Origin of the sequence: Brevundimonas sp. 2YAF1 (assembly GCF_052114745.1) — a bacterium.
Lineage (GTDB): Bacteria > Pseudomonadota > Alphaproteobacteria > Caulobacterales > Caulobacteraceae > Brevundimonas.
Genome location: NZ_JBFRFI010000001.1, coordinates 452,704 through 508,453, shown reverse-complemented (window position 1 = coordinate 508,453; position 55,750 = coordinate 452,704). Strand labels below are relative to the sequence as shown.

52 protein-coding genes, 3 tRNA genes and 1 other RNA gene (1 of these 56 cut by a window edge) are annotated in these 55,750 nt (G+C 66.2%); 32 read left to right on the top strand and 24 right to left on the bottom strand.

The window, feature by feature from the left end:
* Positions 1–167 precede the first annotated feature (167 nt).
* From AB4Y68_RS02345 to AB4Y68_RS02325, 5 genes are all read left to right on the top strand, one after another.
* Entirely contained in the window at positions 168–1,745 is a 1,578-nt protein-coding gene (locus AB4Y68_RS02345) for a DUF4153 domain-containing protein (protein ID WP_441453707.1), read from the top strand.
* A 2-nt stretch (positions 1,746–1,747) separates the two neighbouring features.
* Positions 1,748–2,458: a response regulator gene (locus AB4Y68_RS02340; protein WP_441453705.1), complete on the top strand. Its 711-nt coding sequence runs from the start codon at positions 1,748–1,750 to the stop codon at positions 2,456–2,458.
* Positions 2,455–4,080: a sensor histidine kinase gene (locus tag AB4Y68_RS02335; RefSeq protein WP_441453704.1), complete on the top strand. Its 1,626-nt coding sequence runs from the start codon at positions 2,455–2,457 to the stop codon at positions 4,078–4,080. The genes AB4Y68_RS02340 and AB4Y68_RS02335 overlap by 4 nt, the downstream gene beginning before the upstream one ends.
* Before the next feature lie 124 nt (positions 4,081–4,204).
* Positions 4,205–4,420, top strand: a complete 216-nt coding sequence (locus tag AB4Y68_RS02330; protein ID WP_441453703.1) for a DUF3885 domain-containing protein — start codon at positions 4,205–4,207, stop codon at positions 4,418–4,420.
* Positions 4,421–4,479: 59 nt separating this feature from the next.
* On the top strand, positions 4,480–4,734 hold the full coding sequence (locus tag AB4Y68_RS02325; RefSeq protein ID WP_441453701.1) for a DUF3885 domain-containing protein: 255 nt from the start codon (positions 4,480–4,482) through the stop codon (positions 4,732–4,734).
* 211 nt (positions 4,735–4,945) lie between these two features.
* Here AB4Y68_RS02325 and AB4Y68_RS02320 read toward each other — a convergent pair whose 3' ends face one another.
* Entirely contained in the window at positions 4,946–5,923 is a 978-nt protein-coding gene (locus tag AB4Y68_RS02320) for an alpha/beta hydrolase family protein (RefSeq protein ID WP_441453699.1), read from the bottom strand.
* 141 nt (positions 5,924–6,064) lie between these two features.
* Here AB4Y68_RS02320 and AB4Y68_RS02315 point away from each other — a divergent pair, with 141 nt between their 5' ends.
* Positions 6,065–6,838: a LytTR family DNA-binding domain-containing protein gene (locus tag AB4Y68_RS02315; RefSeq protein WP_441453697.1), complete on the top strand. Its 774-nt coding sequence runs from the start codon at positions 6,065–6,067 to the stop codon at positions 6,836–6,838.
* A 357-nt stretch (positions 6,839–7,195) separates the two neighbouring features.
* On the opposite strand, the gene AB4Y68_RS02310 is transcribed toward AB4Y68_RS02315, so the two are convergent.
* Complete coding sequence (locus AB4Y68_RS02310; RefSeq protein WP_441453695.1) at positions 7,196–9,154, bottom strand: hypothetical protein; 1,959 nt, start codon at positions 9,152–9,154, stop codon at positions 7,196–7,198.
* Between the two features lie 231 nt (positions 9,155–9,385).
* On the bottom strand, positions 9,386–12,259 hold the full coding sequence (locus tag AB4Y68_RS02305) for a hypothetical protein (RefSeq protein WP_441453693.1): 2,874 nt from the start codon (positions 12,257–12,259) through the stop codon (positions 9,386–9,388).
* Positions 12,260–12,587: 328 nt separating this feature from the next.
* On the opposite strand from AB4Y68_RS02305, the gene AB4Y68_RS02300 reads away from it, so the two are divergent.
* From AB4Y68_RS02300 to AB4Y68_RS02290, 3 genes are all read left to right on the top strand, one after another.
* Positions 12,588–12,836: a helix-turn-helix domain-containing protein gene (locus tag AB4Y68_RS02300; RefSeq protein WP_441453691.1), complete on the top strand. Its 249-nt coding sequence runs from the start codon at positions 12,588–12,590 to the stop codon at positions 12,834–12,836.
* Positions 12,837–12,937: 101 nt separating this feature from the next.
* Positions 12,938–13,474 (top strand): alpha/beta fold hydrolase, encoded by a 537-nt coding sequence (locus tag AB4Y68_RS02295; protein ID WP_441453689.1) that lies wholly within the window; start codon positions 12,938–12,940, stop codon positions 13,472–13,474.
* A 234-nt stretch (positions 13,475–13,708) separates the two neighbouring features.
* Entirely contained in the window at positions 13,709–15,118 is a 1,410-nt protein-coding gene (locus AB4Y68_RS02290) for a DHA2 family efflux MFS transporter permease subunit (RefSeq protein WP_441453687.1), read from the top strand.
* A gap of 239 nt (positions 15,119–15,357) precedes the next feature.
* Here AB4Y68_RS02290 and AB4Y68_RS02285 read toward each other — a convergent pair whose 3' ends face one another.
* Positions 15,358–16,212 carry a DUF6880 family protein gene (locus AB4Y68_RS02285; protein WP_441453685.1) on the bottom strand — a complete coding sequence of 285 codons (855 nt, stop codon included), beginning with the start codon at positions 16,210–16,212 and terminating at the stop codon, positions 15,358–15,360.
* A gap of 116 nt (positions 16,213–16,328) precedes the next feature.
* Positions 16,329–19,106, bottom strand: coding sequence for a TonB-dependent receptor plug domain-containing protein (locus tag AB4Y68_RS02280; protein WP_441453683.1), 2,778 nt, complete (start codon positions 19,104–19,106; stop codon positions 16,329–16,331).
* A 136-nt stretch (positions 19,107–19,242) separates the two neighbouring features.
* Between AB4Y68_RS02280 and AB4Y68_RS02275 the strand changes: the two genes are divergently transcribed.
* Both AB4Y68_RS02275 and AB4Y68_RS02270 read left to right on the top strand, forming a co-directional pair.
* Positions 19,243–20,256, top strand: coding sequence for a cyanophycinase (locus AB4Y68_RS02275; protein WP_441453682.1), 1,014 nt, complete (start codon positions 19,243–19,245; stop codon positions 20,254–20,256).
* Between the two features lie 187 nt (positions 20,257–20,443).
* Complete coding sequence (locus AB4Y68_RS02270) at positions 20,444–20,617, top strand: DUF2177 family protein (protein WP_441453680.1); 174 nt, start codon at positions 20,444–20,446, stop codon at positions 20,615–20,617.
* A gap of 27 nt (positions 20,618–20,644) precedes the next feature.
* On the opposite strand, the gene AB4Y68_RS02265 is transcribed toward AB4Y68_RS02270, so the two are convergent.
* From AB4Y68_RS02265 to AB4Y68_RS02225, 9 genes are all read right to left on the bottom strand, one after another.
* Positions 20,645–20,893, bottom strand: a complete 249-nt coding sequence (locus AB4Y68_RS02265; protein ID WP_441453817.1) for a sigma factor — start codon at positions 20,891–20,893, stop codon at positions 20,645–20,647.
* Between the two features lie 329 nt (positions 20,894–21,222).
* Entirely contained in the window at positions 21,223–21,879 is a 657-nt protein-coding gene (locus AB4Y68_RS02260; protein ID WP_441453678.1) for a trimeric intracellular cation channel family protein, read from the bottom strand.
* A gap of 27 nt (positions 21,880–21,906) precedes the next feature.
* Complete coding sequence (locus AB4Y68_RS02255) at positions 21,907–23,175, bottom strand: M20 family metallopeptidase (RefSeq protein ID WP_441453676.1); 1,269 nt, start codon at positions 23,173–23,175, stop codon at positions 21,907–21,909.
* Positions 23,176–23,328: 153 nt separating this feature from the next.
* A complete protein-coding gene (locus AB4Y68_RS02250; RefSeq protein ID WP_441453674.1) occupies positions 23,329–25,284 on the bottom strand; it encodes an FUSC family protein in 1,956 nt (651 codons plus the stop codon).
* A complete protein-coding gene (locus AB4Y68_RS02245) occupies positions 25,281–25,745 on the bottom strand; it encodes a MarR family winged helix-turn-helix transcriptional regulator (RefSeq protein WP_441453672.1) in 465 nt (154 codons plus the stop codon). The genes AB4Y68_RS02250 and AB4Y68_RS02245 overlap by 4 nt, the downstream gene beginning before the upstream one ends.
* Positions 25,746–25,790: 45 nt before the next feature.
* Complete coding sequence (locus AB4Y68_RS02240) at positions 25,791–26,744, bottom strand: cation diffusion facilitator family transporter (protein WP_441453670.1); 954 nt, start codon at positions 26,742–26,744, stop codon at positions 25,791–25,793.
* A 1-nt stretch (position 26,745) separates the two neighbouring features.
* Positions 26,746–28,179 (bottom strand): c-type cytochrome, encoded by a 1,434-nt coding sequence (locus tag AB4Y68_RS02235; protein WP_441453668.1) that lies wholly within the window; start codon positions 28,177–28,179, stop codon positions 26,746–26,748.
* Complete coding sequence (locus AB4Y68_RS02230; protein WP_441453666.1) at positions 28,176–29,804, bottom strand: GMC family oxidoreductase; 1,629 nt, start codon at positions 29,802–29,804, stop codon at positions 28,176–28,178. The genes AB4Y68_RS02235 and AB4Y68_RS02230 overlap by 4 nt, the downstream gene beginning before the upstream one ends.
* Positions 29,797–30,342 carry a sugar dehydrogenase complex small subunit gene (locus AB4Y68_RS02225; protein ID WP_441453664.1) on the bottom strand — a complete coding sequence of 182 codons (546 nt, stop codon included), beginning with the start codon at positions 30,340–30,342 and terminating at the stop codon, positions 29,797–29,799. The genes AB4Y68_RS02230 and AB4Y68_RS02225 overlap by 8 nt, the downstream gene beginning before the upstream one ends.
* Before the next feature lie 302 nt (positions 30,343–30,644).
* On the opposite strand from AB4Y68_RS02225, the gene AB4Y68_RS02220 reads away from it, so the two are divergent.
* The 3 genes from AB4Y68_RS02220 to AB4Y68_RS02210 all read left to right on the top strand — a co-directional run bounded on the left by AB4Y68_RS02220 (position 30,645) and on the right by AB4Y68_RS02210 (position 33,032).
* A complete protein-coding gene (locus AB4Y68_RS02220; protein WP_441453662.1) occupies positions 30,645–32,231 on the top strand; it encodes a hypothetical protein in 1,587 nt (528 codons plus the stop codon).
* Between the two features lie 255 nt (positions 32,232–32,486).
* The gene (locus AB4Y68_RS02215) at positions 32,487–32,720 is read left to right on the top strand and encodes a hypothetical protein (protein ID WP_441453660.1); all 234 of its coding nucleotides are present in this window, start codon (positions 32,487–32,489) and stop codon (positions 32,718–32,720) included.
* Between the two features lie 99 nt (positions 32,721–32,819).
* A complete protein-coding gene (locus tag AB4Y68_RS02210; protein WP_441453658.1) occupies positions 32,820–33,032 on the top strand; it encodes a hypothetical protein in 213 nt (70 codons plus the stop codon).
* Between the two features lie 124 nt (positions 33,033–33,156).
* Here the strand turns inward: AB4Y68_RS02210 and AB4Y68_RS02205 are convergent, their stop codons facing one another.
* The 3 genes from AB4Y68_RS02205 to miaA form a co-directional block, all read right to left on the bottom strand.
* Positions 33,157–33,657 (bottom strand): SspB family protein, encoded by a 501-nt coding sequence (locus AB4Y68_RS02205; protein WP_441453657.1) that lies wholly within the window; start codon positions 33,655–33,657, stop codon positions 33,157–33,159.
* 114 nt (positions 33,658–33,771) lie between these two features.
* Positions 33,772–34,136: a transfer-messenger RNA gene (ssrA, locus tag AB4Y68_RS02200) on the bottom strand.
* Between the two features lie 14 nt (positions 34,137–34,150).
* Positions 34,151–35,035, bottom strand: coding sequence for a tRNA (adenosine(37)-N6)-dimethylallyltransferase MiaA (gene miaA / locus AB4Y68_RS02195; RefSeq protein ID WP_441453655.1), 885 nt, complete (start codon positions 35,033–35,035; stop codon positions 34,151–34,153).
* Between the two features lie 77 nt (positions 35,036–35,112).
* On the opposite strand from miaA, the gene AB4Y68_RS02190 reads away from it, so the two are divergent.
* Positions 35,113–36,183 (top strand): Mrp/NBP35 family ATP-binding protein, encoded by a 1,071-nt coding sequence (locus AB4Y68_RS02190; RefSeq protein WP_441453653.1) that lies wholly within the window; start codon positions 35,113–35,115, stop codon positions 36,181–36,183.
* A 140-nt stretch (positions 36,184–36,323) separates the two neighbouring features.
* On the opposite strand, the gene AB4Y68_RS02185 is transcribed toward AB4Y68_RS02190, so the two are convergent.
* The 5 genes from AB4Y68_RS02185 to AB4Y68_RS02165 all read right to left on the bottom strand — a co-directional run bounded on the left by AB4Y68_RS02185 (position 36,324) and on the right by AB4Y68_RS02165 (position 38,838).
* The gene (locus AB4Y68_RS02185) at positions 36,324–36,851 is read right to left on the bottom strand and encodes a dihydrofolate reductase (RefSeq protein ID WP_441453651.1); all 528 of its coding nucleotides are present in this window, start codon (positions 36,849–36,851) and stop codon (positions 36,324–36,326) included.
* 53 nt (positions 36,852–36,904) lie between these two features.
* On the bottom strand, positions 36,905–37,201 hold the full coding sequence (locus AB4Y68_RS02180; protein WP_441453649.1) for a phosphoribosyl-ATP pyrophosphohydrolase: 297 nt from the start codon (positions 37,199–37,201) through the stop codon (positions 36,905–36,907).
* A gap of 5 nt (positions 37,202–37,206) precedes the next feature.
* Positions 37,207–38,064: a thymidylate synthase gene (locus AB4Y68_RS02175; protein WP_441453647.1), complete on the bottom strand. Its 858-nt coding sequence runs from the start codon at positions 38,062–38,064 to the stop codon at positions 37,207–37,209.
* Between the two features lie 72 nt (positions 38,065–38,136).
* Positions 38,137–38,685, bottom strand: a complete 549-nt coding sequence (locus tag AB4Y68_RS02170) for a DUF924 family protein (RefSeq protein WP_441453645.1) — start codon at positions 38,683–38,685, stop codon at positions 38,137–38,139.
* A gap of 76 nt (positions 38,686–38,761) precedes the next feature.
* Positions 38,762–38,838 (bottom strand) — tRNA-Pro (locus AB4Y68_RS02165).
* Between the two features lie 213 nt (positions 38,839–39,051).
* Here AB4Y68_RS02165 and AB4Y68_RS02160 point away from each other — a divergent pair.
* Positions 39,052–39,125 (top strand) — tRNA-Gln (locus AB4Y68_RS02160).
* Positions 39,126–39,301: 176 nt separating this feature from the next.
* Here AB4Y68_RS02160 and AB4Y68_RS02155 read toward each other — a convergent pair.
* Positions 39,302–41,389, bottom strand: a complete 2,088-nt coding sequence (locus AB4Y68_RS02155) for a prolyl oligopeptidase family serine peptidase (protein WP_441453644.1) — start codon at positions 41,387–41,389, stop codon at positions 39,302–39,304.
* A 212-nt stretch (positions 41,390–41,601) separates the two neighbouring features.
* On the opposite strand from AB4Y68_RS02155, the gene AB4Y68_RS02150 reads away from it, so the two are divergent.
* On the top strand, positions 41,602–41,793 hold the full coding sequence (locus AB4Y68_RS02150; protein WP_441453642.1) for a hypothetical protein: 192 nt from the start codon (positions 41,602–41,604) through the stop codon (positions 41,791–41,793).
* Positions 41,794–42,144: 351 nt separating this feature from the next.
* On the opposite strand, the gene AB4Y68_RS02145 is transcribed toward AB4Y68_RS02150, so the two are convergent.
* Positions 42,145–42,221 (bottom strand) — tRNA-Asp (locus AB4Y68_RS02145).
* Positions 42,222–42,491: 270 nt separating this feature from the next.
* Between AB4Y68_RS02145 and AB4Y68_RS02140 the strand changes: the two genes are divergently transcribed.
* The 15 genes from AB4Y68_RS02140 to AB4Y68_RS02070 form a co-directional block, all read left to right on the top strand.
* On the top strand, positions 42,492–42,869 hold the full coding sequence (locus AB4Y68_RS02140; RefSeq protein WP_207821670.1) for an NADH-quinone oxidoreductase subunit A: 378 nt from the start codon (positions 42,492–42,494) through the stop codon (positions 42,867–42,869).
* Complete coding sequence (locus AB4Y68_RS02135) at positions 42,839–43,438, top strand: NuoB/complex I 20 kDa subunit family protein (protein WP_441453639.1); 600 nt, start codon at positions 42,839–42,841, stop codon at positions 43,436–43,438. Before AB4Y68_RS02140 ends, AB4Y68_RS02135 begins: the two co-directional genes overlap by 31 nt.
* Positions 43,435–44,061, top strand: a complete 627-nt coding sequence (locus AB4Y68_RS02130; RefSeq protein ID WP_441453637.1) for an NADH-quinone oxidoreductase subunit C — start codon at positions 43,435–43,437, stop codon at positions 44,059–44,061. Before AB4Y68_RS02135 ends, AB4Y68_RS02130 begins: the two co-directional genes overlap by 4 nt.
* A gap of 95 nt (positions 44,062–44,156) precedes the next feature.
* Positions 44,157–45,335, top strand: a complete 1,179-nt coding sequence (locus AB4Y68_RS02125; protein ID WP_441453815.1) for an NADH-quinone oxidoreductase subunit D — start codon at positions 44,157–44,159, stop codon at positions 45,333–45,335.
* Positions 45,332–46,006 carry an NADH-quinone oxidoreductase subunit NuoE gene (nuoE, locus tag AB4Y68_RS02120; protein WP_441453636.1) on the top strand — a complete coding sequence of 225 codons (675 nt, stop codon included), beginning with the start codon at positions 45,332–45,334 and terminating at the stop codon, positions 46,004–46,006. The genes AB4Y68_RS02125 and nuoE overlap by 4 nt, the downstream gene beginning before the upstream one ends.
* Positions 46,006–46,275: a hypothetical protein gene (locus tag AB4Y68_RS02115; RefSeq protein ID WP_441453635.1), complete on the top strand. Its 270-nt coding sequence runs from the start codon at positions 46,006–46,008 to the stop codon at positions 46,273–46,275. Before nuoE ends, AB4Y68_RS02115 begins: the two co-directional genes overlap by 1 nt.
* Before the next feature lie 6 nt (positions 46,276–46,281).
* A complete protein-coding gene (gene nuoF, locus AB4Y68_RS02110) occupies positions 46,282–47,595 on the top strand; it encodes an NADH-quinone oxidoreductase subunit NuoF (protein WP_441453633.1) in 1,314 nt (437 codons plus the stop codon).
* 4 nt (positions 47,596–47,599) lie between these two features.
* Positions 47,600–49,645, top strand: coding sequence for an NADH-quinone oxidoreductase subunit NuoG (gene nuoG, locus AB4Y68_RS02105; RefSeq protein WP_441453631.1), 2,046 nt, complete (start codon positions 47,600–47,602; stop codon positions 49,643–49,645).
* Positions 49,646–49,648: 3 nt separating this feature from the next.
* Complete coding sequence (gene nuoH / locus AB4Y68_RS02100; protein WP_441453629.1) at positions 49,649–50,725, top strand: NADH-quinone oxidoreductase subunit NuoH; 1,077 nt, start codon at positions 49,649–49,651, stop codon at positions 50,723–50,725.
* The gene (locus AB4Y68_RS02095) at positions 50,725–50,937 is read left to right on the top strand and encodes a hypothetical protein (protein ID WP_441453627.1); all 213 of its coding nucleotides are present in this window, start codon (positions 50,725–50,727) and stop codon (positions 50,935–50,937) included. The genes nuoH and AB4Y68_RS02095 overlap by 1 nt, the downstream gene beginning before the upstream one ends.
* Entirely contained in the window at positions 50,937–51,428 is a 492-nt protein-coding gene (gene nuoI, locus AB4Y68_RS02090) for an NADH-quinone oxidoreductase subunit NuoI (RefSeq protein ID WP_441453626.1), read from the top strand. The genes AB4Y68_RS02095 and nuoI overlap by 1 nt, the downstream gene beginning before the upstream one ends.
* 63 nt (positions 51,429–51,491) lie before the next feature.
* A complete protein-coding gene (locus tag AB4Y68_RS02085) occupies positions 51,492–52,118 on the top strand; it encodes an NADH-quinone oxidoreductase subunit J (RefSeq protein WP_441453624.1) in 627 nt (208 codons plus the stop codon).
* On the top strand, positions 52,118–52,426 hold the full coding sequence (gene nuoK, locus AB4Y68_RS02080; RefSeq protein ID WP_441453622.1) for an NADH-quinone oxidoreductase subunit NuoK: 309 nt from the start codon (positions 52,118–52,120) through the stop codon (positions 52,424–52,426). Before AB4Y68_RS02085 ends, nuoK begins: the two co-directional genes overlap by 1 nt.
* 13 nt (positions 52,427–52,439) lie before the next feature.
* Complete coding sequence (gene nuoL / locus AB4Y68_RS02075) at positions 52,440–54,506, top strand: NADH-quinone oxidoreductase subunit L (RefSeq protein ID WP_441453813.1); 2,067 nt, start codon at positions 52,440–52,442, stop codon at positions 54,504–54,506.
* A gap of 5 nt (positions 54,507–54,511) precedes the next feature.
* Positions 54,512–55,750 carry the 5' portion of an NADH-quinone oxidoreductase subunit M gene (locus AB4Y68_RS02070; protein ID WP_441453620.1) on the top strand. Its footprint extends 249 nt past the window's final position, so only the first 1,239 of its 1,488 coding nucleotides appear in the window; the start codon lies at positions 54,512–54,514; its stop codon lies off the right edge, out of view.

Below are 55,750 nucleotides of genomic sequence, written 5' to 3'. Positions count from 1 at the left end.
ATCACTTTTCTCGACGTTGAGCAGACCGAAACGTCCGAAACCTGGCCGTGAACCTTTATCTGCACGGTTTCTGCACGCCGCCTGGTTCATATCTCGAACATGAGGCCATCAACGCTCGACACGCATAAGCGACAACGACCGCCTCATAAAGAAGGCGCCGTCCAGCCGTGTTCAATTCATCCATTCGATCATCCTACTGGCTGAAGGTCGGGATCGGGCTGTTGCTGGGCGGCGCGGCTGACGCGATGTTCTTCATGCAGCGGCCCGGCGCGACCCTTGGCCTGTTCGCCCTGCTTTGGCTGGCGGCGGCGGCCTTGTTCCGAAAGGGATGGGTCCGCGACCGGCGAGGCCTGTTGGCAGCCGCAAGCGCGGCGGGGCTGGCGGGGGTCATGATCGACCGGCCGAGCCTTTTGGCCTGGGTCCTGTTCGGGCTCGCCCTGATGATCGCCGTCCAATCGGCGCGGGTGCGCGGCGGCGAGGACGTCTGGCGCTGGGCGCAGCGGTTGATCGTTCAGGTAGTAGTGGCGGTGGCTGGGCCGTGGATCGACCTGATCCGCCTGAACCGGACCAACCGGCGACGGCAGGCCTTCAGCCTGCCGGGCGTCGTGCGCCTGCTGATCCTGCCGGTCCTGGGCGGCGCAGTGTTCCTGGCCCTGTTCGCCAGCGCCAATCCGGTGATCGGCGATCTGGCGGCGCGGCTGCGGTTGCCGCCCCTGTCGGAAAACACGGTGGCGAGGGTGATTTTCTGGGGCGTTGTTCTGATTGCCGTCGCTGGATTTCTGCGTCCGCGCTGGCGGCGTCGGTTGATTGCCCTGCCATCGCTGGAGGGACGGAATGTCCCAGGCGTTACGGCAGCTTCAGTCACCCTATCGCTGATCGTGTTCAACCTGCTGTTCGCGATGCAAAACGGCCTGGACCTGGCCTTCCTGTGGAGCGGCGCACCGCTGCCGGAGGGCGTGACCCTTGCCGAGTACGCGCATCGCGGCGCCTATCCGCTGATCGTCACGGCCCTGCTGGCGGGCCTGTTCGTCCTGATCTTCCTGCGGCCGGGGTCAGAGACGGCGACGCGGCCTCTGGTTCGACGGCTGGTCGTTCTGTGGGTCGGACAGAACCTGTTTCTGGTCGCTTCCAGCCTGTTGCGGACGGCGGCCTATATCGAGGCCTATTCCCTGACGCGGTTCCGCATCGCCGCCATGATCTGGATGGTGTTGGTCGGTCTCGGCCTAGGGCTGATCTGTTGGCGCGTGCTGAGGAACAAGAGCGCTAGCTGGTTGATCAACGCCAATGTCGGCGTGGCCCTGACGGTGCTGGGGGTGGTCAGCGTGGTCGATCTGGGGGCGATCGCAGCGCACTGGAACGTGCGGCATGCGCGCGAGGTCGACGGCCAGGGTTCACGGCTGGACCTCTGCTATCTCGACAGCCTGAACGGCGCGGCCCTGGTCTCGCTCGTCGAGTTGGAGCAGCAAACGGCGGACTCGGCGCTGAAGGACCGCGTCGCGGCGTTGCGCGACCGGCAAATGGCGGCGATGCAGGAGCATCAATCGAAATGGCGGGGTTGGCGCTGGCGCGACGCCCGGCGGCTTGACCGGGTTGAGCAACTGACCGCCGCCCGTCCCCTGACGGCGATGCCTCCCGGTCAGCGCGATTGCGACGGGCGTCTGATCACCCCGTCCGTGCGCCTTTCGGCGCCGCCGTCGACGCCCAGTCCCATTGCTCCCCCGTTGACCTCTGAAGCTGGAACCTGAACATGGCGATCATGCAGCGCACCGTCCTGGTCGTCGATGACGACCCGCATATCCGCGACCTCCTGACCTTCGCCCTGGAAAAGGCAGGGCTGGCGACACGCGAGGCCGGCGACGGCGAGGCGGCCCTGGCCGCCATCGCCGAACAGCGGCCCGACCTGGTCATTCTGGACATCAACATGCCGCGCATGGACGGGATCGAGGCCTGCCGCCGCATCCGTGCTCAGGGCGATCTCCCGGTCCTGTTTCTGTCGTCCCGTGACGACGAGATTGACCGGATTCTGGGCATCGAACTGGGCGCCGACGACTATGTGGTCAAGCCATTCAGCCCGCGCGAGGTGGTGGCCCGTGTCGCCGCCATTTTGCGGCGTGTGAATATGTCCCCGCCACCCCCACCGCCGGGCGCGGTGCGCGTCGGCAGGCTGTCGCTGGATACGGACGGCTGGCGGGCGCGCTGGAACGACGCCGATGTACCGCTGACCATCACCGAGTTCGGCATTGTTCGCGCCCTGGCCTCCGCCCCGCAAAAGGTCTTTACCCGCGACGCCATCATCGACCGCATCCATGGGCCGGGCTTCGCCCTGACCGACCGGACCATCGACAGCCATGTGCGCAATCTGCGCGCCAAGTTCGCGTCTATAGGCGGGGCCGACGTGATCGAGACCCGAGCGGGCGTCGGCTACCAGATGGGTCCCTGTCGCGGCGGCGAGGCGTGATCGGAGGCGCTGTCCAGCGACTGAGAGGCTTCGTGCGGGCGCACTGGCCTGCTCTGCGGTTGCGCACCATCCTGCTGTCGGTGCTGTTTTTTGCCGCCATTCTGCCCGGCGTAAGCGCCATCTTCCTGCGGGTCTATGAGAACACCCTGGTCCGTCAGACCGAGGCGGAGCTGATCGCCCAGACGGCGGCCCTGTCAGCAACCGCCGAGGCGATCTGGCCCGGCGCGCGCATCGTCCTCCCGACCGAAGCCCAGCGCCGAGCGCCGGGCTATTATCACCCCGAACCGGCGCGCATCGATCTGCGCTCCGATACAATTCTGCCGCCGCGCCCGCCGGCGCGCACATCAACGGCGCCAGCCGATCCAGCGGCCGTCGTCGTGGCCGAACGTCTTGAGCCGGTGATGGAGGAGACCAGCCGCATCACCCTGGCCTCCATCGTCCTGCTCGACCGCAACGGCGTGGTTGTGCGCGGCCTGGGTCAGGGCGGAAGCTGGCGTGATCTGGCTGAGGTCAAGAGCGCGTTGGCGGGCTCGCCCGCAACCGTGCTGCGCCGAAACGCCGCCTATCAGCCGCGCTATTCGATGGAGTGGCTCAGCCGAGCCTCCGGCCTGCGTATCCATCATGCGCAGCCGGTGGTGGTGAACGGCCGGGTTGAGGGCGTCGTCCTGACATCGCGTTCGCCGCGCGCCCTTTTCAAGGGGATTTATCAGGACCGGGGCAAGATTCTGTTCGGGATTGTCGCGGTTCTGGGTCTGCTCAGCGTGCTGGCGGTGGTGATCTCGCGCGGCATTGCCCGTCCGATCGAGGTCCTGCGACGCGCCGCCCGCGACGTGACGCATGGCGGAGGGGTCGTGCCGCCGCCGCCCCCGACGGCGGCGGTCGAGATACGTGATTTATACGAAGACTTTGGCCAGATGGCCGAGGCGGTGGATCGCCGCTCGCGCTACCTGCGCGACTTCGCCGCCGCCGTCAGCCATGAGTTCAAGACGCCTCTGGCTGGTATTCAGGGGGCCGTCGAACTGCTTCAGGACCATGGCGACGACATGGAGCCGGATCAGCGTCGCCGCTTCCTCGACAACATCGACGCCGACGCGCGACGACTGTCCGATCTGGTGACGCGGCTGCTGGACCTGGCGCGGGCCGACATGGCGCGGCCGGAAGCCGGAGCAGCGGTCGATCTGCGACCTGTCGTGGCCCGCATCGCGGACGCCCTGAGAGCGGGCCTGACGATTAAAGTCGATCTGCCGGACGGCCTGCCGTTGGTCGCCGTCCCGGAGGCCAGTCTGGAGATGGCCCTGACGATCCTGTTGGAGAACAGTCGACAATTGGGCGCGACGGCCGTGGAGATCGCCGCCCAGGTCGATGACGATCAAGTTCGTCTGACCGTGTCCGACAACGGTCCTGGCGTGGCTGAAGGCGACGTCAAACGCATCTTCGAGCCCTTCTTCACGACGCGCCGCAGTGAAGGAGGCGCAGGCCTCGGTCTGTCGATCGCCCAAGCGCTTCTGCGCGCGAACCGGGCCAGCCTGGCATTGGTTGGAACACGAGCCGGCGCCACGTTTGAGCTGCTGCTGCCCCGATCCGCTGGCCGCAGGGGGCCATCGTCTGGACGAGTTGGATGACATCATTTCGCGCGCTTACTCGTCGTGCGGGGGGCTAAATGGCCTCATTGTCGATAAGCGGACGCGGCGAACTTCAGTTTGGGGGGGAGCGGACACACAGGCGCTCGCCTGCTACGCTCACAAGATGTCATTCGAAAATGCTTGGGCTAAGTATCATTCTGGTGAACGACCAGTCGGCTGGATGCTGCGAGAAGACGGGGCGAAATACTGGTTGCGCTTTCATTCGCTGCCCGCCTCGAAACGCTATGCTGACACCGATGAAGAGCGTTCAATTCTGCTGGCTCGTCACAACACGCTAGCCGAGGAAGTGCTTGGCGCTAGCCCGTGCTGGCTTGTTTAGACCCATTGGGCGACGTCCGCCGGTGAAAGCGACGCAGCAGATTCGTCTCGACGTTTCTCGTGGACGACGGTGAAGAAGATCGCCCGTGGCGGGTGTATGCCGTCCAAACCAATTGGTCGCCTGGTCGGTTCGACGATCTGCTCCTTTCGGTGGCGGATGAGAAGGCCGGGCCGACACTATGGATGGCCGCGAATGGTCCGATCTTCGCTCCTTATGACGGCGGCGCAGATCTCTTTCTGCCCGACATTGCACAAGTCCAGCGAATGGCAGAACGACACAAGGATTGGCTCTCGCAGCATTCTCTAGGCCTATAGAAGGGCGATGGGTTGGATGCGGTACTCGACTTCAGCGCCGAAAGCGGACGCTGGCAAAGTCAGGGAGGGGTGGGCAACAGATGTCAGCCTCAGCGCGTCAGCACGACATGGGTCCCCGCCTGGTCCACGCTGAAATCGATGGTTTTCCCAGCTGCCCGCTGCCCTCTGCGGAGGTTGACACTACCGTCTCCACCCCGCCGCCGTGCGCCGATCAGAGATGGGTCTTGAAGAAGCGGATCATCTCGCGGTTCAGCGCCTCGTGAAATACGGCGCGGTCGAAGCCGGGGGTCGGGGCGCAGATCATCGGGGCGTTGGCGGCCAGTTCGGGCGAGCAGGCCGGCATGAAGTCGAAATGGCTGGCGCCGTCGATGCGTTTGTACTCCGGCGGGCGAGGCAGGGCATCGCGCACCGGCTCGGCGTAGAAGGGCGAGGGCAGGATCTGGTCGGCCCCTGCCTGCCATAGCTGGACCGGCTGGGTCACGTCGGCCAGGCCTTCGCGCGTGAAGGTGAAGCCCAGGGCTGGGGCGGCGACGACCAGGGCCTTGAGGCGGGCGTCGTGCGGCAGGCGCGGCGCGCCCTGGCCATCGTTCATTGTCTCTGAATGCTGGCCCACGAGGCGGCAATCATAGAAGGCCGGGTTGGCTCGGCAGTGATCGACCAGTCGCGTCATGTCGGGGTTGCCGCCCGCCGCCGCCAGCACGGTGAAGCCGCCGGCTGAGAAGCCGAACGCCCCGATCCGCTCCGCGTCGATCCGGGCCTTGCCTTCCCATTGGCCCAGCATGTGGTCGATCAGCACCGATAGCTGGCGAGTGCGGCCGACGACATCGGTGGCGCGGCTCTGGTCGCGCCAGTTGTCGCCGGTGTGGGTCAGCGTCGCGACAACGAATCCGGCCTTGGCCAGGGCTTGGACCGTGTCGCGGTGACTGCGAAAATCGCCGCCGTTGCCATGTGAGATGACGATCAGCGGGCGCGGCGTCGTGGCCGTCTCGGCCGGATACCAGACGCCCGCCTCAATGGCAGGCTGATCGCCATCGGTCACGGTGAGGCGGGAATAGGCCACGCCGTCCCGGATCGACGGACCCGCTTGCGCGGCCGACTGCGGGGCGGCTTGAGGCAGGCCTGGCGTGGCGGCTGTGGCGCTGGATGCCAGCAGGATTGAAGCGGCGGCGATCAGGGAGGCGGTGGACATTGAAAGGGCTTTCGGCAGCGGGCGATGAGGCCGTGTGCCGTCGCTGCCAGACATCGCGCCAGCGGAGATGGGCGAACGGGCGAACGGGTCCGTGGCCGGGCGAACGGCTGCAATCGCCCGCAACCTTGCTAGGGTGGAGCCATGGAATCGACTCGGGTGAAGGACAGGCGATGGCGTCCGGCGGCGACGGGGTTCGCCGTCTCGACCGCCGTGGGCCTGATTTTAGGTGCGATCGGTCCGTTCGGCAGCTATCTGAGCGGGACCCTGCCGGTGCGTCTGGCCTATTGGGTGGTCTGTCTGTGGGGCGGATGGCTGGCATTCGGCCTCAGTCTGCCGATCCTGACGCGGTGGGCGAAGGACCGGGGTATTTCGGCATGGCTGTGGACGCCGCCGGCCATCGCAGTTCTGACGCTGCTGCCGGCCATGCTCAGTCGGGTGCTGGCGGTCAGGCTGTGGCCCGTGGTCGGTCGGGTCAGTTGGCTGGAGTGGTATGGTCAAGGCTTGTTGATCAGCACCCTGGCGACCTTGGCCATGTTGTGGGCCGTGCGATCTCGAACGGCCGCTCCCGCGATACCCGACACGTCGTCCGCTGACCCGCGCGACCGGCTGCAGCACCGCTTGGGTCGGACCGTGCTGTATCTGAGGGTGGAGGATCATTATGTGCGAGTGCACACGCCGCAGGGCTCTGGCCTGGTACTGATGTCCCTGTCTCAGGCGATCTCGGGTCTGAAGGACGTAGAGGGCGTGCAGACCCACCGCTCGTGGTGGGTAGCGCGTGCGTCCATCGCAGGCGTGGTCGAGGACGGGCGCAAGCTGCGGCTGCGGCTGACCGATGGTCTGGAGGCTCCGGTCTCCCGAGCGCGGGTCGGGGCCTTACGCGAAGAGGGCTGGCTGGCTGCGGCGCCCACTCGTTGATCTGTTCTCGCGGGCAGGATGGGAAGGTCAACTGTCCGGCGGCGAGCCGATGACCGCGTTTGGCGCATTGGCGACTTCGCCGAACGGCCGAGTCTGACTCAAAACCGACTTTCGAGAGGTCCGCTCTTCGGCAAGTCTGACAAGCACGTCGCCATAGGCTCACGCCTGCTACTGTCGAAGCCAACCGATTTCGAGCCCTTGTTCGTGCGACTGCCCTCCGTCGAGAATCTGGAGAGACCGGGGGCGGCTCCGCAAACGCCGCCGTGAGGAGCACGCGCGCAGCAAAGCGGTGGCCCGCGTGGGGAAGCCCGCAGGCCGCCTCTGAAACCCTTAAGCTTTGCCCACGCTGTGGCCGCCCTAGGGGAGCACCTCCCAACGTCCGGTGGCCGACAGATCCCGGCGCAGCAGCACGGGGGCGCCGCCGCGCAGACCTGCGCAGTAGGCGAAGGTGGCAGTGGCGCTCTGTCGACCAACCACGATGTCGCCGAATGGATTGAGCGTGCAGCCCGCGCCGTCCTGCCAGCCCGCCGCGGCCAGAATGGGCAGCGCCGCCGCAGCGGCCGGCGGTTCGAAGACCTCCCGCGGCGCAGGAGTCCAGCCCGTCGCGCCGCGGGAGAAACGATAGACCGCAAGGCGTCCGGCGTCGGTCAGCGCGCAGACGATGACGCTCGCATCCCCAGCCGCGAACGCGCCCAGCCGGCCGTGGGCGCCGAGCCGGTGCGCAACATCCCCTGCCGGAGTGATCGCGGACCAGACGCCGCGCTCGTTGAGAGCCGCGAAGCGCAACCGCCGGTCCTGGCCGATCGCGAACACCAGAAGGTCGGCCGCCGTCGGTGACACGGCCGCCAGCGCCGTGCCGCGCAGCAGGCTGGGCGCCTGCTCCAGAGCACGCGCCTGGAACGCAGGCCAATTGCGTGAGGTCCCCAGCCAACTCGTCGCAGTGAGCCTCCGCTGCTCGTCGATGAACAGGGTGACGACCTCCGCCGCCCCGCGCGCGCAGACCGCCAGGTCGGAGAACGGATGCACCCGCGGCTGGGCCAGCGCCTGCACGGCCGCACCCCAGGCGCCGGTCGCCGCCCTGCGGCGCGCATGCAGCAGGTTGTTCTCGGCGACGTAGACCAGGTGGGAGTCGTCGGCGCGGTGGCTTGCGACGCCCAGGGCGCGCAAGCCCCGCAGCGCCGCCGCAGGGGTGGGCGGGGGGCCCAGCGATCCGCCCGGTCCCCATTGCCCTTGTGGATCGACCCGCGCCTCGGCGATCTCGCCATTGACCAGCACCGTGTAGAGGGCGGGTCGGCCGCCCACCTGCGCAAGCAGCAGCGGCGCGTCCGGCTCGGTGACCACGAACGGGTCGACGCGGACAATCGGCAGCAGCGGCTCGACCTGATCCAGCCGCTGCTGGGGCGGGACTTGAGGGGCCAAGGCGAAACGGCCGCGCAAGATCCGCGTGGAAAGGCCCTCCCCGAGGCCCGCCAGGCGCGGCTCGGCGATCGCTCGGGCGGGGTCGCGCACGAAGCAGCAGTCGTAGTCCCAGGTCTCGATCCGCCGCCAGCGCGGCAGCGCCGTCGCGGTGGCCGACCCCCGCATGGGCAACTCCGCCCTTGCACCCTTGTGGAACCGGAACTGGCGTCCCAGCGGCCAGGCGAAGGTCGGGTCCCGCGCGCGTGCGTGGGTCGACGGATAGATGCGGATCGGAACCCCGTGCTGGCGCGGCGGCGCGTTTGGCCGAGGCGGCGGCCCGTCCTGGATCGCCGCCACGTCCACGTGGATCGGATGAACCTGCAGGTCGTACGGCGCGATCGGAGTGTCGTCGACCTGCACGTCCCACATGAACAGATCCGGCCAGACCGCCAGCATTGCGTCCATGGTCTTGCCGCGGCCATACAAGCCGGGCCGGAAAGCCCGCAGGTCCGGATCCGGACGCGACATCGCTTCGAACAGGCCCAGGTAGTAGTCGGTCTCCCAGGCCTCGGGGTCGTCGGTCTCACCGTCTTCATTGTCGATGATCACCACCGAGCCGCCCAGCCGGGGCCCGCTGGCGTGCATGACGGTGCGAAGGTGGCGTCCGTGCAACTCGCCGCGGGCCCGGGTCTTCTGCGCCGCCGTGCGGGCCTGCTCACCGCCCGAAACGCTGTGGCCGACGTAGAAGAAGGCGAAACCCCAGCCTTGCGCCAGCAGGGCGTTGAGGTTGCGCATCCAGGCCCGTTCGACGGCCCGCGTGGTCGGTGTGAAGTTGCCGGCCGGTTCCCCGGCCAACGGCGGCCCGGTCACGTAGGCGCCGGTGAAGCGCAGATTGGAGTTGGCAATGAGCGTGCCCATCCAGCCCGGATCGTCTCCAGCCGGGGTGCGCGGCAGCTCGCTCTTGTCCAGGCCCACCCAGGCGGGCAGACGCGGGGCGGGTCGGCCGGCGGGCGCCGCGGGCAGCGCCGGCGCGGGTCCAGTTTGCGCGGGTTGGGCGGGCTGCCGAGCAGCCGCAGGTTGAGCCGGTTGCGCGGGTTGGGGCGGCGGACGCGGCCGTCGCGGTCGGCGGGGGGGCACCGGGCGGGCCGATCAGGTCGCGTCGACCCAGGCGCCAGAGGCGTTCTTCTCCCACCGCGGGAGGGAGTCCTTCTTGCGCAGCAGGATCAGCGTGGTCGGCAGCCGCACTTCCCATGGATCGCCGACCGGGAGCTCGTCGTCGCCGGCTTGCTGCCGGTCTTTGATCTCGTCGACGATGTTGAGGTAGGCCGGGCTGGTGACAAGCGGCGGATCGCCCCCTTCCCAGATCTGGCCCGTCTCCAGGAAGTGGGCCACGGCCAGTTCGAAGCCCGGCCGCACGGAGACCACCACCCGCGCCGCGCCGGCCTTCATGAAGGCAGCGAACTCGAAGTCGGCGTCTTCGATGAACGAGGCCTCGACCCAGCGGCTCTTCCGGCCCCAGTAGTAGGGATAGTAGAGGAACATCATCTGTTCCCACTCGAAGGCCTGTTCGAAGAAGCGGATGTACGGGCCCTCCAGCTCGGCTTCGGCCAGATCGACCTGCGGCAGACCAAGACCACCCGTTTGGATCGCCCCGAAGGCGTCGAAGTGCTGGGCGGTGAACACCGAGATCACCGCCTTCTTCAGCTCCTCACGCTGCAGCAGGCTGTACGCCAGCGGGCTGCGGCCGCGGGTCTGGGCGACGGCCTGCGCCTTGGCCCGCTCGACGGCGTCCTCATAGGCCTTCATCTGCTTCAGGTAGCCCTGCTTGATCGCCTGGTGGGTCTTGTTGCGCCACTTCTCCAGCGCTCCGGCGGTGCGGTTGCAAGTGATCTCGATCGCCGCGGTGACCGAGGCGACATTGATGGTCAGCAAGGTGCAGCTGATCGACTTCTGCTGCTTGTTCAACGGCGTGCTGCTGGCCCCCACGCTGGCGCCCGAGTGCACCCAGTGGGCGGTGCCGATCGTGACCACCACGTGGTGCCAGCCACCCCAGTAGGTGGCCGCGACTACGGCGCTGGCGAACACCGCCTCGTAACCGTCCGCGATCGGCACTTCGGCGGTCTTCTGGATCTCGCCAGAGTCGGCGTCGCCGTTCACGCCTTCGAAAACCTTCGAGAGGGTGATGACCGGCTCTGGCGGCGCCTCGATCCCCTCGGCATCGTAGCGGTGCGCGTGCTGGGCGTAGTTGCCCGCAGTGATCTGGCTGGCGTTGAGGGTGAAGGGCGGCGGCTTTTTGATCTCCTCCCCGGGGGCCGGGACGGTCTGCAGGGTGTAGTGGATGAAGGCCGCGGGCTCGGGCACCACCAAGTCGAACAGCACCCGGCTGCCGTAGTTGAAGACCTGCGCCTCGTAGAGCTTCTCCAGCCACTGGTACTGGCCTACCACGTGGCCGCCCTCGCCGGGCACGTTGTTCCACTCGTGGATGTTCTCCTCCTCGAAGGACTCGAGGGTTCGCATCGTGGTGCGGCGCAGCACTCGCTCGGTGACCTTGGACGAGGCGCGGGTGGTGACCTCCTTGCCGTAGCTCTCGGCTGACTTGGCCGATTCTTCCTTCGACGAGGACATGCCCAAGTCGGTCGTCACCTTGAACTCCACGACCGGACCGTAGGAGCCGGAGAGCGACGTCCCGATCTTCAGGCTGTCGTCCTCCTTCTGGACCTTTGCGGCCTCCTTCTGCATCTCGAAGCGTTCGGTGGACTGCTGGTCGCGCTCCTCCTCGAGCGTCGTTTCGCGCTCGTCGACGATGGTTTCCTCGGTGGTGCGGATGCGCTTGGTGGTGAGCGAGCGGTGCTCCCCCTTCAGGACGTTGTCGACATGCGAAAGTTCGCGGGCCTCGTAGCCCTTCAGCGCCTGCCTCACCACCAGCAGGTCGCCGATTCCCACCGAGCCGATCTTGCCGTGGGTGAGCGGGACGCCAGGCGCGCCCTCGCCGTGGTCGCCCGTATCGGCGAGCGTCTTGAAGTCGGCGGTGTAGACCCCGCCGCCGATCACCACCGTCCGGATGTTGGGCGCCAGCGCTTCCTCCAGCCGCATCTCGCCCACCCCCAACTCTCGCAAACGCTGCTCGCCCTTCTGAAGGGTCTCGAGCAGCCCGCCACGGGGTCGGCTGAGGCCCTCGACGACCCGGCGGGCGCCGGCGGAGAGGTCCTCCAGCGCCGTCGCCGCCAACGGCGCGCGGGTCAGGGCCGGGGGCACGCGACCGGGCTCGACTAGGCTGCGCTCCCGCCGCTCGCGCGGATCGCCTTCGCGTATCTCCTGCGGTTCGGGGAGACCGAACAGCCGTTCGCTGGGCAGGGCGACGAGCTCGGCCAGGGCGGCATCTATCTCGCGACGCTGGTCGCGCAGCGCCTTCAGCTCCGCCTCGGCCGCGGCGCGCTCGAGCGGCCGATCAGAAGGTGGACGGGCTTCGATTTCGCGCGGCGGCCGATCCGGCGTCTGCAGCACGACCACCCGGCTCATCCAGTCGGCTGGCTCGGGCGCGGCCTCCGCCCCCGCCGCGAATAGCCGCTCCACGTAGGCGCAGGTGCGGACCACCTCGATCAACCGCGGGGCACGCAGGTCGAGGCGCCCCCCGTACTTGATCCCGGCCAGTTCGTCCGCGCTTTGCAGCGCCAGCGCGTCGAATTCCGGATCGGCGGCGACGTCAGCGAGGGTCCCGCCGAACGCGGTCTCCAGTGCGGTCTTGGCCTCGGCGACGCTGTCGATGGTCCCCTTGCGGACCGCCTGGGCGAAGGTGGCGGCGGCGGCCGAGTATTCCAACTGCCGGGAGCTGGGGCCTCCGGGCGGTCGGCGCTCGACGACCCGCGTCGCGGCCGTGCGCAGCGCCTTGGGCACGTTGCTCTGGCCCCAGGCCCAGACGATGTCGCCTGCCATCGGCCCAGACACCTTGGCGAGGATCGCGTCCTCGCCCGGGGTCTTGGCTTCTAACGGGCGGGCATGAAGGAAGTTGAACAGCGACTCCATGGCGAGCGCTCCCGTCAGGTTTGACTACAACCTTAGGCACACAATTCGATGCCGCACACGCAGTAACGGCGCCGCCTGCCTCGCTTCACCCCCATGTGATTGCCCGATGTGGGAGGCCCTGTCGGCCGAGGCCTGGGCCATGTCCTGGCCAAAGCTTTTCGATGTCCTCGGCAAGGCCGCGATCGGGTCGTTAGGCGGCTGAAGAGACCGGCGCGGGCAAGGTGCCCGAATGCCCGCAAGCTTTGATCTTGGGCTTGCTTGTGTTCGTGATCGGTCAGGTCATGCGGGTCGGTCGCGAGATCGAGGAAGACCGAAGGGCGTTCGTCTGATGCCGATCATCCTCCGTCTCGATGTCGTCATGGCCCGACACAAGGTCCGATCCAATGTTCTGGCGCGCGCCATCGGCATTACCGAAGCCAATCTGTCGCTGCTCAAGTCCGGCAAGGTCAAGGGCATGAAGTTCGACACCCTCGAAGCCATCTGCATCTATCTGGACTGCCAGCCCGGGGACATTCTCGAATACCTCCCCGACGAAACGACCGAACACCCGCCGATCGAGTTCAAACGCGCCGGCTGATCGGCGCTTCACCCTGGAGATCTTCATGAAACTGCTTTCAGCGCCCGTCTGGGCGATCGCGGCCGGCTGCCTGCTGGTCAGTTCCGCCGCAGCCTGTGGCAATGGCGACCCTTGTCGGGTCTTCGGCCGGCGGGGGAGTCGCTGTGGAGTACGCCCTGGCTCATCCGGCATCAGTGGACGGCCTAGTCCTGGTCGGGGCGGCTGTGAACGGCTTTCAACCGACCGATCATTTCGGGCGGCGTACGGCGGCCTTGGTCGGACTGTTGTCGCAGGCACGACTGGAAGAAGCGGTTCGCGATCCGTGCATTCTCACGCCTTCTGCAGAAGAAGCCCGCGCCTTCATCGTCGCCGACTTGCGCGCCCATCCCGGTAACTTCGGCGCAGGACGAATGATGCGGAACGGGGCGGCCGTGATGAGCCGCTTGGGGGAAATCTCTGCGTCGACCCTGATCGTGACAGGCGAGGTAGACATGCCGGATGTTCATTCTCACGCGGGCGCGCTGGAAGCACTCATCCCCGGCGCGCGGCGGATCGTCATGTCTGACGGCGGGCACTTCATCTACCTAGAGCGACCGGACGCCTTCGTCGACGTCCTGCAAACCTTCGTCCGCCAACATCTGGCGCACAGCCGGCACTAGGAAACAAATCCTTGAGCTTAATAGCCAGCGTATAGGCGATGAGAATCGCAAGCGTCGGGTTGCCGACCGCTTTCGTGAAGCCCCTTGAGAGGCATTGATGCTGTGGGGGGACTTGGCCTAGCGTCAGGCTCCTGGTGGAGCCCTGTCATGTCCATTCGCGGCCCCTGCGACGCCGGTCAGGTGCAGGGCGCCCTTGCGCCCGTCCAATCTCTCACCGCCGCGCGCAAGCGTTGGGTGTTGATCGCCACGGTTCTGGGTTCCAGCCTGACCTTCATCGACGGCTCAGCGCTGGGCGTGGCCCTGCCGGCCATCCAGCGCGATCTCGGAGCCGGTCCGGCCGCTGTCCAGTGGATCTCCAACGCCTATCTGCTGATGCTCGGCGCGCTGGTGCTCATCGGCGGCGCGGCGGGCGACCGGTTCGGACGCCGCCGGGTTTTTCTGATCGGTGTGAGCATTTTCGCCCTCGCCTCCATCGCCTGCGGTTTGGCGCCGACCGTCGAGGTGCTGATCGGCGGCCGAGCCTTGCAGGGAATTGGAGCGGCGCTGCTGACTCCTGGAGCGCTTGCCCTCATCGGTTCGGCCTTTCCGCCGGAGGAACGCGGCAAAGCTTTCGGTACCTGGGCGGGCGCCGGAGCCCTTTTCGGGATGGTCGGGCCGCTTGTCGGCGGCTGGCTGTCAGACCACGCAGACTGGCGCTTCATCTTCTGGATCAACGTTCCGCTGGCGGTCCTGACGATCGGCGTCGCCTTGCGCGCTTTACCCGAGAGCAGGGATAGCGACGCTCGCGGGCTCGACTGGCTCGGGGCCCTTCTGGCCATGACCGGCCTCGCCGCCCTGACGTGGAGCCTGATCTCAGCGCCGGATCGGGGCTGGGAGGATCGAGCCATCATCATCGGACTTGTCTGCGGAGGCGGGGCCTTGGCCGCCTTCCTGCTGGTCGAGGCCCGCGAACGGCATCCCATGACGCCGCTCGCCTTGTTCCGGTCGCCGGTCTTCAGCGGCATGAACCTGCTAACCCTGCTGCTCTATTTCGCGCTGGGCGGGGCGATGTTCTTCCTGCCCTTCGACCTGATCCGGGTCCAGGGCTTTAGCGCCACGATGGCGGGGGCGGCCATGTTGCCCTTTGCGGTGATCATGGGGCTTTTCTCGGGACTGGCAGGACGCCTCGCCGACCGGTTCGGGGCGCGGCTGTCGCTGGCTTTCGGGCCTGCCCTCGCGGGGATAGGCCTGAGCTTGCTCGCCCTGCCCGGGCCAGGGGCGGATTATGTTGATGGACCTCTAGCGGGAATGACCGTGCTGGCGATCGGCATGACACTCGCGGTCGGGCCGCTGACGGCGGCGGTCATGGGCGCGGTCGAGCCGGCGCGCGCCGGGGTGGCCTCCGGCGTGAACAACGCCGTGGCGCGCATAGCGGGCCTGCTGGCCGTCGCCTTGTTGGGCGCGCTTTTGTCATCGGTGTTCGTCGATCGCGTGGGCGGCCCCGACGCCCGGGTATTGCTCGGAGAGGTGATGGCGGGCGGAACGTCACCTTCAGGCGCCGTCGAAGCCTTCCACGCGTCCTTCCGCGTCGTGATGTTAACCTGTGCGGCTTGCGCGGTAGCGGCCGGAATTGTCGGAGGCCTGACCGGGCCAAAGCGGCGCTAGTCACGGCTGGTGGAGCGGACGGCCGGTCTACGGGGACATCCTCGGCGTCTCTCTTCTGGCGCCCTGCGTCCTGCGTCTGAAGGAAGGGGCGGAGTGGCGCCGGTTGGCGTCGCCGCTCCCACCCGGTTCCGTGTACCGGCTCTCGGGCGAGGCGCGGAGCCGCTGGGAGCATTCAATCACGCCAATGGCGGCGCTGCGGTATTCGATCTCCTTCAAGACCCTGGCGTAGCGCACGCGGTCTAGTCCGCCAGGAGGTCAGCGGCCTCCGGAAAGCGCTGGGCCAATCGGGACGCCCAGTCCTTGGCGATAGGCCCGACTTTGCGCGCCTCGCGCGGTCGCGCCTGAACCAGGCTCGCCGCCTCGCGGTGCGCGGGCCAGTCCATGAGAAGACACATGGCCGCCTCGAAATCGGGATGGGCGGCGGCGCAGGCGAAGGCCCGGTCCAGCGCCTCGACGTCGTCGAAGTCGGGAAGACGGGCGAGATAGTCCCGCAGGATCTGCGCCGACAGGTCGCGTTCGAACAGGTTCCAACACAGGTCCTGGGCCTCCTGGCGGCGGCCCTCGGCGTCCAGCACGTCGATGGAGGCGGCCTCCCAGGCCGGCGTCAGCCTGGGGGCGCCGTCTGATGGGTTACGCCCAAAAGTCCAGCGCCGGTTCGCGGGAGAGGGCGCCAGCGCGCCTTCGAGGGCGGCGCGCGCCTCGCCAAGACGGCCGGCGGCGAGGAGCCGACGCGAGATATCGGCCGCGACGTCGGGCGACCCGGCCTGTTCGGGCGTGATGAGAGACAGCCAAAGATCGAGGTCCTGGGCCCGGTCCGCAAGACGGCGGACGAGATTGCGCCCGGCCGGCGTCATCCTGGTCGAGGCGTCGAGACCGTCGAGCAGGCGTCGCGCCAGATCGGGGCCGACCGTGTCGCCGGCGGCGGCGATCCACCGGCCGTAGTCGAGCGGGCGACGGCGAAGGGCGTCCCCCAGTTCGCCGGAGGCGGTCCCGTCCTCCGCTTCGGCGAGGTGGAAGAGGGCGGGTGCCGCCTTGAAGACGCTCGGCGCATCCGCATTCTGCTTGGCCGTGGCGAGCGTTAGCCTGCCTCGCATGGAGCGTTCACTGTCGTGTGCGAGTTTTTGGATTTAGCTCCATTTGGCCACACGATGAAAGATCCTCCCGCCTTTGTCGGGAGGCGGAAGGTCTATCACGTAGCCGAGCGGCTTCTTCAGAGCCCCGCGCCGCCCAGCTTGTAGGTGAGCTGGAAGTAGTAGCTGCGGCCGACGGAGTCGAACCAGGAGATGTCGTAGTAGGGGTAGGCGCTGTAGGTCGGATCCTTGACCGGCCCCTTGTCGAACAGGTTGTTGACGGTCACGGACAGGCGAACGTGGTCCGTCAGATCGTACTGCGCCGAGGCGTTGAACATCCAGCTGTCGCTGATGAAGGCGTCCTCGTCATAGTTCGGCAGCTTGCCGAGGTACTGACCCTGAATCGTCGCCGTCAGCTTATCCAGCGCCCAACTGACGCTCGCCGTGCCCTTGTCGCGCGGGATGTCGTAGCCGCTGTCGAAGGCCAGTTTGTCGATGACCGGATCGCCCGGATATTGCTGGAAGGTATGTTTGTCGACGTAGGTATAGCCGAGCGACAGGTTGAACTCGCCGATCCGGTTGGTCGGAACGCGCCAGCGCGCCGCGACATCCACGCCTGAAGTCGTCTCCTGCGCGATGTTGATCGGATTGGTGAAGATGCCGACCAACTGCCCCGCCAGAGGCCCCGTGGCTTGCCGCTCGACGCGGGCGATCGCGTCGAGACAGGTGGGCGATGCGCGGTCCACAGCGCTGCCGCCCTGAGTTTTGCCGATGCGGCAGTCGGCCTCGTCGCGCAGGATCGTGTCTGCGCTCATGTCGCGGACCTGATTGGTCAGTTCGACGCGGAAATAGTCGACCGACAGGCTGAGGTTACGCATGGGTTGCCAGACGACGCCGCCATTGAACGACTTGCTGGTCTCGGGATTCAGATCGCGGTTGCCGTTGCGGTGGGAGACGATGCCCTCGCCCGAGAAGCTGCAGTCGCCGATGGGTTCGTTCGGCTCCTCGGTGCGGCAGCGGAAGTAGTCCGTGCCCGAGGGGTGGGTGTTTCCCGGTCCAGAGAAGACATAGTGCAGGTCCGGCGCCCGGAAGCCGGTGCCGTAGGCGCTGCGGAACAGAAGCGTGCGGATGGGGCGATATTCGAGGCCGACGTTGTAGGTGAACTTGCCGAAGCCGTTGCCGGCGAACTCGTAGTGATCGTAACGGCCCGCCGTGCTGAACTCGAGATTGCTAAGCAGCGGCGCGCGAACCTCATAGCCGGCGCCCCAGTGGTCGCGGTCGCCCTTACCATCCGAGTCGACCAGGCCGTAATAATAGGGCTCGAGCGCCAGCGGGTCAGGCTTGAGGTTGTAGCTCTGGGTCCCGCCTTCCACGACGGCGGCGAAGCCGACCGGTCCGGCGGGCAGATCAAACAGGGCGCTGTTGGTGATCGTGGCCGACAGGTTGTCGTTGCGCGAGCGCGGATGATAGACCGCGTCCTTGGCGATCAGGTCGTAGTCCGCGGTCGTGAGCGGCTTGTAAAGGCGTGCGGCGTCGGTGCCCACAGCGAAGATCGCATAGCCGCTGTCCGGATCGACGCCGAGCTGCGGACCCAGGAAGAAGGCGTTGGCCTTTTGGGCGATGATATGGGGGAAGCGGACCGTCGACCGGTATTCGGCGTGGTTGAAGGCGACCTCATAGCCCCATTGGTCGGCGGAGCCGAAGGCGCCCTTGACGCCCGGCGTGATGGTGAAGGCATCGGATCGATTGCGGGTGAACCCCTTCGAAAGGCCGCCCATCTCCTCCGGCGAAAACTGCCTCTGCCAGCCCTCGATCATGCCCGTGTCGGCATTGAAGAACAGGCCGTCTTCGCTGCCGTTCGCATCCTGATACTGCCAGGATAGAACGTCGCGGAAGAGCTTCAGCTTGCTGTGACTGTACTGAAGGTCGAGGAAGAGTTCGGTCCGATCGTCGATCGTATAGCCCAGGGCCGCGTAGCTGTTCAGGCTGTCGCGGCCGCTGAGGATCGTTCCGTACCCGATCGCTTCGTCGGTGCCGCAAAAATAGCCGTAGCGCCGCCGGTTGGCGTAGTAGGTCGTCCCGCCGTTGAACGACGCGAGCTTGGCGCAGGTCGCGGCGCCGGGGTCGAGGTAGTCGTTGTCCTCGTCGAACCGCAGGAAGGCCCGACGCGCCGTGGTGTTGGTCGGGCTGTCCTTCGTGGAGTCCTGAATTTCCCGATCATAGGCCCAGAGCGGCTTCTGGTTGAGCAGTTCAACGCCGACGACGCCGTGGAAGCCGCCGCGGCTCCCTCCGGCCGTCACGGTGAAGCGTTGGGAAGCGCCGCCGCCGTCTTCGGTCAGGCCCTGGCGGAAGTCGAAGCGGATGCCGTCCGCCGACTTCTTGAGCACGAAGTTGACCACGCCGGAGATGGCGTCGGACCCATAGACCGCGGACGCGCTTCCGCTGAGCACCTCGACCCGTTCGATCAGTCCGACGGGAAGGTTCGACACGTCGGTGAAATTGCTCTGCCCCTGGAAGGGCAGGGGGAAGTCGGCGATGCGCCGCCCGTTCACGAGCACCAGCGTATGGTTGGGGCCCAGGCCCCGCAGATCGACCTGCTGGGCGCCGGGCGTGAACGAGGCGCCGGAGAAGGACTGCTGGCTCTGCGTCTCGCCGCCGTTCTGCGTCACCGCGCGAAGCAGGTCGGGCACGCTCTGGTAGCCGTTGCGCAAGATCTCGTCGGCGGTGATCGTGGTCACCGGCGCCGGACCTTCGGTGTCGATCTGGCGCGGAATCCGCGAACCCAGGACGACGACCTCATCGACCGTCGTGGCGGCCTCGCCGCTCGGCTGAGATGGCGTCGTCTGCGCCGCAGCCGACAGCGCGATGAGGCTGGTTCCGGCCGAAAGAGCGCCGATGATTGATCTGACGTATCGCATGGTATGCCCCCTGTCCCCTGCCGAACACCATGCGGCGACTTTCAAATTTTTTGAAGAACAAAAATATCCAATCGTGTCGCGCTTCGAAGCGAACTGTGCCCATATGGTGTTCTACTAGGTGGCGGAGAGACGATTTATGCGAACGACGCTGTTGGCGTTCTTCGGCGCCCTGGCGCTGCTTTCCGGCCTGTCGCCCGCGTCGACGGCGACCGCTTCGCCCAGCGGCTATAGCTATTACGGAATCGGCGACATCGACGCGCGGACGCCCGGCCCGACTGAGACCGGCCTGATGCTGATGGGCGGCGGCGACTGGGATTACCGCGCCTTTCGATGGTTCATCGCCAAGGCCGGGCATGGCCACATCGTGATCCTGCGCGCCTCTGGCGACGGCGCGGGGGGCGAGGAGATCTATCGCGATATCGGCGGCGCGGCCTCGGTGCAGACCCTGGTCTTCGACGACCGCAAGGCTTCCGAGGATCCGCGCGTGCTCGCCATTCTCGACCGCGCCGACGGCGTCTTCCTGGCAGGCGGGGACCAGGCCAACTATGTCCGCTACTGGAAGGGGACTTCGGTCCAGAAGGCGCTCAACGACCATGTTGCGCGTGGCCGTCCGATTGGCGGCACCAGCGCGGGTCTGGCCATCCTCGGCGGCGCCGGCTACGGCGCGATGGACGGCGGTAGCATCGACTCGATCACGGCGCTCAAGGATCCGATGGGACCGGAAGTCACCATGGTCGGCGACTTCCTGACTATGCCCTATCTCGCCCATGTCGTGACCGACACCCATTTCAGCGTCCGCGACCGGCTGGGCCGTCTCATCGCCTTCGTCGCCCAGGTGCGGGCCTCGGGCGATCCGCAAGCCATCGGCCTCGGCGTCGATGAGGACGGCGCCCTGTGCGTCGACGCCGACGGCGTCGGCCGCTTCTTCACCGCCAGCAGCGGCTATGCCTGGCTGGTGCAGCCGGACGGCGCGCCGCAGGTCGAACCCGGCAAGCCGCTCGATTATCCATCGGTGCGCATCACCACGCTCGGACCGGACGGCGAGATCGATCTGAAGACGATGCGGATCACGCGTCCCGCTTTTTCGGGAACAGCGTCGGTCCAGACCGGCCGGCTGCTGAACGTCCCGGTGGATCCGACGGGTGCCTGACAGATCGCGCAGAACTGTACTGGAAACCAGTGCAGCTAGCGCGGGATGCCAGTGGAGCTTGCGACCGGGTATGTCCGCTGATCGGCTACAAGTTAAGGGCCGCTGTTGGCGCATTGCAGATCCCGCAGCGGCAGGCCGATCCGATCGGCGGCCGCGCGCGTATCCGGCAAGTCAGGTGGAGCATCCCATGAATGTCGTCGTCGCCTACGTCCTGACCCTGATCGTCCTCGCGGTGATCGATACGGCCTGGCTGGGAACCATGGGGGATCGGTTCTACCGGCCGCCGATCGGCTCCATGCTGGCGGAAAACTTCCGGCTGGCGCCTGCCATCGCCCTCTATGTGCTTACGCGGCGGGCCTAGCTCTGTTCGCCGTCCTGCCGGGCCTGGCTAGGCTCGCAGCATGTCGAGACGCCGGTTGCGGGCGATGGTGAAGATCCAGGTGGCGGCTCGGGCCTTTCGCGCGTCGAACAGGTCGGCCTTGCGCCACACCGTCAGCACGGCGTCCTGCGCGAAATCCTCCGCCGCGCCGGGCGTCGCGGCGCAGGCCTGCGGTGGGGAGGGACGGAGCGGTTCGGGCGCGACTACGCCGACATCCTGGCGGAATGGACCCGTCGGTTCGAGGGCGCATGGGGCGATATCCGCCGGGAAGGCGCAGGCTTCGACGGACGCTTCCGTCGGCTCTGGCGCTTCTATCTCGCCTATTGCGAGGCCGGTTTCCGATCCGTACGGACGTGATCCAGCTTTCGCTGGACCGGATGTCGTAACCGCTAGGCGCTTAGCCCGGAACCCGGGCGATCAGCCTGGGGCGGTGAATGTCGCCTTCCGGGAGCGACCGAAGCGACCGCTTCTGGCGCGAAGCGGGGATCAGGCCGGCGATCAGGGCAGAGCCGGCAGCAGGGTCCGTTGCCGACGATCCTGCGCGCCGGTCCAGTCTGTGATCGTCGGCTTTTTCGCCGTCAGAGGGGTTAAGCCGAGGGCGGCGCGCCGGAACGGGAGACGGGCAGGCGCCAACCCCAGCGGATCGCCGTCATTCGCAGACCGAAGCAGGCCAGGCCGCCGGTGACGGCGACCGAAACGACCGGGAGATGCAGCAGGTCGCCGCCCACCACAATGGCGGCGCCGGCCAAGGCGGCCACCGCATAGAGATCGGAGCGGAGCACGGCGGGAATTTCGGCGAGCAGCACATCGCGGGCGATGCCGCCGCCTACCCCGGTCAGCATGCCCAGCAAGGCGGCCATCACCGGACTTAACCCGAACGCCAGCGCCTTCTCCGTGCCCGCGACGGCGAAGAAGGCCAGTCCGGCGGCGTCGAGCATGCGTACGGGGCTTGTCAGTTTCTCGATGAGCGGCGCCCAGAAGAAGACGATCAACCCGGCGCCGAGCGAGACCGCCAGATAGCGCCAGTCCTGTAGGGCGGCGGGAGGCGTCGCCCCGATCAGGACATCACGCCCGATGCCGCCGAAGCTGGACGCCGCGAATGACAGCACTAGGACGCCGAACACGTCGAGGCGGCGTCGAACGCCCGCCATCGCGCCGCTGAGAGCAAAGGCGAAGGTTCCGCAGAGATCGAGAATGAGGACGAGCGTCCGCTGAACCTCAAGCGCCGTCTGGGATTCAATCATCGCCGCCGCACCGTGGAGGCCCGACCATCACGCCCGATTCCAGGCCATCGCTGCGGCGACCATGGCCTCGACCCCCGTTTCGAGCGTCGGATGCAGCGTCGGCGCGAAGTTCGGGCTGTGGTTGACCGGGAGTTCGTTGATCCGTCCTTCCTTCCTGGCCGTTTCATACACGACGGGATCCGTGCCGCCGACGAACCAGAAGACCGAGGGAGCGTTCCATGCAGTTCCAAAGCACCCGAAGTCCTCGCTGGCTGGCGCAGGGCCGGTATGGCGGACGCGATCGGCCGAAAAATGCGATCGGAACGCTGCGGCGACCCGGTCGCTCGCCGCCTTGTCGTTCACATTGAGAGGATAGCGGTCGAGGGGCGTGATCTCTGGCGGGCGGGGCGCGCCCGACGCCGCGGCTTCGGCGTTCACGATGCGCTCGATGGCGGCGAGCACGCGCCGGCGAACCCCTTCGTCGAAGGTCCGCACGTTCAGCTTGATCAGGGCCTCGTCCGGGATGACGTTCTCCTTGGTTCCGGCTTGCAGCACGCCCACCGTGACCACGGCGGCCTCGTTGGCGGCCACCTCTCGCGAGACGATGGTCTGCAATCGCAGGACCGTGGCGGCGGCCATGACGATCGGATCGATACTGGCCTGCGGCATCGATCCGTGCGCGCCGCGGCCGAACATGCGGATCTGCAGGCTGTCGGCCGCCGAGGTGATCGGCCCCGCGCTGCCGGCGACCGTGCCCGAAGACCCGACCATGACGTGCTGGCCCAGGACCACGTCGGGCCTTGGAAAGCGCGTGAGCAGGCCGTCCTCGATCATCGCCCGAGCGCCCTGAGCCGTTTCCTCGCCCGGCTGGAACACGGCGATCAGGGTGCCTTTCCAGGCCTCGCGCGTGCGCGCAAACAACGCGGTCGCCCCCATCAGCCATGCGACGTGCATGTCATGGCCGCAGGCATGGGCCACGGGCGTCGTCTTGCCGGACGGGTCGGTCGCAGACGCCTTGCTGGCATAGTCGAGCCCTGTCGCCTCCTGCACCGGCAAGGCGTCCATGTCGGCGCGCAGCATGACGGTCGGGCCCTCGCCGTTGCGCAGCAGGCCGACGACGCCGGTCTGGCCGACGCCGGTCGTCACCTCATAGCCGTTGTCCGCCAGATGCTTCGCCGCGAGGCCGGCGGTCCGGGTTTCCTGCATCGACAGTTCCGGATGGGAATGTACGTCCTTGTAGGCCGCTTCGAGGGTCGGCAGCAGATCATTCAGTTCGGCCAGCAGCCGATTTAGGGCCTCTGTCGCTGGATCATTCATGTCGCTGCTCCCGCAGATCAAGCGAGAGGGGTCGCTTCGCCCAGCATGACAACACAATAGCGACGCGCCCGTTTCCTGGGATGCGGCTTTTAATCTTGGGGATTTTCGGGGACGCGGCGATGTTTCGCGGGGGGGTGGGGTTGGTCCAGCCTGCTAGGGGGCTTTCGTGCTGCGCAGGAAGAAGGCCGGATGCGCAGCCACCGCGTCGGCCGCGTCCCTCAGCAGGCGGACGTCCTCAACCTGGGTCGGGGGCAGGTGGTCAGCGACGCGGCGCAGGGCGGCGACGACGCTGTCCGGGTCGACGTTGAGGCCGCGGATCTGTTCCAGAGCGATACGGGCGTCAGACACGGGATGGTTGGCGAGGACCGGCCGCTCGCTCAGGGCGTGAAGCCTGATCGTCGCCTGACCCAGGGTCAGAACCGCCAGACCGCCGGCCACGGCTGAAACTTCCCGGTCGCCGGTCTTGTCGACCCAGCGGGACAGACGCAGCATCCGGTGTTGCAGGCGTGCACGCCAGGTGTCCTGGCGGCGAACGGCGTCGGGGCTCCGCGCCATGGCCTGGACCTCGCTCACCATGACGCCGATCAGGGTGTCCAGTCGCCGCGACAGGGTTGCGGGATAGATGAGCCGATAACCCAGCCAGGCCGCAGCCGGCCCGGCCAGAACCGCCAGGGCGATGGCCAGAGAATGGCTGAGGGAGCCGGTCAGCGGAAAGATGGGCGGCAACAGAAGCAGCAGGTTCATGTTGTAATCGAACGCCCCTTCGCCGGTCCTTCTGTGGCTCATCAGGAAGGGGCCGAGGAGCAGGAAGGGCATGGTCAGGAGAACCAGTTCGATCGGCTGCCTCGCTAGCGGCCAGACCAGCCACCGGCAGATCAGGGCGGCCAGAACGCCCAGCACCACCCCGCGAAACACATAGACTATGGTCCGCGCCGGGAAGTCCATGGACGAAAACACGCTGGTCATGACCGCGGCGCCCAGCATGAGATAGGGGCCCGTGCTCCAGCCGGTGACGACCCAGACTGCGCCCATCAACAGCATGACCGCCAGCGATCGCAAACCGGCCTCTCTTGCGCCGACCCAATCGCGGTGAAGCAGGCCTGTGACCACGCGCTGCGGCCGCTCTGTCGCCGCTCGGTCGCCCAGCAGGCGGTCGCGGACGGCGGTTTCCAGGCCCAGGAGCGCTTCATGCAGTGCGGGATTGCCTGCGGCTGCATCGGCGGCGCGTTCCAGCGAGCCGACAAGGTCAGCAGGGAGGAGGGCGGTCTCGAAGGCGACGGCGGCCTGATCCAGCGCTTCCGAGATGACGGCGGTCGAGGCGGCGTCGGAGGCGGGTGTTGCGGGGCGTAGTAGCCAGACGACGGCGGAGACCTGAGCGACGAGGATCCGGCGCAGACCCCGAGCCTCTTGCCGACTGCGCCATGAGCCGGCGGCCTGGGAGTCCAGCGTTTCCTCGATCAGGGCGGCCTCGGCCAACAGCGGCTGAACGGCGCGATCGTCAGCCGGCTCGTCGCGCAGGTCGCGGGCCATGGCGCGCAGCAGTCGCGCCGTCAGGTTACGTGTGCGGGCGGCCAGCACGCCCTCCGAGCGCCGGGGTGCGAACGCCAGGCCGATTACCATGGCGACCACGATGCCCAGCAGGACCGTCGCCAATCGATCGCCCGCCAACTCCAGGATATGGCTCGGGCGGTTGTAGTCGAGCAGGGCGACCATGGCGGCCGAATAGCCGGCCAGGGTGACGCCATAGGCCACATAACCGCGCTGAAGGTTTCCCGCCGCAGCGCACAGGGCGGTCCAGGCCGAAACAGCGAGGACCAGGATCAGGGGATCGCTGCCCGAGATCAGCAGGAAGGCGACCCCGGCGGCGACGCCGCCGACCGTGCCCGCCATCCGGAACAGGCTCTTTTCGATGACCTGACCGCGCATGGGCTGGGATGCAGCCCAGACCGTCATCGCGGACCATTGCGGATGGTCCAGGCCGATGCACCAGCCGATGAGCAGGGCGGCGCAAGCCCCCAGCGCCGTGCGCAGCGTGAAGGGCAGGCGGGCCACGTCAAAGCCCCAGGTCGACAGGGCGGACGAAAGACGCGTGGGGGCGACGGCGGTCACGCCGGCTGAACCGGGACGTCCGTGCGGCTGTCCAGCCGGCGACGAATTTTTTCAAAGGCGGCAAGGGCGGCGGTGATCTCCGCGTCGCTGAGTTCGACCAGCATGTCGTCCTCGGCCTCGGCCAGCGCCCGCGCGATGGCTTCCACGGCCCCGCGCCCGCTCTCCGTCAGAAAGATCAGACGGGCGCGGCGATCAGCGGCGTCGGCGCGTCGCTCGACCAGGCCGCGCGCCTCCAGAATGTCGATCAGCCGGACCAGCGTCGATCCGTCGATGCCGACGCGCGCGGCCAGGGTCTTTTGCAAAACGCCGTCGCCCGATTCCCGAAGATGGATCAGCGGCCCCCAGGTGGCGTCAGTCAGGCCGGTATTGGCCAGCGCCAGATCCAGGGCCTGGCGCCAACGCCGGGCCAGGACGGAGAATTGGATGCCGAACAGGCGGCGGGATGAGGGGACGGTAGACATCTTGTTCTTGCTAACAGAAATGATTTGAATATCAAATTAATTGCATTATCGGGTTCTTGCGAGTGGCGCCGGGCGTGGGGCGGGGCACGCCTCGGGCGGGCGAGGACGGACATAGACATAGGCGATGCGCTCGTCGGTCGCCTGCAGGGCTGCCGTGATCGCGTTGATGCTCTCGCCTATCGCGGGGGCGTCCGCGGCCTGTTTGAAGCTTAGGGTCAAGGCGACAAGGATCGCGCCGGGACCCAGCTGAAGCGTGGCGATATCGATGATTTCGTCTATACTCTCCGCGCGCCGCAGAGCCTCTCGCAGCTTTTCAAGGACCGGACGCGCGACCGCTTCGCCGGCGATCAGGCTGCGGGTTTCGTTGGCCAGGACCAGGGCGACGCCCGTGAGCAGCAAGCCGACGCCGATCGAGGCGGCGCCGTCCGCCCAGGCAAAGCCCAGGAAGCTCGAGCCGATAATTCCCAGGGCCGCCAGGGTCAGTCCGATCATGGCGGCGGAATCCTCCAGAATGACCGAGAAGACGTTGGGGTCCTTGGACCCGCGGATAAAGGCCCAGACGCTTACGTCGCGACCGCGCACGATGCGGCGATATTCTCGCAATCCGACGCGCAGCGACGCGCCTTCAAACACGGCGGCGACCGCCAGAACCGCCAGGCTGATCCAGGGCGAACGGATCGGTTCGGGGTTCAGGGCATGACGGACACCCTCGTAGAGGGACACCACGCCGCCCAGAAAGAAAACCATCAGGGCGACTATGAAGGACCAGAAATAGGCCTCCATGCCGTAGCCCAGGGGATGGGTGGGGTCGGCCGGGCGCTGGCTCCGCCTCTGGCCGATGAGCAGAAGCACCTGGTCTCCGCTATCCACCAGAGAGTGAATGGCTTCTGTCGCCATGGCGGTGGAGCCGGAGGCGCCGGCGGCCGCGAACTTGGCGATCGCCACGCCGAGGTCTCCGGCCAAGGCGGCGATGACCACGCGGGTCGACGCTGTCGCCATTCTATCGTCGGGACGAGCGAGACTCGCGCCCGATCCCGGGGCGCCGGAGCGGTTTGCGGCGCAACCACAACCCGACGAGGCCGGCGACGATCAGCACGAGCACCAGCAGCATGCTGGCCTGAACCATGAAGACGAGTGGGCTGGTTGGCCCGCCCGCGCGCAGTGTTGCGACCTGTTTGGCCGTGACCTGCGATTGCGGGTTACCCCATTGCTCGGTCAGATAGTTGACCAGGGTGGCCACCTGAATGTCCGACAGGTCGCGCCCGAAGGCCGGCATGTTCACATCGGGCTGCCTGTGCAGGCCGTTCAACACCACCATGACCAGGTTGTCAGGACGCGACCGACCGAGGGCGGCGTTGTGGAAGAGCGAGGGCAGGCCTCCGTCGAAACTGCCCTGACCCTGGGCCTGATGGCAGGTGGCGCAATGGGCGTCATAAAGTTGCGGGCCGGTCATCTGGTCGAGGTTGGCGGGCAGGGCGACGCCCCGTATCGAAGCCAGGTCGTCGCTGGCTTGGCCCCAGGCGAAGGCGGGCCGGGTATCGCCCTTGCGGCGCACCGGCGGGCTCGACTTCAGATAGACGGCGATGGCGCGCAGGTCGGCCTCATCGAGATGCCGAAGGCTGGCGTCGATCGCTTCGGCCATGGGGCCGGCCGCCTGGGCCTTTCCTGCGGCATGCCCGGTGCGGAGATAGCCCGCCAGTTCCTCGACCGACCAGCCGCCGACCCCGCTGACGGGGTCGGAGGTGATGTTGGGGGCGAACCAGCCGCCGAGCGCGGCGCCGGACAGCACGTTCCTGGAGCTTTCGGCCATCAGAATGTTGCGGGGCGTGTGGCACGAACCGCAGTGCGCAGGGCCCTCCACCAGATAGGCCCCCCGATTCCATTCGGCGCTCCGCTCAGGGTCCGGCGCGAAAGGTTTCTTGTTCAGGAACAGCAGGTTCCAGCCCGCCATCGACAGGCGGATGTTGAAGGGGAAGGGCAGGCGGGTCTTCTCAGGCGCCACGTCGACCGGCTGAACCGAATGCATGAAATAGGCATAGAGGGCGCGCGTATCGTCCTCGGTCAGCTTGGCGTAGGCGGTGTAGGGCATGGCCGGATAGAGCTGCGCCCCGTCGGCCCGAACGCCGCCCCTCACCGCACGATCAAACTGGGTGAAGCTGTAGCCGCCGATGCCGTGGGTTCGGGACGGGGTGATATTGGTCGAGACGATGGTCCCCAAGGGCGAGGCCATCTTCAGTCCGCCGGCCATGGATCTTCCACCGGGCGCGGTATGACAGGCGACGCAGTCGCCGGCGATGGCCAGGTATTCGCCACGCTGGATCAGGGCGGCGTCGGCGGTGGTTTGCGCCTGGGCGGGCAAGGCTGCCAGGCCGAGCAGGCCGATGGGCGCCGCCAGGACCGCGAGACGATGAAACAGGTTTGCCAAAAACGTCATTGAGCCCGCGCCCCTTGATCGGCCGCCAAGGTCGGCCTGGAGCCCAGGATGTGGTGGACGCTTCTCAAGGCGACGGCCACGCCGTTCTCGGTCGAGTTGCAGGTGCCGGCTGTCGGAAGCACCCCGGTGCTCGCGAAGAAGAGATTTTCGTGGTCGTGCGCGCGACCGTATCCGTCGCACACCGAGGCGCTCGGATCGGCCCCCATGGAGAGCGTGCCGCAGATGTGCTGATTATTGGCGAAATCGCCGTCCTTGCTGGGCTTCAGCTGGGTTCCCCCCATCAGGTCGGCGATGCGCTGGAAATCCCGCTTGGCGCGTTCATGTCCCAGCCGCGTGTAGTCGTCGATGGCGTAGTGGGCCTGGGGTTTGGGAATGCCCATGGCGTCCTTCTGGTCCGACAGGGTGATCCGATTGTCGAGATGAGGCAGGACTTCGAGCACCGTCTTGACGTTCATCTCGTGAGCGGCGCTGCGGCGCAGGCGCTGTTCAAACTCGGGGCCGTAGACGCCGGCGTCGATCAGCGCCCTGGTCGCCCCGTCGACGCGCGAAATGTTGGTGAAGTCCAGCCGATAGGGGGCATGGTCGGCGCGGAAGGCGCCGTCCCTCATCGTATTGATCGAACTGGGGCTTTGCGGCCCGCGTCCCAGCCACAGAGCCTCCTCGGCGTCGAAGGTCAGGGAGGTGCTGGGGTGGTCCATCAGGTTTCGGCCCATCATGCCGCTGCTGTTGGCCAGGCCCTGGGGATATTTGTCGCTGCTGGACAGCAGCATCAGCCGAGGGCTCTCGATACCGTTGGCGGCGATGATGAAGGTCTTGCCCGTGACCCGATGCGAGCCCTTGTCGGGGTCGTAGTAGTGGGCCGCCGTAATGCGACCGCGCGCGTCGTGCTCCAGGCGATAGACGTTGGCGTTCGGCGCCAGTTTGGCCCCTGCCGCCTCTGCGGACGCGGCGGCGAGGCCGCCGTGATACTGGGCGTCGATGGGACAGATGGGCTGGCAGCTGTTGTTACCGCAGCAGGGCGGCCGGCCATCATAGCTGCGGCTGTTCCGGGCGGTTGTGTTGCTGACTACGTCGAAGGTTCCGGCCAGACGCTCACGAATGCGGCGCATCGCGAACGGCTCGACGACCGGCTCCATGGGGAAGGGCCTGACGCGGGGCGATCCCGTGTTGGGCGCGCCCGAGACCCCCATCAACTCCTCGGCCTCCTGATAGAAGGGTTCGAGGTCGTGGTAGGTGAAGGGCCAGTCGACGCCGACATCGTAGAGGCTCTTGATGCGGAAATCATTGGGCACGTTGCGCCAGGCGTGGGCGGCCCAGTGCCAGGTCGTGCCGCCTACCTGGCGGATATATTCCGCTGGATAGGGATAGGGGCCGGCCTGGACCAGATAGCCGTTGTCCTGGGGCTGATAGACGGGGTGCGGCGCCCAGGCCGAAGGCGGATAGGGCGACATCCAATCGCTGCGTCGCGGGGAATTCCGGAACCGCGCGACCAACTGGCCGCGCGTCACGCGCGGGCCCGCTTCGAGGATCAGGACGGACGCGCCCGCTTCGGCCAGGCGGCGTGCCGCAAGCGAGCCGATAATGCCGGAGCCGACGACCACGAAATCGGCGGACTGGTCAGCCATTGGGCGTGATCTCCACGGAGGGGGAAGGCGGCGTGTTCGCGGCGGGCAGGGGCTCGCTGGGAGGCTGGACCGCCCAACTGCCATAGGAGCCGTAGGCGTAGGTCGGCGGCTTCAGGGCGTCGGACACCATCACTGCATTCAGCGCCGTCTCGAACGCCAGGCACCGAGCCTTGTCGCCGACGCCGACGATGCCGAGGCACCAGGCGGTGACGATCTTGCGCGGCACGGCGGCCAGAGGGGATTGCTGCTGGTCCAGTTGGGCTTGCAACTGAAGGGGATCGACCGCCTGTCGATTGATCAGGGTCAGCAGGTCGCGCGCGGCGGCTGGAAAGCCCGCATCATCGGCGGTCAGGGCGTCGAACAGGCGCGCTGCCTGGGCTTGGTCCAGTCCCTGACGCCCGACCAGGATGGCTGAAAGCGCGAGAAACGCGCCGCGCTCGGGGGTTGAAGCGGGCTGGGCGGCCGCCCACGGGATCAAGGCCAGCGTGGAGGTCGACAGCAGTCCGGCCAGAAGGGCGCGCCGCCCGAATCCCGACACATGAATCCGGAGGCCCGGCTCCATCGGATCTGGAAGGTCCTCTGTGTCTGGCGGCATGGCGGAACCTGACTTGGTTAAAGATGGGGACCATGGTTTCGGCGCATACTCCGCCCGACGCGCAGGCATCGCCAAGTTCGCGCCAAATCCGACCGTGAGCGAAGCAGATGTCAGTGTCTGCCTCATGAGCCCCGGGGGCCGAAATTTGGCGCGCCACGGATCGAAAGGGCGCCTTGTGCATATAAGCCTTGAAACGAGATGGCGTTGCCTCGCCGGCGAACGTTTAAGCTTGCTGGAGATACGGAATGAATTCCCAGCTGCTGGCGGGAGTTGCACTGGCCTCTTTGGTGGGTTTTGGCGGTTGTCAGGCTCCGGCCGGAAAGGCGGTGGAGGCGGTGACGGTCTCTCCGGCGGCCATGGCTCGGATTGGCACGGTCGACGAACGTTTCCAGTCCTATAACGTCGAAATGCTGGAAGTGACGGGTGGGGCGTTCTGGAAGCCCTATGGGGCGAGCAGCAACAGTCCGCCGGCTGCGAGCGATGCGCCGACGCCGGCTGGTATGGACCCGAATATCTACCAGTACCGCCCGCCGATGGATCTCGCCAATCCGCGGCTTCGCACACTGGCTGCGGCCTTGGGGCCAGCCTATGTCCGTGTCAGCGGCACCTGGGCCAACACCACTTATTTCGCGGACAGCGACACGCCCCCGACCAATCCCCCGCCAGGATTTAACGGCGTTCTGACGCGTGCGCAGTGGAAGGGGGTCGTCGACTTCGCGAAGGCGGTCGACGGCGAGATCGTCACCTCCTTCACCGACAGCCCCGGGGTGCGGGACGCCAGCGGTAAATGGACGTCAGATCAGGCGCAGCTGTGGCTGGATTACACCCGGCAGGTCGGGGGACGGATCGCCGCCGCTGAATATATGAACGAACCGTCGTTGGCCGCCATGGGCGGGGCGCCCGAGGGTTATAGCGCCGCCGACTATGGCCGTGACTTCAAGCTGTTCAAGGCATTCGCGGATCGTGCCGCGCCCGACATGCTCATTCTCGGCCCGGGTTCGGTGGGCGAGACGCCGGGGCCGTGGTCGATGGACTATGGAGCCTTGCCGATCATCAAGACGGCCGACCTGCTGGCCGCGTCGGGGCCAGGCGTGGACGCCTTCTCCTATCACCACTATGGCGCCGCCTCGCAGCGTTGCGCCGCGACGGGAATGCCGCAGACGACTGAACAGTCGGCCCTGTCTGAGGAATGGCTGGGCCGTACCAGCCAGACCCTGGCCTTCTATGGCGGACTGCGGGATCAGTATGAACCTGGCAAGCCGATGTGGCTGACAGAAGTCGCGGATGCGGCGTGCGGCGGCAACCCATGGGCGGGAACCTTCACCGACAGCTTCCGCTATCTCGACCAGTTGGGCCGTCTAGCGAAGGCAGGGGTTCAGGTCGTGGCGCACAACACCCTGGTCGCCAGCGACTACGGCCTCCTGAACGACCAGACGCTCGAGCCCAAGCCCAACTACTGGGCCGCCCTGTTGTGGCGGCGGCTGATGGGGACGACCGTTCTGGACTCCGGAGTGCCGATCCAGGAGGGGCTTCACGTCTACGCCCAGTGCCAGCGTGGCGCGCCCGGCGGCGTGACGCTTCTGGTCATCAACAATGATCGTAAGACAAACCGTTCGCTGAGCCTGCCCCTGGCTTCGGAGCGCTACACGTTGGACGCTGAAAAGTTGAACGACAAGGTTGTGCGCCTGAATGGACAACCGCTGGGCCTGGGACCAAATGATGCTCTGCCGGCTCTGAGAGGGGCGGCGACGCCGGCGGGCGCGGTAGTCTTCGCCCCGGCGACGATCAGCTTCCTGGCCGTTCCGACGGCGAACAATCCGGCGTGCCGTTAGGATCGAGCGACGGCGGCTTCCTCGGAAGACCCGCGCCTTGACGCCTAGATGCGCCGTTGCACGGCTCGCTGCTTCTGGAGACGCCATGTCGCAAGCCGCGACGGCAGACGCCAGGTGCTGCGCTAGGCCAGATCGACTTCGGGTTCTGAAGTGGGGCGACCGCGTCGGTCGGCCCTGTTCGGCGCATCCCTTTCAGCTTGGCGGGAGAATACCGTTGTCCTCGGGGCAGAGACGCGTCACGAGGGGCTAGGATTAATGAATGTCGAGACCATCGTGACTGAAGCTGAACGTATTGCGGCCCTGCTCGACATTGTCGACGAGACCCGGACCCAAGATGGGGCGAACAGCAACCAGCTTGCGGTGCTGGGACTGGTCGAGCGGTCCGGCAAGGGTGGCTTACGGCTCACCAACGCCGGCTGGAACCTGCTGGGCGGCCTGGGGCGCGCCTTCAGAACCGAGTACGGGGCGATGGACGCCCGCATTCCCTGATGAACCGGCAGGTCCTCGCCCGCTGCGGCAGGCTTGCATGTACGACAATCCTCCCTTTCGACGGGTCGCTGAGTGATTGCCTCCCAACACGGAACTCGGATGCCGCAGGTTAACGACACCGTTCATATCCGCTTCTCGCTGCGAGGCATGGGCGGGCCGTTCTGGCAGACGAACGTCACCGTGGCCTCCGTCAACGGCGCCGCGCTCCTGCTCGATGGGCTGGATCGACAGGTGCCCGCTGCAGCGTCGGAACTGAAGCGCGCCGGACCCGGACGCTGGACGCTGGATTGGGAAGTCAGGCCGCGTCCCTGATGCAACCGGGTGGTTCAGCCCGCAGGCCTCATGCTCGGGCATAGCCAGGCCGTCAGACGCCGACTTTGAGTTAAAGGCCGATGTGGCCGAGCCCACCGGCTCTGACCAGGCGGCGTCCGAGCGCCTATTTCTTCCGGAACTGGTCCAGGGAGACGACCTTGGGGCCGTCGTCGTCGCCCGAGGGCGGCGGCGTGGCGGCGTTCGGGTCGCGGGCCGGGGGCGACAGGGGCGCGACCTCCGCCTCGATGATCTCGGGCTCTTCGAACTGCAGCAGGAACTGGACGCTGGGGTCGTAGAAGCGGGTCACGGCCGAATAGGGTGCTGAGAGCACCTTGGGCATGCCGCCGAACTTCAGCATGACCGAGAAGCGGTCGTGGTCGACGCTCAGGTCCCAGTACTGGTGCTGCAGCACGATGGTCATTTCGTCGGGGTATTTGGCCAGCACGTCAGGCGGCACCGAGACGCCCGGCGCCCGCGTCTTGAACGTGATGTAGAAATGGTGCGCGCCGGGGATGCCGTCGGGCTCGGCGGCGCGTTCAAGCGCCGAGCGGATCACGCCGCGCAGAGCGTCCTGGGCGAGTTGCTCGTAGTGCATCTCGTCAACCGGGGGGGACTGATCCGTCATCGGGGGCCTCGAAACTGGGAACGCCCGACTGTTACCCGCGACAGGCGAGCGACGGAAGATGCCGATGCAGGAAAGCGCCGGGATTCTGAAGCCAAGCTCTCGCGATGTAAGGAAAGTGGAGGGCTTCTGTTGGCAGGCGCCCTCCGGGCCCCGCCTGAGGAACTGATCCCCCAGGACTTAAGTGTTCGAAATCAACCGAACCGCATTACGCGGCGAGGCGGACTTCTCCAGCGAAGTTATCGTTCGCAGTTAGAAAATGGCCCGATACGGTGGGCCAAGACGGGCAAAAGCATCTTCTTTACACGTCCGTCGATGCTAGTCGGCCCCGCAGCTCCCGCCGATAACGCGGTGAGAGATTGGTGGAGCCGCCGGGAATCGCACCCGGGTCCGGTCCGCTTATTACAAGCGCGTTTATCGCCATAGTCCGGGCGAACCCGAACAGGATCAATATAGGCTGTCCGGCGTCGGCTTCCAAGGGGAAGGTTCAGAAACCTCAGGCGAAACCCGGATGGCGCGGCCAGTCGCGGGTCTGGTTGCGGAACCAGGTCAGCTGGCGTTTGGCGTAGTGGCGGGTGGACAGGCGGATGGCGGCGACGGCTCGGTCCAGCGTCGTGGCACCGGTCAGGTGGGCGGCCAGTTCGGGGACGCCGACGGCCTTCATGGCGGGCAGGGCGGGGTCGAGGTTGCGGGCCAGCAGGGCGCGGACCTCGTCCACGGCGCCGGTCTCGATCATCTGGCTGACCCGCGTGTCACAGTTGGCGTAGAGGCGGTCGCGCGGGGGCTCGACCACCAGGGTGGCGTAGGAGCCGGGCGCGAGCAGGGGCTGGGTGTCGGCCTTCCAGTCGCTGAGCGAGCGGCCGGTGGCCTGGGCGACGGCGAGGGCGCGGATCAGGCGCTGACGGTCGCCGGGGGTGATGGCGGCGGCGGCGATGGGATCGACCTCGGCCAGACGGCGGCGGAAGGCGGCTTCGCCCTCGGCGTCATAGGCGGCCTGAACCGTGTCGCGGACGGCGTCAGGGACGGCGGGAATGTCGGCCAGACCGCGCGTCAGGGCGTTGAAATAGAGACCGGTGCCGCCGACCAGCAGGGCCGGACGGTCTTGCGCCGCCAGTTCGTCCAGCAGGGGCATGACGGCGCGGGTCCAGCGGCCGACCGACCAGGATTCGGCGGCGTCGGCGACGCCATAGAGGCGGTGCTCGGCGCGGGTTTCATCTTCGACTGATGGGCGAGCGGTGAGGATGCGCAGGTCGGCGTAGAGCTGCTGGCTGTCGGCGTTGACGATGACGGCGCCGGTCTTTTCGGCCATCTCCAACGCCAGACGCGACTTGCCCGAGGCAGTGGGGCCGGCGATCAGGGTGAGACGGGGCGCTTTGGTCAAAGGAACAGGCTCGCGAACAGGACCAGAGGGCGATAGAACGCCCGCGACCGGCCCGGCAAGGGCCAAGGAGCAGAGCCTTGATCGACCGCACCGCCGTAATCGCCGCCCTCGACGCCGTTGTGGACCCGAAATCGGGACAGGGGCTGGTCGCAGCCGGTCTGGTTCAGGGCCTGGTGGTAGGCGAGGATCGCGCGGGCTTTGCCATGGAGGTTCCGGCCGGTGAAACCGCCATTTACGCCCCCGTGCGCGACGCGGCCGAGGCGGCGCTGAAAGCCATTCGCGGCATGGCGCGGGTGTCGGTCGTCCTCACCGCCGAGGCCGTGGCAGCCGCTGCGCCCCGCCGCACGGCGGGCTTGTCGAAGGCCGCGACCGATCAGGGCCGGGCCAAGGCGCCGGTGCCGACGGATCGTCCCGCCCATGTGAAGCGCGTTCTGGCCGTGGCCAGCGGCAAGGGCGGGGTCGGCAAGTCGACGGTGGCGGTCAATCTGGCGGCGGCGCTGGCGGCGCGCGGCCTGTCGGTCGGGGTGCTGGATGCTGATGTCTATGGCCCGTCGCTGCCGACCATGTTGGGGCTGTCGGGCCAGCCGGCCTATGTGGACGGGGCCATCATCCCGCACGTCGCCCACGGGCTGAAAGCCATGTCGGTCGGCCTGCTGACCAAGGCCGACGACGCCATGATCTGGCGCGGGCCAATGGCGTCGCAGGCTATCACCCAGATGCTGACCCAGACCCGTTGGGGGACGGAAGAAGAGCCGCTGGACGTTCTGGTGGTGGACCTGCCGCCCGGCACCGGCGACGTGCAACTGACCCTGATCCAGAAGACGCCGCTGGACGGGGCGGTCATCGTCTCGACCCCGCAGGAGGTGGCGCTGGCGGACGCGCGGCGGGCGCATACGCTGTTCCAGCGCGTCAACGTGCCGACCCTGGGTCTGATCGAGAACATGAGCGGCGATGTGTTCGGGCGAGGCGGGGCCGAGGCCGAGGCCGCCCGGCTGGGCGTGGTCTTCCTCGGCGACCTGCCGCTGGACGCGGCCCTGCGCCATGCGGGCGACGCCGGGCAGCCGTTGGTCTCGGCGGAGCCCGACGGCGAGATCGCGCAGCGGTTCGCGGTTGTGGCGGCGCGGGTGGTCGAGGGGTTGGGGCTCTAAACATCCCCCTGACCGTCATCCCGGAAGCGGCGTAGCCGCTATCCGGGAGCGCCAGAAACGCTAACGTCGACGCCTTGAGCGGTCACGGCTCTTCGCCTCGCGGAGCGAGACTGCGGCCCGGGATGGCCGTCGGGGGGCGGTCAGCGCCTATCCAGGGTGCGGAAGGTGAAGGCGTGGTCGTCCTTCTCTCCGGCCGGATGGGATTCGGACGCCGTTTCGACGAAGGCGGTCTCGTCGAAGGCCGGGAAATAGGCGTCGCCCTGGGGCTCGGCGTCGACCTCGGTGATGTAGAGGCGCTGGGCGCGGGGCAGGACGGCCTCGAACAGGGCCGTGCCGCCGATAATGCAGACCTCGTCCACGCCGTCCTCGGCCGCCGTCTCGCGCGCGATGGACAGGGCCTCGCCCAGGTTGGAGCAAACCAGAGCGCCCTTGGACATGCCTTCGGTCTCGTAGGAGCCGTCCTTGGTCAGGACGATGTTCAGCCGGCCGGGCAGGGGTTTCAGCGGCAGGCTTTCCCAGGTCTTGCGGCCCATGATGCAGGGCTTGCCGACGGTGATGGCCTTGAACCGTTGCAGGTCCGAACGCAGCCGCCAGGGCAGGTCGCATTTGTGTCCGATGACGCCGTTGCGGGCGCGGGCGACGACAAGGGCGATTTTGGGAATGGACACGGGCGAGCTCCGTAAGGCGGGGACTTGGACTTAGGCCTCTGGCTCGAGCGGTTTCAAGCGGGCTCCAGCCACTTCAGCCATTTGCGCTGCATGGCGGCCTCCAGATCGATGCCGGCGCGGTCGCAATAGATCAGCAGCATGCCCAGCACGTCAGCTGCCTCGTCGCCGAGGGCCGTTTCGTCGGGCGCGCCGCGCGCACGGCCGGTCAGGCGCAGGTGCTCCTTGGTCAGCTCGCCCAGCTCTTCCTGCAGCTTCAGAAGAGCCCAGTCGCGGTCGCGGTTGATGGCGTGCTCGCGTGCATAGATATCGGAGATGCGGAGGACGTCCGCCTTGAGGTCAGCGATCTTCATGAGGGTCAGACCGCGACGGCGGCCTTGATGTGCGGCCAGGGCGCGTAGTCGCTCAGCACGAAGTCCGACAGCTCGTAGGCGAACAGGTCGGATTTCGGCGCGACGGTCAGGGTCGGCAGGGGCAGGGGCTGGCGGGTCAGTTGCAGCTCGGCCTGCTCCAGATGGTTCAGATAGAGGTGGGCGTCGCCGAAGGTGTGGACGAAGTCGCCGGGCTCCAGCCCCAGAACTTGGGCCAGCATCATGGTCAGCAGGGCGTAGGAGGCGATGTTGAACGGCACGCCGAGGAAGACGTCGGCGCTGCGCTGATACAGTTGGCAGCTCAGCTTTCCGTCGGCGACGAAGAACTGGAACAGGCAGTGGCAGGGTGGCAGGGCCATGTCGTCCACGTCGGCCGGGTTCCAGGCGCTGACGATATGGCGGCGGCTGTTGGGATTGGTCTTCAGTCCGTGGATCAGCTTCTGGATCTGGTCGATGCTCTGGCCGTTCGGCGCGGCCCACGAGCGCCACTGCTTGCCATAGACGGGGCCGAGGTCGCCGTTGGCGTCGGCCCATTCGTCCCAGATGCCGACGCCGTTTTCCTGAAGCCAGCCGATGTTGGTGTCGCCGCGCAGGAACCACAGCAGTTCGATGAAGATCGACCGCGTGTGCAGCTTCTTGGTGGTCAGAAGGGGGAAGCCCTTCGACAGATCAAAACGAATCTGACGACCGAAGACGCCGAGGGTGCCGGTGCCGGTGCGGTCGTCGCGGCGCACGCCGTTGTCGAGGATGTCGCGCAGCAGGTTGAGATACTGCCACTCGGGGTGATCGGCCGGGGCCGCCCCGCTGCGGGTTTCCAGATCGGCGAGGGCGAGTGCGGCGGTCATGGGAAGAGAGGATGAGGCCGAATCGGTCCCGTCGTCACGTGCGACGAATCGTTGCCCACAAGGAAAGCGGAATCAGCCCTTGAAGCCGTCGCCCCCCAGGAACGCGCTCTCTTCCGCCGTCGTGTCGCGGCCCAGGCAGGCGTTGCGGTGCGGGAAGCGACCGAAGCGGGCGATGATGTCCCGGTGGATGACGGCGAACTTGAAGGTGTTCGGCTGCTCGGCCTCGTCCAGCAGGGTCAGAAGCTTGTCCTGATCGGCGAGCGATTCCGAATGCATCAACGGCATCAGAATGAAGGGGCGTAGATCCCTGGCCACCTGACGGTCGTCGCCTCGGGCGATCCCCGCCTTGGCGAACATCAGGGCCAGGGAGTCGGTGGCGAACATGTGCGCCGTGTCGCGAAAGGCGTTTCGCGGCAACTGGTCCAGCAGGATGATGAGGGCCAGCGTTCCTTCGGGCGTCTCAGCCCAGGCGTCCAGTTCGCGGCGGGCGGCGGCGAAATGGGTCTCGCGGCACAGCGCGGTGAAGGCCGCGTCGAAGGCGGCGTTCTTGGCGAACCATTTCTGGGGACCGGCCTCGGTCCAGAAGGCGACGATTTCGGCGGGGGAAAGCAGCATACTCATGCCGCAGAGCTTACCCCGTGGACGCGCCCATGCACGGCCCCGCGAGGGGGAAATCATCTAGCGATGTAAGAAAAAATGGTCGGAGTGAGAGGATTCGAACCTCCGACCCCTGCGTCCCGAACGCAGTGCTCTACCAGACTGAGCCACACTCCGACATTTCGTCTCGACGCGGGCCTGAGGCCGTCGTTGCGCCGAGGAGGGGGCTTATAGCCACGGGTTTCGGACCTCGCAAGCGGGGATTCAGCTGCTTTGAAAAAAGTCTCTGCTCGATGAAAATTCTTCTGTTTTCAGGTGTTGCATCCCCGAAAGCCTTGGCGTATCTCACCGCTCCTCGCAGCAACGAACTGCGGGGCGCACTGGTCCTGCTGGGGAATGGTGTAATGGTAACACTACGGTTTTTGGTACCGTCATTCTAGGTTCGAGTCCTAGTTCCCCAGCCAACCGCCCTAGGGGCGTGAGCATCGACCGGCTCAACTTCTTTTCCCTATATAATAATGTACGCTTTACCGATGGCGGGCTCGTTGTTGGCGTCATCAGGCCGTGTGACTGAACTGAATCGCCAAAGACAAAGGCCGCCGGATTGCTCCGGCGGCCTTTGGTGATTCTAAGGCCGAGGTCAGCGGACGGGCGTCGGAGGCGGCGATGCTGGAGCGGGCGCGCCGTTCTTGTAGCGGTCGAACCAGGTCAGGATGGCGCTGATCCGGGCGGCGTTCTGGGACGGGCGGACGGCCAGGCCGTGGCCGACGCCGGGAATCTTGACCAGGGCAGTGGGCACGCCGCGCAGTTGCAGGGCGGTGTAATACTGCTCCGACTCGCTGACGGGGGTGCGGTAGTCCTCGTCGCCGACGACGACCAGGGTGGGGGTGGTGACATTGCCGACCAGCGACAGGGGGGACCGGCGCCAGTAGGCCTCATGGTTCTCCCACGGATATTCGCCGAACCAGTAGCGGGCGAAGAAGGCAGGGTTGTCAGCGGTCAGGACGAAGCTGGCCCAGTCGATCACCGGCTTCTGGCTTGCGGCGGCCTTGAAGCGGTTGGTTTTGCCGACGATCCAGGCGGTCAGCACGCCGCCGCCCGAGCCGCCGGTGACAAACAGTCGGTCGGGGTCGGCAACCCCCTTGGCGATAACGGCGTCGACGCTGCTCATCAGGTCGTCATAGTCGTGGCCAGGATAGTCGTGGTGGATCAGGTTGGCGAACTCCTCGCCGTATGACGTCGAGCCGCGCGGATTGACCGACAGGACGGCGTAGCCCGCCGCCCCGAACAATTGATTGTCGGTGGCGAAATGCGGGCCGTAGGCGGCGAAGGGGCCGCCGTGGATTTCCAGGATCAGCGGATACTTCTGACCCTCAACATAGCCGGCGGGGAGGGTCAGCCACGACTCCACCGTGCGGCCGTCATGGGATGAGGCGACCTCCAGCCGCTGAACGGCGCCCAGGATCTTGCTGGCCAGATAGTCGGCATTCAACCTGGTTAGTTGGGTCTGGCGGCCCTGACGCAGCACATGGACGTCAGCGGGGCGCAGGGCGTCGCCGCGGGTGAAGGCGACCGAGCCGTCGTCGGCCAGGGAGAAGTCGCCGCCGGAATAGGGACGACCGATGTCGCTACCGCTGAGGCCTTGAACGATCGTCGAGACTGCGCCGTCCAGCGACACGCGCGCGATCGTGGTCGAGCCGTGGTCGTCATAGGCGATCAGGATGGAGCGCCCGTCCTTGCTCCACACCGGCGACTGGACCGAGCGATCCAGACCGGCGGTCAGGACCCGGCGGTTCGCGCCGTCGCGGTCCATCACATAGAGGCGGGTGTTCTGGTAGCCCAGCCTCTGGTCGTCATAGCCGACATAGGCGATGCGGCGGCCGTCGGGCGAGGCGACCGGCGACTGATCGGGGCCGAGGCGGTCTGTCAGGGCGGTCAGGACGCCCGAACGGACGTCCAGGGCATAGACCTCGCTGTTGGCCGCTTCGCGTTGCCAGTCGGGGCCGCGATTGGCGCTGAGATACAGGGTCGCGGAATCGGGCGACCACGACAGGTCTCCACCGTGGTTGAAATCGCCCTGGGTCAGTTGGCGCGCGCCGCCCCCGTCCGCCGGGGCGACGAAGACCTGACGATAGCCGGGCTTCAGATAGCCCTGGCCGTCGGCGCGATAGGTGACGGTATCGATGACCTCCAGCGGCGGGGCCCATTGGGCGCCTTCGGGTTTGGGCAGGGGCGCGCCCAGTTTCGGCGCCTGACCAGCGACCAGAACCGAATAGGCCAGCTTGGTTCCGTCCGGCGACCAGCTGATTCCCGTCGGCGTGTTCGGCAGGCTGGTGACCCGGACCGACTGGCCCGAGCCGATCCAGCGCACGAACATCTGCGCGCCGCCGCCCTCGGCGGTCGAGATATAGGCGACGCGGGTTCCGTCGGGCGACCAGCGCGGCTGGCTATGCGACCCGGCCCCGGCGACCAGCGGGGTCTGCTGGCCCGTGCGCACGTCGATCAGCCAGATGGTCGGTCGCATCCGGTCCGTCATGATGTCGGCGGTCTGGCGCACATAGGCGACGCGCGATCCGTCCGGACTGATCTGCGGGTCCGAGGCGACCTCGAGGCCGAACAGGTCCTGAGCCTGGAAGCGGACGGATTCGGACGGCGGCGGCGCGGGCTGCGCCACGACGGGCGTGGACAGTAAGGCCAGGGCGCAACAGGCCCAGATCGCTTTAGACATTCGGTGTTTCCCCCTCTGGAACGCCGCGATCATAGAGGGGGCAGGGGGGGCGGCAAGCGAGATCGGATGACGTTGTGCGACCGCTGATCTGCGCTTGGTGACGTCAGCGGGAGACGCAAAAGCCGACGAGGGCCTTCATGACTATCCCTTGGTCGCCGCGCCTAAAAAAGGTTCACATGACATCGCCGCTGGGGCGCGGGTAGCAGGTCGCCATGGCAAAGCTAGTCGCATTCTCCGCCCCGAAAGCCCGCATCGTTTGGATCAACATTGAGAAGGTGGTCCGCATCGAACACCGCAGCGGACGGAAGTTCTTCGTCCACTTCAGCAACATGTTGCTGTCGCCGGTGGAGATCGAAGACGATCTGGCGGGGCTAGCGGCTCGGCTGGCTTCCGCCAGCGCCTAGCTCGTCCGCCATCCAGCCGGACGCTGCAACTCACACGAAAAAGGCCCGCCGTTTCCGGTGGGCCTTTGTGATCACTTGGGCTGCTTCGATCCAGCAGCGGCCTTATCGACCAGATTCTTCACGCTTGGATTTGAAGCGTTCTGTTTGGGCTGGACCTTCTTGGTCTTGCCTTTGGATTCTTTCACGCCTTGTGGCCTTTCATGTGCCAGCGGACCCTATCAGGTCGAACAGCAGCAAATGAGGCGGTGGGTGTCTCGACGGCAATCCGCGAGCCGGGCAGGGCGGCGAAGCCGTTGAGCAAAGTTTCAATGTATTGGGGGCGGTGTGCGCCATTCTCTTCGCTGAAGAGAATGGCGCGAGTGACGGGACTCGAACCCGCGACCTCCGGCGTGACAGGCCGGCACTCTAACCAACTGAGCTACACCCGCGTTTCCCGCCGAGGAGCAATGCGTCTCGGCGAGGGGCGTCGTTTAGGCGGGAGGGCCTTGCGCTGTCAAGCAAGGTGGTGATGATTTTGTGGAGAAAACTGCGCGATCAACGTTGCGTGAGAACGGGTGCGAAAAGTGGGCGTTATCGGGGCTTTTCCTGCGAACCGTTCGCAACATAAAAACCTTTGCCGACATGGGTTTGAACCCCGACGAGGTTGGGTCTAAGAAGCCCCGAATCCGCCCCCACCCTCGGCGGGCGAGGCAGCTCGAATGAACGCATTTCTTCTGGAATATCTCCCGATCGTCGTTTTCCTGGCGATCGCGGCCGTCCTTGGCCTCGGCTTCATGCTGGCCGCCTGGGCTCTGGCGCCGAAAAACCCCGACACTGAAAAGCTGTCGGCCTATGAGTGCGGCTTCAACGCCTTTGACGACGCGCGCATGAAGTTCGACGTCCGGTTCTATCTGGTGTCGATCCTCTTCATCATCTTCGACCTGGAAGTGGCCTTCCTGTTCCCGTGGGCGGTGTCGATGTTCGACCTGTCGACCGGCGGCATGGTCTTCGCCTTCTGGTCGATGATGGTCTTCCTCGGCGTGCTGACCGTCGGCTTTATCTATGAATGGAAGAAGGGAGCGCTGGAATGGCAGTGATCGCGCCTTCGTCGCCCCTGGTCCCCGCCGGCTCGGCCGCGCGCTCGACCGTGGAAGGCTACGACCCCAAGATTCACGACAAGTTTTTCGAGCAGGTGAACACCGAGCTCGGCGAGCAGGGCTTTCTGACCACCTCGCTGGACGACGTCATCAACTGGGCCCGCACGGGTTCGCTGATGTGGATGTCGTTCGGCCTGGCCTGTTGCGCCGTCGAGATGATTCACCTGTCGATGCCGCGTTTCGACCTGGAGCGTTTCGGCACGGCTCCGCGTGGTTCGCCGCGCCAGTCGGACCTGATGATCGTCGCCGGCACCCTGACCAACAAGATGGCTCCGGCCCTGCGCAAGGTCTATGACCAGATGCCGGAGCCGCGCTACGTCATCTCGATGGGCAGCTGCGCCAACGGCGGCGGCTATTATCACTACAGCTACAGCGTCGTGCGCGGTTGCGACCGCGTGGTGCCGGTGGACGTCTATGTCCCGGGCTGCCCGCCCACGGCCGAGGCGCTGCTGTACGGCATCCTGCAACTGCAGAAGAAGATTCGTCGCACGGGGACGATCGAGCGATGAGCGAACTGGTGCGCGTGGCGGAGCGCGAATCCGCCCTGACCCCGCTGGGGACCGAAATGGTCGCCGCCCTGGGTGTCGAAGCCGTCGTCGCCTTTGGCGAGCTGACGCTGATCGCCCCGCGCGAGAATATCGTCGAGGTCATGACGGCCCTGCGCGATCAATTCGGCTTCCAGCAACTGATGGACGCCTGCGGCGCCGACTATCCGGACCGCGTCGAGCGGTTTGAGGTGGTCTATCACCTGCTGTCGCTGACCCGCGCCGCGCGCGTTCGCGTCAAGGTGTCGACCGACGAGGTCGCCCCGGTTCCCAGCGTGTCGTCGGTCTATCCGTCGGCCGGCTGGTTCGAGCGCGAAGCCTTCGACATGTACGGCATGATCTTCTCGGGCCACCCCGACATGCGCCGCATCCTGACCGACTACGGTTTCCAGGGGCATCCGCTGCGCAAGGACTTCCCGATGACGGGTTATGTCGAGGTCCGCTACGACGAAGAGCAGAAGCGCGTGGTCTATGAGCCGGTGAAGCTGGCTCAGGAATACCGTAACTTTGACTTCCTCTCTCCCTGGGAAGGGGCCGAATATCCGGCCCCGGTCCTGCCGGGCGACGAGAAGGCGGGAGCCAAGTAATGGCTGTTGGCGAGAACACTCCGGCGACGGCCGCCCCCAAGGCGATCGATCCGTTCGAGGACTATGAAGACGGCCTGACCCCGCACGCGCGGGCGATGGACGACCGCAAGTTCACCATCAACTTCGGCCCGCAACACCCCGCTGCGCACGGCGTGCTGCGCCTGGTGCTGGAGCTGGACGGCGAGTTGGTGACCCGCGTTGATCCGCATATCGGCCTGTTGCACCGCGGCACCGAGAAGCTGATGGAGGCCCGCACCTACCTCCAGAACATCCCCTACCTGGACCGGCTGGACTACGTCTCGCCGATGAACCAGGAGCACGCCTTCTGCCTGGCTATCGAGCGCCTGCTGGAACTGGACGTGCCGTACCGCGGCCAACTGATCCGGGTGCTCTATTCGGAAATCGGCCGCATCCTGAACCATCTGCTGAACACGACCATGCAAGCCATGGACGTGGGCGCTCTGACCCCGCCGCTGTGGGGACATGAAGAGCGCGAGAAGTTGATGATCTTCTACGAGCGGGCCAGCGGCGCGCGTCTGCACGCCAACTATTTCCGTCCCGGCGGCGTCCATCAGGACCTGACGCCGGAACTGATCGACGACATCGGCCGCTGGTGTCAGGAATTCCCGGCCAAGCTGGCGGACATCGAGAGCCTGGTCACCGAAAACCGTATCTTCAAGCAGCGCAACGTCGACATCGGCGTGGCGTCCAAGGAAGAGGCCCTGGCCTGGGGCTTCTCGGGCGTCATGCTGCGCGGTTCGGATATCGCCTGGGACCTGCGCAAGGCGCAGCCCTATGACTGCTACGCCGATCTGGAGTTCGACATCGCCGTCGGCAAGAACGGCGACTGCTGGGATCGCTACCTCTGCCGCATCGAAGAGATGAAGCAGTCGATACGGATCATGGAGCAGTGCATCCACAAGCTGCGCAACTGCCCCGGCGAACCGGTCCTGGCCGAGAACAACAAGATCACGCCGCCGCGCCGTGGCGAGATGAAGCGTTCGATGGAAGCGCTCATCCACCACTTCAAGCTCTACACCGAGGGCTTCAAGACGCCCGAGGGCGAGGTCTATGCGGCAGTCGAAGCGCCCAAGGGCGAGTTCGGCGTCTATCTGGTGTCGGACGGCACCAACAAACCCTACCGCGTCAAGCTGTCGGCGCCTGGCTTCCGTCACCTGCAGGCGATGGACTGGATGAACCGCGGCCACATGCTGGCGGACGTCTCCGCCATCCTCGGCTCGCTCGACATGGTGTTCGGAGAAGTGGACCGATGAGCGTTCGTCGCCTCGCCAAGGAACAACCTGAATCCTTCGCCTTTTCAAAGGACACGAAGGCCAAGGCCGAGTGGTGGATCAAGAAGTATCCTGACAGCCGCCGCCAATCGGCGGTGATCCCGATCCTGTGGCTGGTCCAGAAGCAGGAAGGCTGGGTCTCGGAACCCTCCATCCGCGCCATCGGCGAACTGCTGGGCATGCCCTTCATCCGGGTTCTGGAGGTCGCGACCTTCTACACCATGTTCCAGTTGGAGCCGGTCGGCAAAGTCGCCCTGATCCAGGTCTGCGGCACCACGCCCTGCATGCTGCGCGGCGCGGGTGAACTGATGCGGGTCTGCAAGCAGAAGATCGGCGACAAGGACATCCTGTCCGCCGACGGTCGCTTCACCTGGCAGGAAGTCGAGTGCATCGGCGCCTGCGCCAATGCGCCGGTCGCCCAGATCAACGACTACTACTACGAAGACCTGACGCCCGAGACGATGGCCCAGATCATCGACGACTTCGCCGCTGGCAAGTCGCCGAAGGCTGGCAGCTACGTCGGTCGTCACAGCTCCGAGCCCGAGGGCGGCGCCCAGGTCCTGACGGACCCGACGCTGTACGACGGTTCGCGAGCCAAGAAGATCAAGTCGCTGCCGAACTCCAAGCCGGCGACTGAGAAGGCTCCGGCCTGATGACTCGACCGAACCTCGACAACGATGAGGGCAGGGCGGCCTACCGGGCCGAGCTGCGTCGCGTCGGCTGGCCCCTGCGTTGGGGCGGGCTGGCGTTGATCGTCGTTGCGGCGGGACTGGTGCTGGCGGTCAAGGACGGCAAGTTCGGGCTGTCGGAAGATCTGTTGCTCGTCGCCTACGGCCTTTTGGCCGCGGGCTGGGTGCTCGTCGTCACCGCTATTTTCATGCGCACCCGCCACCACAAGCGCCGTCTGGCGGAAGGACTTTAAGGGCTCATGGTCGGAATCCTCGAAGACAAGGATCGCATCTTCACCAACCTCTACGGCTTCCAGGACTGGACGCTGGAGGGGGCGAAGGCGCGCGGGGCGTGGAACGCCACCAAGGACATGCTGGACCTTGGCCGCGACTGGATCATCACCAACGTCAAGAATTCGGGCCTGCGCGGACGCGGCGGCGCCGGTTTCTCGACCGGTCTGAAGTGGTCGTTCATGCCCAAGGAAGTGAAGGATCGTCCTCACTACCTGGTCGTCAACGCCGACGAATCCGAACCCGGGACCTGCAAGGACCGGGAGATCATGCGCCATGATCCGCAACTGCTGATCGAAGGCTGCCTGATCGCCTCGTTCGCGATGCAGGCCCACGCCTGCTACATCTACCTGCGCGGCGAGTACGTGCTGGAGCGCGAGCGCATGGAAGCCGCCGTCAAGCAGGCCTATGAGGCCAAGCTGATCGGTAAGGACAACGTCCACGGCTGGGACTTCGACGTCTATATCCACCACGGCGCCGGGGCCTACATCTGCGGCGAAGAGACCGCCCTGCTGGAAAGCCTGGAAGGCAAGAAGGGCCAGCCGCGCCTGAAGCCGCCGTTCCCGGCCGGCGCGGGCCTCTACGGCTGCCCGACCACGGTGAACAACGTCGAGTCGATCGCCGTCGTCGGCACCATCCTGCGTCGCGGCGCCGAATGGTTCGCGGGCTTCGGTCGTCCGAACAACACCGGCACCAAGATCATGTCGATCTCGGGCCACGTGAACCGCCCGTGCAATATCGAAGAAGTCATGTCGATCCCGCTGCGTCAGCTGCTGGAAGAGCACTGCGGCGGCGTTCGCGGCGGGTGGAACAACCTGAAGGCCGTCATTCCGGGCGGTTCGTCGGTTCCCCTGATCACGCGCGACATGGCCGAGACGGCGCTGATGGACTTCGATTCCTTGCGTGAAATGCGCTCGGGTCTGGGCACCGCCGCCGTCATCGTCATGGACCAGTCGACCGATCTGGTGAAGGCGATCGCCCGCATCAGCTACTTCTACAAGCATGAGAGCTGCGGCCAGTGCACGCCGTGCCGCGAAGGCACGGGTTGGATGTGGCGCGTGCTGGAACGCATGTCCGTGGGCGACGCCGATCCGTCGGAAATCGACCTGCTGCTCGACGTGGCCGGTCAGGTCGAAGGCCACACCATCTGCGCCCTCGGCGACGCCGCCGCCTGGCCCGTTCAGGGCCTGATCCGGCACTTCCGTCACGAGATCGAAGACCGAATTCAAACCTACCGCAGCCGCCGCGCGAACTTCGCCGGCCACGCGATCGCGGCGGAGTAATCGTATGCCTATCGCCAAGGTCAACGGCGTCGAAACCGAGTTCGAACCCGGCATGACGGTTCTGCAGGTTGCAGAACTTGCCGGCCAGGAGATCCCGCGTTTCTGCTACCACGAGCGTCTGTCCATCGCCGGCAACTGCCGGATGTGCCTGGTCGAAGTGAAGCCCGGACCGCCGAAGCCGCAGGCTTCGTGCGCGCTGCCGGCTGCTGAAGGTCAGGAGATCTTCACCGACACGCCGATGGTCAAGAAGGCCCGCGAAGGGGTGATGGAGTTCCTGCTCATCAACCACCCGCTGGACTGCCCGATCTGCGACCAGGGCGGCGAATGCGACCTTCAAGACCAGGCTGTCGGCTACGGCCGTGACGGTTCGCGCTACGGCGAGAACAAGCGCGCGGTCGAAGAAAAGAATATGGGCCCGACGGTCAAGACGTTCATGACGCGCTGCATTCAGTGCACGCGTTGCGTTCGCTTCATCACCGAAGTGGCCGGCGTTCCGGACATCGGCATGATCTCGCGCGGCGAAGGCGCCGAGATCACGACCTATCTGGAAAAGAACATCGACAGCGAGCTGTCGGGCAATGTCAACGACCTGTGCCCGGTGGGCGCGCTGACGCACCGTCCGTGGCAGTACCACTACCGTCCGTGGGAACTGAAGAAGACCGAGACCATCGACGTCATGGACGCCCTGGGCTCGAACATCCGCGCCGATGCGCGCGGGTCCGAGGTCATGCGCGTGCTGCCGCGCCTGAACGAAGGCGTCAACGAAGAGTGGCTGTCGGACAAGAGCCGCTATGCGGTCGACGGCCTGGCCCGTCAGCGTCTGGACAAGCCCTATGTCCGTGAAAACGGCAAGCTGCGCGTCGCCTCGTGGGACGAAGCGCTGAACGCTGTGGCGTCTAAGATCAAGGCGGCCTCGGCTGACCGCATCGGCGTCATCGCCGGCGACCTGCAAGATGCTGAGTCGATGAAGGCGACGCTGGACCTGTTCCGCGCGCTCGGCTCGGCCAACACCGACTGTCGCCAGGACGGCGCTGCGATCGGGCAGGGGGCTCGTGAGGGCTGGCTGTTCAACTCCGGCCTGCAAGGCATTGAAAATGCTGACGCAGTTCTGATCGTCGGCGCAAATCCACGCACCGAAGCGCCGCTGCTGAACACGCGCCTGCGCAAGATCTGGCTCAAGGGCGCCGCCGAGATCGGCGTCATCGGCGAACAGGTCGACCTGACTTATGACTACAACTACCTCGGCGCCGGTTCGAAGACGCTGGGCAAGCTGCCCAAGGCGGCTGTCGACTTCCTGACCAAGGCTGAACGCCCGGCGATCATCGTCGGCGCGGGCGCCCTGATCGGCGACACCGGCGCGGCTGTGCTGAACGCTCTGGGCGCGCTGGCCAAGAAGGTCGGCGTGGTCAAGGACGGCTGGAACGGCTTCAACGTCCTGCACACCGCAGCCAGCCGCGTCGGCGGCCTGGACATGGGCTTCGTCCCCGCCGACGGCGGTCTGGATGTCGCCTCCATGCTGAAGCCGGGCGCGCTGGACGTGCTGTTCCTGCTGGGTGCCGACGAGGTCAACGCCTCGGCATCTAGCGCCTTCCGCGTCTATCTGGGTTCGCACGGCGACCGCGGCGCGCACGGTGCAGATGTGATCCTGCCGGGCGCCGCCTATACCGAGAAGTCGGGCGTGTACGTGAACACTGAGGGCCGGGTGCAGATGGCCGAACGCGTCGTCTTCCCCAAGGGCGAGGCCAAGGAAGACTGGGCCATCATCCGCGCTCTGTCGGAACGGGTCGGCCACAAGCTGCCCTTCGACACGCTGGAGCAACTGCGCACCAAGCTGATGGGCGACCATCCGACCTTTGGCCGCATTGACTATCTGGCTCCGGCTGCGTCGTTCGACGTGGCGGCTTTGGGGGCCAAGGGCGATCTGGGCGACGTCGCCTTCGTCTCGACCATCGTCGATCCCTACCTGACCAACCCGATCGCGCGCGCCAGCGCAACGATGGCCGAGCTGTCCGCTGAGCGGACGGCGCCGGTCGTCCTGGCGGCGGAGTAAATCATGGACGCTGCGACCTCCTTCTGGGCCACCCCCCTCGGCTGGACCCTCGCCACCATCGGCGGAATCCTGATCGTCACGGTCGGCATCCTGATCTCGCTCGCCTTCCTGCTGCTGGCGGACCGCAAGATCTGGGCGGGCGTGCAGATGCGCAAAGGCCCCAACGTGGTCGGCCCGTTCGGCCTGCTGCAGTCCTTCGCCGACTTCTTCAAGTTCGTGCTCAAGGAAATCGTCGTCCCGTCGGGCTCCGACAAGGTCGTCTTCCTGGCCGCGCCGCTGATCACCTTCATCCTGGCCTTCATCGCCTGGGCAGTGATCCCGTTCGCGCCGGGCTGGGTGATCTCGGACCTGAACGTCGGCATCCTCTACATTCTCGCGATCAGCTCGCTGGGCGTGTACGGCATCATCATGGGCGGCTGGGCTTCGAACTCGAAGTATCCGTTCCTGGGCTCGCTGCGTTCAGCGGCGCAGATGGTGTCCTATGAGGTCTCGATGGGCCTGGTCATCGTCAACGTCATCCTGCTGGCCGGGACGATGAACCTGACCGAGATCGTCACCCAGCAGACCGGGTGGATCTGGAACTGGAACATGTTCGGCGGCGGTCTTGAGACCCTGCCCACCATCATCGTCATGCTGCCGATGACCATCGTCTTCTTCATCTCGGCCCTGGCCGAGACCAACCGTCCGCCCTTCGACCTTCCGGAAGCGGAGTCGGAGCTGGTGGCCGGTTATCAGGTCGAATATTCGTCGACGCCCTACCTGCTGTTCATGATCGGCGAATACGCCAACATCGTCTTCATGTGCGCCATGATCAGCCTGCTGTTCTGCGGCGGCTGGAACCCGGGCTTCCCGACCGACTTCCTGGACAGCTGGCCGACCTTCCTGGCCAACCTGTTCTACTTCCTGGTCCTGGCGACCAAGATCGTCTTCTGGTTCTTCATGATCGCCCTGGTGAAAGCCTTCGTGCCGCGCTACCGCTATGACCAACTGATGCGCCTGGGCTGGAAGATCTTCCTGCCGTCATCGCTGATCGCTGTGGTCGTCGTGGCGGCCTGGCGCGTGTTCGCGGTGGGCGCGTAATGGGCCTTCGCGCCACATTGCTGAGCTGCCTGGTCCTCGCGGGCGCCACCGGCGCCTGCGCTCCCTATGAGGCCGAGCCGGTCTCGGTCTATCAGTGGGAACGCAAGGTGGAGCAGGTTCAGCGCCAGGACGCCGAACGCCAACGCCTTTGCCAGACCCTCGACAAGGAAAGCGCGCGCTATCAACGCGACTGCGCCGGAGTGAAATCGTAATGCTGACCCGTATCGTTCAGGCGGCCAAGGGCGCGATGCTGACCGACATGTTCAGCGCCGTCGGCCTGTCGATGAAGTACATGCTGAAGCCGAAGGCGACGGTGAACTATCCGTTCGAGCGCAACCCGCAGTCGCCGCGTTTCCGCGGCGAACACGCGCTGCGCCGCTATCCGAACGGTGAAGAACGCTGCATCGCCTGCAAGCTGTGCGAAGCCATCTGCCCGGCCCAGGCCATCACCATCGAGGCCGAACCGCGCGCCGACGGCAGCCGCCGCACGACGCGCTACGACATCGACATGGTCAAATGCATCTACTGCGGCCTGTGCCAGGAGGCCTGCCCGGTGGACGCCATCGTCGAGGGGCCGAACAGCGAGTTCGCCACCGAGACGCGCGAAGAACTGCTCTATGACAAGGTCCGTTTGCTGGATAATGGCGACCGCTGGGAACGGCTGATCGCGAAGAATCTGGAACTCGACGCTCCGTATCGCTAAACCGAGCCGCGATTCCGCCATGGGATCGCTGCGCAAGACTTTGAAGGGGGCTTTGTCCCACCCATGCTGCAAGGCATAGCGTTCTATCTTCTGGCGACGGTCGCCGTGGTTTCGGGCCTTCTGGTCGTGACCGCGCGAAATCCCGTGCACTCCGTCCTGTGGCTGATCCTCAGCTTCTTCTCGGCCGCCGGCCTGTTCGTCCTCTTGGGCGCAGAGTTCCTGGCGATGCTGCTGGTGGTCGTCTACGTCGGCGCCGTCGCGGTGCTGTTCCTGTTCGTGGTCATGATGCTGGACGTCGACTTCGTCCGCCTCCGCGAAGGCTACGCCCGCTACCTGCCGCTGGCGGGGATCGTCGCCGGCGTGTTGCTGGCCGAGATGATCATGGTGTCGATCACCGTGGTTCAGGGCGGAGCCGCCAAGGCGGCGCTCGCGCCGGCCGTGGCTGGCCCTGACGCGTCGAACGTCGAGACGATCGGCCGGGTGCTCTACACGGACTACGTCTATTTCTTCCAGGCTGCGGGCATTGTGCTGCTGATCGCCATGATCGGCGCCATCGTCCTGACCCTGCGTCATCGCCCCAATGTGCGTCGCCAGGACCTGGCCAGCCAGGCCAACCGCGAACGCGCCAAGTCGGTCGAGGTCAAGACCGCGCCGACCGGGCAGGGCGTCACCCCCGAGGAGCTTCTGTGATGGACATCTCGCTCCAGCACTATCTGGCGGTCGCCGCCATGCTGTTCACCATCGGCGTGTTCGGCATCTTCGTGAACCGCAAGAACGTCATCATCATCCTGATGTCGATCGAGCTGATCCTGCTCGCGGTGAACATCAATTTCGTCGCCTTTTCGACCTACCTCAACGACGTGTCGGGCCAACTGATGGCCATGTTCGTCCTGACCGTGGCCGCCGCCGAGGCCGCTGTCGGCCTGGCGATCCTGGTGACCTTCTTCCGTAACCGCGGCGACATCGCAGTCGACGACGCCTCCGTGATGAAGGGCTGACCGGACCGTGACTATCCAGACTCTCGTTGTTCTCGGCGTCTTCGCCCCTCTTCTGGGGGCGATGATCGCCGGCTTCTTCGGACGCCGGATCGGCAACGTCGCCTCGCAAGCGGTGACGACCGGCCTGCTGTTCTTCGCCTGCGCCGTCTCCTGGACGGTGTTCAGCGCCTGGACCTGGGGCGGCCTCGAAGCCTTCACCGTCAAGATCGCGCCCTTCATTCACGTCGGCGACTTCCAGTCGAACTGGGCGATCCGCGTCGACGCCATGTCGGCCACCATGCTGATCGTGGTGACCAGCGTCTCGTCGCTGGTTCACCTCTATTCCTGGGGCTATATGGCCCAGGACGACAGCCGGCCGCGCTTCTTCGCCTATCTGTCGCTGTTCACCTTCATGATGCTGGCGCTGGTGACGGCCGCCGACTTCCTGCAGATGTTCTTCGGCTGGGAAGGCGTGGGCCTGGCGTCCTATCTGCTGATCGGCTTCTGGTACAAGAAGTCCACGGCCTCGGCCGCCGCCATCAAGGCCTTCGTGGTCAACCGCGTCGGCGACTTCGGCTTCCTGCTCGGCATGATGACCATCTTCTGGATGTTCGGCACGATCGAGTTCGCCAAGCTGTTCCCGCTGATCGCTGGCAAGACCGGCGCGGGCTGGGAATTCCTGGGCCACAACTGGTCGGCTCTGGATCTGGCCGGCGTGCTGCTGTTCATCGGCGCCATGGGCAAGTCGGCGCAGTTCTTCCTGCACACCTGGCTGCCGGACGCGATGGAGGGCCCGACGCCCGTGTCGGCGCTGATCCACGCGGCGACCATGGTCACCGCCGGCGTTTTCATGGTCTGCCTGCTGTCGCCGCTGTATGAGCACGCGCCGATCGCGTCGCTGTTCATCGCCATCATCGGCGGAATCACGGCCATCTTCGCCGCAACCGTCGGCATGATGCAGAACGACATCAAGCGGGTCATCGCCTATTCGACCTGTTCGCAACTGGGCTACATGTTCTTCGCGGCGGGCGTCGGCGCCTATCAGCCAGCCATGTTCCACCTGTTCACGCACGCCTTCTTCAAGGCTCTGCTGTTCCTCGGCGCCGGTTCGGTGATCCACGGCATGCACCACGAGCAGGACATGCGGAAGATGGGCGGCCTGTGGAAGCTGCTGCCCGTGACCTATGCGGTCATGATGATCGGCACCATCGCCATCACCGGCCTGGGCCTGCCCGGCGTCGGCGGCTTCGCCGGCTTCTATTCCAAGGACTCCATCATCGAGAGCGCCTATGCGGCGGCGACGAGCGGCCATTCGGTCGCGGGCATGTTCGCCTTCGTCATCGGCATCTCTGCCGCTCTGCTGACGGCCTATTATTCGTGGCGCCTGGTCTTCATGACCTTCCACGGCACGGCCAAATGGAAAGACGACGGCCATCACGCCGCCGACGACCACGCCTCGCACGCCCAGCTGGAGACTCACTCCGAGCCTCTGGACGGCGACGACGCGCATGATGATCACCACCATGGTCCGCTGCAGCCGCATGAGAGTCCGGCACCCATGGTCCTGCCGCTGCTGGTGCTGTCGATCGGCGCCATGTTCGCGGGCATGATCTTCGCCCCGCACTTCATCGGTCACCACGAGGCCGAGTTCTGGCGCGGCGCCATCTTCGTCGGCAGCAACAACCATGTGCTCCACGAGAGCCACAACGTCCCGACCTGGGTGAAGTGGTCGCCGCTGGTCGTGACCCTGCTCGGCACCTTCGCCGCCTTCTGGATCTATGTCCTCAAGGAAGGCGTCGCCAAGCAGTGGGCCGATCGCAAGGGCCCGCTGTGGACCTTCCTCTACAACAAGTGGTTCTTCGATGAGCTGTATGACGCCGTCTTCGTGAAGGGCGCCAAGGCCATCGGCGACTTCTTCTGGAAGATCGGCGACGTGAAGATCATCGACGGTCTCGGCCCCAACGGCGCGGCCTGGGCTTCGCTGAAATCGGGCGGCTGGCTGTCGCGCTTCCAGTCCGGTTTCGTCTATTTCTATGCATTCGTGATGCTGATCGGCGTGGCTGCGTTCCTTGCCTTCGCCATCTTCACGTGGGGAGCCTGAGCCTCGTGCCTCACATTCTGAGCATCGTCACCTTCCTGCCGCTGGTCGGCGCTGGCCTGCTGCTGCTGGCCAGCCTGCTGAACAAGGGCGGCCAGGACGCCGCGGCCCCGGCCGCGCGCTGGATCGCCCTGGGCACGACCCTGGCCGTCCTAGCCGTGTCCGTGGTTCTGGTGGCCCAGTTCGATCCGTCGAACCCGGCCTATCAGTTCGTCGAGAACTACGTCTGGTTCGCCGGCGCCGGCTATCATTTGGGCGTGGACGGGATCTCGATCCTGTTCGTCCTGCTGACCGCCTTCCTGATGCCGATCTGCATCGTGGCCAGCTGGAAGTCGATCGAGACGCGCGTCGTCGAGTACATGATCGCCTTCCTGGTGCTGGAGACCCTGGTCATCGGCGTCTTCACGTCGCTGGACCTGTTCCTGTTCTACATCTTCTTCGAAGGCACTCTGGTGCCGATGTTCCTGATCATCGGCATCTGGGGCGGGGCGAACCGGATCTACGCCTCGTACAAGTTCTTCCTCTACACACTGCTGGGGTCGGTGCTGATGCTTCTGGCCATGCTGTGGATGGCCCATGAGACAGGCACCACGAGCATCCCCGAGCTGAAGAAGTACGCCTTCGACCCGGCCGTTCAGCCGATCCTGTGGCTGGCCTTCTTCGCCTCGTTCGCGGTGAAGATGCCGATGTGGCCGGTCCACACCTGGCTGCCCGACGCCCACGTTCAAGCCCCCACGGCGGGTTCGGTCATCCTGGCCGGCATCCTGCTGAAGCTGGGCGGTTACGGCTTCATCCTGTTCAACCTGCCGATGTTCCCCGTGGCGTCGCAGATGTTCACGCCGCTGGTCTTCACCCTGTCGGTGATCGCCGTGGTCTATACGTCGCTGGTCGCCTTCCGTCAGACCGACATCAAGAAGCTGATCGCCTATTCGTCGGTCGCCCACATGGGCTTCGTGACCATGGGCATCTTCGCCGGCAACGACACGGGCGTGCAGGGTGCGGTCTTCCAGATGCTGAGCCACGGCCTGATCTCGGGCGCGCTCTTCCTCTGCGTCGGCGTGGTCTATGACCGGATGCACACGCGTGAGATCGCCTTCTACGGCGGCCTGACGGCACGCATGCCCTGGTATGCCGCCATCTTCCTGATGTTCACCATGGCCAACGTCGGCCTGCCGGGAACCTCGGGCTTCATCGGCGAAGTGTTGACGATGACGGGCGCCTATCAGGTCTCGACCTGGACGGCCCTG

Excerpts from the sequence above, each read along its gene's own strand:
- nuoG (WP_441453631.1), top strand. The coding sequence starts at position 47,600 with ATGCCTATCGCCAAGGTCAACGGCGTCGAAACCGAGTTCGAACCCGGC.
- AB4Y68_RS02295 (WP_441453689.1), top strand. The coding sequence starts at position 12,938 with ATGGCGACCCTTGTCGGGTCTTCGGCCGGCGGGGGAGTCGCTGTGGAG.
- AB4Y68_RS02245 (WP_441453672.1), bottom strand. The coding sequence starts at position 25,745 with ATGTCTACCGTCCCCTCATCCCGCCGCCTGTTCGGCATCCAATTCTCC.
- AB4Y68_RS02175 (WP_441453647.1), bottom strand. The coding sequence starts at position 38,064 with ATGACCGCCGCACTCGCCCTCGCCGATCTGGAAACCCGCAGCGGGGCG.
- nuoI (WP_441453626.1), top strand. The coding sequence starts at position 50,937 with ATGCTGACCCGTATCGTTCAGGCGGCCAAGGGCGCGATGCTGACCGAC.
- AB4Y68_RS02310 (WP_441453695.1), bottom strand. The coding sequence starts at position 9,154 with ATGGGCACGCTCATTGCCAACTCCAATCTGCGCTTCACCGGCGCCTAC.
- AB4Y68_RS02260 (WP_441453678.1), bottom strand. The coding sequence starts at position 21,879 with ATGATTGAATCCCAGACGGCGCTTGAGGTTCAGCGGACGCTCGTCCTC.
- AB4Y68_RS02085 (WP_441453624.1), top strand. The coding sequence starts at position 51,492 with ATGCTGCAAGGCATAGCGTTCTATCTTCTGGCGACGGTCGCCGTGGTT.
- AB4Y68_RS02170 (WP_441453645.1), bottom strand. The coding sequence starts at position 38,685 with ATGAGTATGCTGCTTTCCCCCGCCGAAATCGTCGCCTTCTGGACCGAG.
- nuoK (WP_441453622.1), top strand. The coding sequence starts at position 52,118 with ATGGACATCTCGCTCCAGCACTATCTGGCGGTCGCCGCCATGCTGTTC.
- AB4Y68_RS02285 (WP_441453685.1), bottom strand. The coding sequence starts at position 16,212 with ATGCGAGGCAGGCTAACGCTCGCCACGGCCAAGCAGAATGCGGATGCG.
- AB4Y68_RS02220 (WP_441453662.1), top strand. The coding sequence starts at position 30,645 with ATGAATTCCCAGCTGCTGGCGGGAGTTGCACTGGCCTCTTTGGTGGGT.
- AB4Y68_RS02210 (WP_441453658.1), top strand. The coding sequence starts at position 32,820 with ATGCCGCAGGTTAACGACACCGTTCATATCCGCTTCTCGCTGCGAGGC.
- AB4Y68_RS02180 (WP_441453649.1), bottom strand. The coding sequence starts at position 37,201 with ATGAAGATCGCTGACCTCAAGGCGGACGTCCTCCGCATCTCCGATATC.
- AB4Y68_RS02140 (WP_207821670.1), top strand. The coding sequence starts at position 42,492 with ATGAACGCATTTCTTCTGGAATATCTCCCGATCGTCGTTTTCCTGGCG.
- AB4Y68_RS02320 (WP_441453699.1), bottom strand. The coding sequence starts at position 5,923 with ATGTCCACCGCCTCCCTGATCGCCGCCGCTTCAATCCTGCTGGCATCC.
- AB4Y68_RS02095 (WP_441453627.1), top strand. The coding sequence starts at position 50,725 with ATGGGCCTTCGCGCCACATTGCTGAGCTGCCTGGTCCTCGCGGGCGCC.
- AB4Y68_RS02280 (WP_441453683.1), bottom strand. The coding sequence starts at position 19,106 with ATGCGATACGTCAGATCAATCATCGGCGCTCTTTCGGCCGGAACCAGC.
- AB4Y68_RS02125 (WP_441453815.1), top strand. The coding sequence starts at position 44,157 with ATGGACGACCGCAAGTTCACCATCAACTTCGGCCCGCAACACCCCGCT.
- AB4Y68_RS02230 (WP_441453666.1), bottom strand. The coding sequence starts at position 29,804 with ATGGCTGACCAGTCCGCCGATTTCGTGGTCGTCGGCTCCGGCATTATC.
- AB4Y68_RS02130 (WP_441453637.1), top strand. The coding sequence starts at position 43,435 with ATGAGCGAACTGGTGCGCGTGGCGGAGCGCGAATCCGCCCTGACCCCG.
- AB4Y68_RS02340 (WP_441453705.1), top strand. The coding sequence starts at position 1,748 with ATGGCGATCATGCAGCGCACCGTCCTGGTCGTCGATGACGACCCGCAT.
- AB4Y68_RS02150 (WP_441453642.1), top strand. The coding sequence starts at position 41,602 with ATGGCAAAGCTAGTCGCATTCTCCGCCCCGAAAGCCCGCATCGTTTGG.
- AB4Y68_RS02135 (WP_441453639.1), top strand. The coding sequence starts at position 42,839 with ATGGAAGAAGGGAGCGCTGGAATGGCAGTGATCGCGCCTTCGTCGCCC.
- AB4Y68_RS02235 (WP_441453668.1), bottom strand. The coding sequence starts at position 28,179 with ATGACGTTTTTGGCAAACCTGTTTCATCGTCTCGCGGTCCTGGCGGCG.
- nuoF (WP_441453633.1), top strand. The coding sequence starts at position 46,282 with ATGGTCGGAATCCTCGAAGACAAGGATCGCATCTTCACCAACCTCTAC.
- AB4Y68_RS02275 (WP_441453682.1), top strand. The coding sequence starts at position 19,243 with ATGCGAACGACGCTGTTGGCGTTCTTCGGCGCCCTGGCGCTGCTTTCC.
- AB4Y68_RS02155 (WP_441453644.1), bottom strand. The coding sequence starts at position 41,389 with ATGTCTAAAGCGATCTGGGCCTGTTGCGCCCTGGCCTTACTGTCCACG.
- nuoE (WP_441453636.1), top strand. The coding sequence starts at position 45,332 with ATGAGCGTTCGTCGCCTCGCCAAGGAACAACCTGAATCCTTCGCCTTT.
- AB4Y68_RS02255 (WP_441453676.1), bottom strand. The coding sequence starts at position 23,175 with ATGAATGATCCAGCGACAGAGGCCCTAAATCGGCTGCTGGCCGAACTG.
- nuoH (WP_441453629.1), top strand. The coding sequence starts at position 49,649 with ATGGACGCTGCGACCTCCTTCTGGGCCACCCCCCTCGGCTGGACCCTC.
- AB4Y68_RS02315 (WP_441453697.1), top strand. The coding sequence starts at position 6,065 with ATGGAATCGACTCGGGTGAAGGACAGGCGATGGCGTCCGGCGGCGACG.
- AB4Y68_RS02330 (WP_441453703.1), top strand. The coding sequence starts at position 4,205 with ATGTCATTCGAAAATGCTTGGGCTAAGTATCATTCTGGTGAACGACCA.
- AB4Y68_RS02115 (WP_441453635.1), top strand. The coding sequence starts at position 46,006 with ATGACTCGACCGAACCTCGACAACGATGAGGGCAGGGCGGCCTACCGG.
- AB4Y68_RS02215 (WP_441453660.1), top strand. The coding sequence starts at position 32,487 with ATGAATGTCGAGACCATCGTGACTGAAGCTGAACGTATTGCGGCCCTG.
- AB4Y68_RS02305 (WP_441453693.1), bottom strand. The coding sequence starts at position 12,259 with ATGGAGTCGCTGTTCAACTTCCTTCATGCCCGCCCGTTAGAAGCCAAG.
- AB4Y68_RS02270 (WP_441453680.1), top strand. The coding sequence starts at position 20,444 with ATGAATGTCGTCGTCGCCTACGTCCTGACCCTGATCGTCCTCGCGGTG.
- AB4Y68_RS02240 (WP_441453670.1), bottom strand. The coding sequence starts at position 26,744 with ATGGCGACAGCGTCGACCCGCGTGGTCATCGCCGCCTTGGCCGGAGAC.
- AB4Y68_RS02300 (WP_441453691.1), top strand. The coding sequence starts at position 12,588 with ATGCCGATCATCCTCCGTCTCGATGTCGTCATGGCCCGACACAAGGTC.
- AB4Y68_RS02205 (WP_441453657.1), bottom strand. The coding sequence starts at position 33,657 with ATGACGGATCAGTCCCCCCCGGTTGACGAGATGCACTACGAGCAACTC.